Source organism: Amycolatopsis panacis, from assembly GCF_003600245.1.
Classification (GTDB): domain Bacteria; phylum Actinomycetota; class Actinomycetes; order Mycobacteriales; family Pseudonocardiaceae; genus Amycolatopsis; species Amycolatopsis sulphurea.
The window spans coordinates 56,818-102,272 of sequence record NZ_QZFV01000064.1 but is presented as its reverse complement, the minus strand read 5'-3'; the positions used below and the strand labels follow the sequence as shown (position 1 = coordinate 102,272).

Sequence of the window (45,455 nt, the reverse complement as noted above, 5' to 3'; positions counted from 1 at the left end):
GGGTGCTGTGAAGGGACCCTTCACGGACTCTGAGTCTGTGAAGGGTCCCTTCACAGACCCGAAACCGGTCCGGCGCACGCCACGAGGTGGTCGCACACACCTCCGCATCGCCCACTGCCGGGTCCCCGACCAACTTTGCCGACACCCTGACCGAACCCCGCTCCTCAGCGACTTTCCGCAGCGCAGAACCGGTCCTGCCCAATACGCTTCCCCGTCGCCAAATAATCATTGACTACCGCGGTAGCGCACTGATTGGCCGCGAACGCGTACGCACCGTGCCCGCCCTGGTCGACGGTCACCATCCGGGCCCGCTGGCCGAAGGCACGGCGCAGGTCACGAGCACCGGACAACGGAGTCGCCGGATCCCGCAAGTTCTGCACCATCAGCACGTTCGACGGGCCGCGATCGCTGATTCGCACCTTCGGTTCCTTCGGCGGCGCCCAGTAAGCGCACGGCCCGATATTCGCCGCGCCCGCACCGATCATCGGGTATTCGCCCCGGCTGACCGCGACATCGGCCTGATAGCTGCCCACCGACCGCGGCCAGCTCGAATCACCGCACATCACGTGCAACCGCGTGGCCAGCAGGTTCTCCGGATACTTCATCAGCCCCGATACCGGCGCCACACCCCGGTCCAGGGATTGCCAGGCCTTGGCCAGCTGCGGGAACTGAGCATCCAGGTAAATATGCTCGAAGGTCAGCGTGCGGAAGATCGACCCGTCTATGCCGCCGATCGGGTTCCGGTCCAGGCGGGCGGCCAGTGCGAAGAACTTCGCGGTCACTTGCGCCTGCTTCGTGCCGAGCCCGAACTCCGGATGAGCCGCCGCGTACTTCGCGAAATCCGGGAACCGGTCCTGCATTCCGCGCGCGAACCCGTGCATCGCCTCGATGTCGTACCCACCCGAGCCGAGGTTGGAATCGAGCACGAACCGATCACTGCGCTGCGGGAACATCGTCGTGTAGACCGCGCCCAAATACGTCCCGTACGAAACGCCCAGGTAGGAGATCTTCTCCTCGCCCAACGCCTTCCGGACCTGATCCAGATCACGTGCAGTATTCGCCGTCGTCACGTACGGCAGCATCCAGGCGGATTTCGACGACGCGCACTGTTTCGCTTCCTCCTTCGCGACCTTGGCCTGTTTCACCACGTCGGCCGGAGTGTTCGCGTACGGCATATTGCTGAGTTCCAGCTGCGCCTTGGTCAGGTCACAGGTGACCGGCGAACTGTGCCCGACTCCGCGCGGATCGATCCCGATCACGTCGTAGGTGTCCCGCACGTTCTGCGGCAGAGTCCCGGGTAGCCCTGGCATCGTCAGCATTCCCGGCATATCCAGGCCGGGACCGCCGGGGCCGCCCGGATTCGTCAGGAGCACGCCGCGGCGTTTCTCCGGATTCGTACTCGCCAAGCGGGAAATCGTCAGGCCGATCTTGCGCCCGCCGGGATCCCGGTAATCCAGTGGCACTTGCAACGTCGCGCACTGTAACGTCGGCGACCTGACATCCGCCGGGCATGCGCCCCACCGCGGCCCACCGGTCGCCCCCGCGTTCGGCGCCAGTAGGGTCGTGGCTGTCATCGCACCAAGAGCAGCGAACAACACTGTTCTACGCATCGGGTGTCCTCTCCAGAACCGCACATCGGACTTTCACCGCGGACCCTATGCGCGCAAGTACCATCCGGGCGTCAGCAGCAAGGATGAGCCGGATTCGACCACGGTATAACCCGATCAGCGGAGTTCGGCGAGCAAGGCCCGCATTTCACTCTCTTCGCGGTAGTGCACTCCGAGATATCCGGACTCACTGATGATCTGCAGCGCGGAGACGAGCAATCGGCGGGCAGCGTTAGGCCGTTCGGCCTGATGCAGTGCGCAGGCAAGTGCGTGACTGCCGGAGATCTCGCCCCATCGGTCGCCGAGGGCCCGCCACAGTTCGAGTGCGGCTTCGAGGTGACCCACCGCGTCTTCGACCCGCCCGGCGTGCAAGCAGGATTGACCGACCTGACGCAGCGCGTGCGACAGCATGTGCTCGGCGCCGGTGCCCCGCACCAGCTCCACCGAGGACAGCCCCAGCTCAATCGCCTCGTCGTGCCGGCCGAGCCGGGACAGCACCGCGCCGAGTCCTTCCGCCACCGACGACTCGACGAACCTGCTGCCGTGCGCCTTGGCGAGCAAGAGCGCGTTTTCCAGTAGTGGCAACGCGTCCAGCTCCCAGCCGATCATCAGATACGCGACGGCGAGGTTGGCCACGACGGCAGGGTCCCGCCGGTCCAGCGCGCCCAGAATGCGCACAGCACGGCGATGCGCCGCCACCGCATCCTCGGCGCGACCGAGGAAATGGCACAGCACGCCGTAGTCGTTGCACAGCCGCCCTTCGGCGAGCCGATCCTCGACCCGTCGCGCGGCGCTCAGCCCGGCTCCGATGACCCGCTGCCATTCCGGCCAGCGGCTCAGGCAGTGACACAGCGCGCCGAGCGCGGTGGCCAGCCGCGCGGCGAGTCCGTCGAATCCGCGCGCCGCCGCCAGTTCCAGCACGTCGGCCACCCCGGACAGCGAGCGGCCCGCCCAGCCGATCGCCTCCGCGTAGTCCCGCAGCACCAGCCGTGGCTGATCCGGATCGGCCGGGCCGGGATCGATCGGCCCCAGCCCGGGCGCCACCAGTTCGCGCGCGGTGACGGTGGCGTGCAGACACCAGCGCACCAGCCGGGCGGTGGCCTGCTCGATCGCTTCCGCCGATTCGTCCTGCTCGGCGCATTCGGCGGCATAAATCCGGAGCAGGTCGTGGAAACGGTACCGATCGCGCGCCACCTGCTCCATCAGGTGCCGGCGCACCAGGCTGTCGAGCCGGCGCCGCGCCGTGGTCACCGCGACACCGAGCAGCGCGGCGGCGTCCGCGATGCTCAGCTCGGCCGCCGGATGCAGGCCCAGCAACCGGAACGCGCGGGCGTCCTCCGGCTTCAACGTGTGGTAGGACCAGGAGAACACGGTACGCACCACCGAGGATTCATCGTCCGCAGTGGACAGTGCGTCCAGCCGTTCCGGGACCACCCGCAACTCGGCCACCAGATCGGCCAGCCGGTAGTGCTCGTCGCCGAGGATCCGTTCCGCGGCGATCCGCAGCGCGAGCGGCAAATATCCACAATGGACGGCCAGCTCGGTGGCCAGCTCGAACTCGGTGTCCACCAGCTCGGCGCCGAGCACACACCGCAGCAACTCCCGCGATTCCTCGGGCCGCAACACGTCGAGGCTGAGCCGGGTGGCCCCGTTGCGGGCGACCAGCCCGGCGAGCCGGTTGCGGCTGGTGACCAGTGCGAGGCAGCCCGCCGAACCGGGCAGCAGCGGCCGAACCTGTTCCGCGCTCACGGCGTTGTCCAGCACCACCAGCACCCGACGGCCGGCCAGCAGCGAGCGGTACAGCGCGGCCTGCGCCGCCACGTCGCCGGTGATCAGCTCCGCGTCGGCACCGAGGCTCTGCAGCAGCTGGGCGAGCGCGGCCTCCGCGGTGATCGGCGGATGCCGCGGATCGAACCCGCGCAGGTCCAGGAAGAGCTGTCCGTCCGGAAAGGACTCCGCGACCTGGTGCGCCACATGCACCGCGAGCGCGGTCTTGCCGACCCCGGCCGAACCGTCGATCGCCGAGATCACCACCGGACCGCCGGCCACCCCGAAGGACGCGGTCCGGCACCGCTGCCGCAGCCGCTCCACTTCGTCCTCCCGGCCGACGAATTCCGCGATCCGGTGCGGCAGCTGGGCGGGCACCACCCTGGCCGGCCCCGGCCGGCCCACCGGCGGACCCGATTCGCCGGTGAGCACCTGCTCGTGCGCCCGGCGTAGCGCCGGTCCCGGCTCGACGCCCAGCTCCTCCACGAGCTGCCGCCGGATCCGTTGGTAGACCTGCAAAGCCTCGGCCTGCCGCCCGGTACGGCACAACGCCAGCATGAACAACTCGTGCAGCCGCTCGTGCAACGGATTCTCCGCGACCAGCGCGGTCAGGGCGGTGGCCGCACTGCTCGCCGCGCCGGTTTCGAGCAACGCGGCGCACCGCAGCTCCTCCACGTCCAGCTTCAGCAACGCCAGCCGGGAGCGCTCCACCTCGACGAACGGACCGGTCGCCCCACCCAGCGGCGTCCCGCCCCACTCGCGGAGCGCGGCATCGCACTGCGCCCGAGTCCCCGCGAAGTCCTCGGCCGCCCAGCGAAGCCGCGCTTCTTCTGTCATCGCCTCGAAACGGCTCGCGTCGATCGCATCGGCGGGCAGCCGCAGGCAATACCCGGCCCGCGTCCCGGTCAGCACCCGTGGCGCGGCGCCGCGCGTCCGGTCGGGCTCCACTGCCTTACGGAGCGCGGAAACATAGGTGTAGACGATGCCCTCGGCGGTTTTGGGCGGCGTCTCACCCCACAGGCCGTCGACGAGTTCGTCGAGCCGGACGGTGGTCCCTGCCCGCAGCGCGAGCATCGTGAACAGCGAGCACCGGCCGGCCGGGCCCAGATCGATTTCGGTGTCGCCACGCCGTACCCGCACGGTGCCCAGCAGCTCGACAGTCACTCCCGGGGTCACGACAACGGGTTTACCAGACCTGCGGAAACTCCGTCCCCCGCTCGCCGGGCAACCCGGTTCAACCAGGCAAACACGGCGCGCGATCGTCCCGCCGAACGGCGGCGATACCGTCGGAGTATCACTCCGGGTGCCCGTCCGAATGCGCTGGCGAAGGGGTTATCACACCCCCCGACCGTACGTGAATACGATTCAGACCGGGCATGCCGTAACGGCCCTGTTCGGCGCGAGTAGCCAATTGCGGCAGGGCAACGACACGTCCGCCTGAACTACTCGCCTCCCCTGGATCGCTTCGCCGAGATGGCCCGCGCAACAGTCCACTCAGGAGCGAACCACCGGCCGTTCCCCTTACCTACCACAGGCTCAACGCGACCCATCCGGATCGAACCGCCGATAAGCCGCGTCCTGCTGGGCAAGACGCCGGAGCGCGAGCAGCACCGGCTCCACCAGGACGGTCCCGAGCACCGAATACCGGATGGCCGCCTCGGCCGACCCGGTCGGGATATGCGCGATCTCGGTTTCCGCGATGACGGCCGCCGCGTCCAGGTAAGCGGTGAAGTTCTCCTCCGGGATCTCATACCCCGCTTCCGCGAGCGCCGCGAGCGCCGCCGCGAGTTGCGCGACCTCGGCACTCTCGGGATCGAACTTCCAGCCGGCGCGCGCGAGGACCGCCTCCGCCGGACCAAGATCGTCCACGTCTCCGCCAACACTGGCGGCATGCTGCGCCTGAGCGAGCCGGGCGAGCGTGCCGGCCTCGGGCGCGTCGATCGCGTCGAGCACCCGGCGCACCTGGGCGATGCTCAACCGCGCCGGCCCCAGCAGCGCACGGATGAGACGGAGGCGTTGGACGTGTGCGTCGTCGTACTGCGCCTGCGTGGTGGACATCAACCGCCCGGCGGGCAGGAGGCCTTCGCGCAGGTAGTACTTGATCGTCGCGACCGCAACTCCGGTCTTCGCCGAGAGCTCGGACATCCGCATACCGGCACCCCTTGACATTGGATAGCACCACTCGCCAATAGCGAGTACAACCGCCGGACCCGCGCCGCGAAAGACGTCGTCGGCATCTGGCACGAGACCCACGCCGTCGCCCGAACCGAGTCGATCTACGTCGGCATTCCTCCCACCGGGCTCGCCGCGGCAGCCGGCACCAAGCCCGTGACCAGCCACACCGACCGCGCCCGCCAACGTTTCGAGACAGGCAGGTGACACCGTTTCCCCACGACGTCCGGGTGCCGACGCCCACCATTGGGGAATCGCCCGTTCTCGAATACGCAGCAACCGGGCCGAAACGACAACCATTGCGCGATCGGCGATTCTCCACACCTGGTCGTGAGCCACCGCCCCATTGCCGACTTCGAGGGCAACGCCAATCCCATCCCCGTTACCACAAGGCCCAAGCAAGTCCCGATCCGGCCTGCACTGCAGACGACATCACTGTCGTGGCAAGCATCCGCGCACTTCACCGCAGCCAGCAGAACGCGAAAGGCACCGCAGTCACCAATCGCGATATCACCGATCCGGGTAAGAAAACCTCGGTCAGAGAACTGCGACCCGACACCATCGTGGCAAAGAGTGGAAGGGGGCCACCGGTCGCCCGTAGATTGCGCGGCACGTGCGATGTGGCGGAAGCCTGCGCGACAATCATCTCTTGATCTCCTAGGAGTAGCCCATGCTGAAGAAGATCGGTCTGGTCACCGCCACGATGGCGGCTGGTGCCTTCATGTTCGGTGGCGTCGCCGCCGCCGGCACCTCGGGGACCGCTCACCACGGCGGACACGGCGGACACCACCACGGCAGCGACCAGAACGGCCTGGTGAACGTCAACAACCTCGACGTCGCGCACAACGTCAACCTGACGCTGGGCCTGTGCGACAACAACATCAACGCGGTCGGCGTGCAGGTGCCGCTGCGCGACGTGCTGGAGGGCGTCGGCCTGCCGATCCTCTCGCCGGGCAAGAACACCGCCACCGGCTCGAACCCGACCAACTGCGCTTCGGGCAACCTGCTCGACGGTGGCACCAGCCAGCACAACTGAGCTTTTCACCCGGCTCGTACCGAGATGAGGTCCGGCTGAGGTGAGCAGCCCGGCGATTCGGGTGCGAATCGCACGGCGCCTGGACCGGGACCGCGGTCCCGACATACCGGTTCCGGTCCAGGCATTTCCACCGAGGAGTTCTTCACCACCACATCGGGCAGGGTGACCAACGCTCGCTTGACCGCGGCCGTGGCGTGCACAGCGCACACCACGGCCGTTTCATGTCCAGAGGCCGGAAAATTCCTCCTTCGACCGGCAACGGCGGGGAATAGCCGTCCGGCACTGCCGACCGAAACTCCCGGGCCAAGCAACCGGAACAGGCGACGCGACCGAGCTGCCCGGTTCAGCCCCGGACCACACCAGGCGACTTCACGATCCGCCCGCACCGTCGCCAGGCAGCTTGATCACGGGCTGCGGACGGAATGTCGCGCCCGGCAGGAGGAGCACATAAAAGGATTCCCGCGCCGGGGCATCAGCCACCGGTCGCGGGAATCAGAGATATTGGTTAAGGTGTCGAGCACACCGGGTGGGACCGGCACGGACCTGGGCAAGGCAGCCGATCCCACCCGCCGACGTCACACGGCGTCCGGTACGCCCGGAGCACGGATCAGGAGTGTGCAGCTCTATCCGTGCCCCGGGGTACCTCGAGGCGCTCGATGCGAATCGTCGGACTCCATGCCTCGGCTTGCGTTCGCGAGAATCGCGGGCAGCCTCGGCAGGAGAATCAGTTGCCCTGAGAGGTGCCACCGTCGATGACGGTGCCCGCAGCGCAGTTGTACGGGGACTTGCCGGACGCCTCGTTCTCACCCGGCGACAGGATCGGCACACCGATGCCGTTGAGCGCGTTACGGATCGGAACCTGGACGCCGAGCACGTTGACGTCGTTGCCGCACAGGCCGAGGGTCGCGTTCACGTTGTGCAGGATGTCGGTGTTGTTCAGGTTGACCAGGCCGTTCTGGTCGCTACCGTGGTGGTGGCCGTGGCCGCCCGGCGTGGTGGCAGCGGCGATGCCACCGAACATGAAGGCGCCAGCCGCCATCGTGGCAGTGACAAGGCCAATCTTCTTCAGCATTCGAACTCCTCTGGGCTTCGATGATCGAGTTCGACAATCATCGATTCTTTCGACAACCATCGATTCTGACGATTGGTTCTACGCATCCGGCATTGCAGGTGTGATATCCGGACCGCGTGATGCGAACTTAGCGGACGTGCGACGCCGGTTCCAGCCGCCTGCCACTATCGTGTCGGCGGCTGATCCGCTGACCGGCCCACAAGATCACTTTCGGGTCATTTCCGCGCTATTGTATGACGGACAACAAAATTCACTCTGGCAGGTCAACAAGTCCGTTTCCGGGCTCGCTGCCACCGCCCGGACCAGCGGAAACCTTGTCCGGGCAAAAAAAATCTGCGTCGCCGCAATCGGCGCCGCAGAGATTTCCGAGTACACCCGCTACTCCGGCCATGCCTCCGCTTCCGCCGCGAGCGCGGTGGCGACATCCAGTTCGTTCGAACGCACTCGCGAGGCCAGCGATCCCGGTTGCGGCCGGAGCAGCAGCCATCCGGCGACATCCTGATCGGCGTACCGCGGCGATTCGCCGTCACCGGCCCCGCAATAGGCGAAGTATTGCCGGGCGGCCCAGGTTTCCGGCACCCAGCCGCGCGCCCACCTCAGCACGATGCGCGCCAAGTCGTTCTGCGTATCGGCCGGATGTATGAGCCGATCGCCGGTGATGGCCACCAGGCGCGAGGTGTAGGGCGCGCCCGGAGCGTCAACGAGATTGCTGTTCATTTCGCTCCTGATTCCGCCGAGCCGCACATGCGGTAGTTTCCGTCTGCACACGGGGTTTTCAAGCGCTACCGGGAACAGCCCACCAGCAGTGGACGCTCCCCGAGGTCGTGTCCTTCCACGACTGTCGACTGAACGGCCACTCATAGTACAGATTCGCCCGAAGCGCCGAAACGCAACCCGCCGCAAGAGACACAATCTCCACGTTTCCGCACCACACAGCATCGCCCGTGGCGTGCAGACACCGGCCACCGCCGCACAGTCGCAACCGCCGGCATTGCCGGACACACCGGACGAGCAGGCGCGGCGGCGGCAGGAAAGGGCACACGGGCCGGGACGCGACGCTCCGGCGAGCGATTTGCTCCCTATTCTTCGACCGTTAAGGAATGCACGGGTAGCTGCGGTCGTCGCGACTCCCCGCACGAACCCCGACAACGAGAAACAGGGGCGCCTCGACCAACGCCTGACCCCGACGGGGCGGACGATCTTGCCCTCACAGGAGTTTTCATCGCCTGACGAGTTGCCTGCCGCTTCACCGGGTCGCCCTGTACGATGAGAGGCATGAGCGGCAGGCAGGGTGATCACGGTGCGCCGATCGGGGCTTCCCGTCGGCGTCGGGTCAGTGCTGCCGGCGTGCGCGCACCGAAGAGGATCGAGTCGGAGCCGGTTACCGCCACGGTCAGCGTCGACGTAACGGCCGCGCAGGCGGCTCGGCTGGGCTTGCGTAAGCCGGCCGCGCCCCCGGACGAGGAGACGACCGCGCCCGAGAAGCCGTATTCGCTGCCGTCATTTCTGGGAATGTTCGAGCTTCCCGCAGACGCGTCAGAGCGCGTGAAGGACGTCGTGCGCGGACGCGCCGACGCGTGAGCGCGCTGGCTTCGGTGGAGTTGTCGTAGGTCGTGGCACGCCCCATTGTTGTGGACACTGGCCCGTTGATCGGATGGTCAATGCCAAGGATGATCATCATCGGGCGGTGGTGGAGTGGCTGACGTCGGCTCCGGCCCGGGATCCACTGGTCCCGTCGCTGGTGCTGACCGAGGTGTGTCAGTACGTGGAGAAGCATCTCGGCGGTGCGGCGGAGGCAAGGTTCGTCGAAGAGCTGATGCGCTCGCCTCAGCTCCGGATCTATCACCCGCTGGACGACGACTTTCGCCGGATGGCCGTGTTGCTGCGCCAGTACGCGGATTGGCCGCTGGGTATTGCGGATGCGGCGGTCGTGGCCACTGCGGAACGAGTGAAGACCTCGGAGATCGCGACGGTCGATCGTCGGCACTTCGAGCACATCAAGCCTGCGCATGTCGCGTTCTTCACGATCTACCCGGCGCATGCGTGAGCCGAGGATCAACACAGTGCTCAACGGCCCCCGGAGGAGCCGCTTGACCAACTAGGGAAGCTCTGTACACGAGAGCGACGTTCGCCGGGTTCGGCCTGGCCGCGGTAGTTCGCCTACGCCACGCGCAGGGAGGTGGACCATGACGACCAGCAACGCGGAGCAGCCGCCGCACGAGGAACTGGATGGCCCCGCTCTGAGGGATGCTCTGTTCGCGGACAAGGACGTGCAGCCGATCAGGTCGGTGGACGGCTGGGCGCGCGACGACATCTTCGAGTCCGCTGATGAGCTGCATGAGTTCCTGGACTGGGTGGCCGCGGAGCGGAAGGCGAACCTGGCCTAGTGGCGCTGGAGGTTGTGCTCGACACTGATGTGGCGTCGGGCTTGTTCAAGCGGGATCTCCCGCCTTGGCTCGCGGGCAGGCTCGTCGGCTGTCGTCCTGCGATCACGTTCGTGACCCTGGCCGAGTTGAACAAGTGGATGCATCTGCGCGCGTGGGCACTCCCTCGCAGGGAGCGGCTGGAGCAGTGGATGCGGCCCCTCCCGGTCCTTCCGGGTACGCCGAAGGTCGCACACATGTGGGGCGAGATCTCGGCTTACGCGCAGTGGCGTGGTCGTCCTCGCCCGCAGAACGACGCTTGGATCGCTGCGTGTTGCCTGGCCTTCGAGATGCCGCTAGCGACCCTGAACGTGAAGGGCTTCGCCGACTTCGTGGAGTACGAAGGTCTCGTGCTGCTCGAACCGTGAGCCCGATCCCGGCTCCGGCAATTCCGGGAGTCGATCTTGAACCGGATTCGAGCGACCCTTCCTGGCCTGCGGTCACGGTGCCCCCGGCGGGGTTCGAACCCGCGCTGAATCGATTTTAAGTCGACTGCCTCTGCCAATTGGGCTACGGGGGCGCGAGCACCACCTTAGCGGCCCGCACCACACGCGAAAGCCGGACCACCCATCGCGGGCGGCCCGGCTTTCGCGCAGGCGGGTCAGCTCTTGGTGACCCGGTCGAATTCTTCCTTCGGGTTGTTGATCTGGCCCAGCGAGATCACCTCGCGGCGGAACAGGCCGCCGAGCATCCAGTCGAACAGGATGCGGATCTTGCGGTTCCAGGTCGGCATCGCCTTGAGGTGGTAGGCGCGGTGGAACAGCCAGGCCGGGAAGCCCTTGATCTTCAGGTTCAGCGCGTCGGCCACGCCCTTGTGCAGGCCGAGGCTGGCGACCGCGCCGAGGTTCTTGTGGTAGTAGTCCTTCGGCTTGCCGCCGCGGATCACCTTGATGATGTTCTTCGCCAGCAGGGTCGCTTGGCGGACCGCGTGCTGGGCGTTCGGCGGGCAGGTGGCCGTGGGGTCGGCCTCGGTGCGCGACAGGTCCGGGATGGCCGCGTTGTCGCCCGCGGTCCACACGTCCGGCTGGCCGACGACCTGCATCGCCGCGGTGGCCTCGAGCCGGCCGCGCTTGTCCAGCGGCAGATCCGAACCGGCCAGCACCGGGTTGGCCTTCACCCCGGCGGTCCAGATGATCGTCTCGGTGTCGAACTCGGTGCCGTCCGAGAGCACCACGTGACCGTTCTCGAACGACTTCGCGGCGGTCGAGAGGTACACCTCGATGCCGCGCTTCTCCAGCTGCTGCACGGTGTACACGCCGAGCGTCTCGCGCACCTCGGGCAGGATCCGCCCGGCGGCCTCGACCAGCACCCAGCGGACGTCTTCGGGCTGGATGTTCGGGTAGTAGTTCTCCACCGCGAACCGGGTCATGTCCTCAAGTTCGGCCAGGGCCTCGATCCCGGCGAACCCGCCGCCGACCACGGTGAAGGTGAGCAGCCGCTTGCGCACCTCGGGGTCGAGCGTGCTGGCCGCCTCGTCGAGCTTGGTCATGATGTGGTTGCGCAGATAAATGGCTTCGCCGATGGTCTTGAAGGCGATGCCCTGCTCGGCGAGGCCGGGGATCGGCAGGATCCGCGCGACCGCGCCGAGCGCGACCACGAGCACGTCGTAGTTCAGCGTCTCGATGTGCCCGTCGGCGGCTTCGACGGTGACCGCCTTGCGCTCGTTCTCGATCTTGGTGACGCGCGCCGTGAGCACGTGGCAGCGCTTCAGCACGCGCCGCAGCGGCACGACCACGTGCCGCGGCTCGATCGCGCCGGCCGCTGCCTCGGGCAGGAAGGGGGCATAGGTCATGTGCGGCTGCGGGTCAACGACGGTCACGGAGGCCTCGTTGGCACGCAGCATCTTCTGAAGCCCGTACGCCGTGTACAGGCCGACGTATCCACCACCGAGGATGAGAATCCGAGTCGGTTCCGACTTCGCAGCAGCCATGAGCTCATGGTCGCACTTCTCCAGCGGTGTCGCTCGGGTACCCCACCCCGCTGTGACCAGCGTCGCCACCTCCGCGGTACCGATTCAGACAAGCCCGGCCGCGGTGGCCGCGGCGGTGATCACGGTTCCCACCATCGAGTGGGTCAGCCTGCCAGTCTGGACATTGCGCGGGGAGACGTGATAGCACCCGAAAATCCGCAGGTCAGCCAGCTGAACCTGCACTCCGTGCCCGAATCGCGGACGGGGCGAGGGCACCGGCAGCCCGGCTTCGGCGAGCACCGGCAGCAGCGCCTGCCAGCCGAACGCGCCGAGCACGACCACCGCCCGCAGCGTAGGGCGCAGCAGAGCCAGCTCGTCGGCGAGCCAGTGACGGCAGGTGTCGCGCTCGGCGGGCGTGGGCCGGTTGTCCGGCGGCGCGCAGCGAACCGGTGAGACGAGCCGGGTACCGCGCAGCACGAGCCCGTCGTCGCGGCCACGTGACCGCGGCTGCGAGGCGAGCCCCGTTTCGTACAGCACGCGGAACAGGAGATCTCCTGAGGGATCACCGGTGAACATCCGCCCAGTGCGGTTGGCGCCATGCGCGGAGGGTGCCAATCCGACCACGGCCAGTGCCGCGTCTTCCGCGCCGAACCCGGGTACCGGACGTGCCCAGTACTCCTCGCCGACGAAGGCGGGCCGTGGCTTCAGCGCGACCTGTTCCCGCCAGGCCACCAGCCGTGGGCACGCGCGGCAGTCCGCCACCGCGGCGTCCAGCTCGGCGAGCGCGCTCATCGGCCCCCTTTTCCAAGGTGTCCGGCCCACGGTAACGCGGGATAGGTTGGTGCCATGCCCGACACCACCGCCGCGGCCGAGACCGCCGAGCAGACCAAGGACGAGGAGACCAAGGCTCCCGAGCCCGTCGACGACCTCGTGACGACGCAGCACACGCTCACCGTCAAGCGGCGCAAGCTCGCCTACACCGCGCAGACCGGCCGGATCGTGCTCCGCCAGGAGTCCAAGAAGGACGGCAAGTCCGAGGGACACCAGGCCAGGGCCGAGGTCTTCCTCACCGCCTACACCCTCGACGACGCCGATCCCGGCACCCGCCCGGTGACCTTCGCGTTCAACGGCGGCCCCGGCTCGTCCAGCATCTGGCTGCACCTGGGCGTGCTCGGCCCGCGCCGGGTGCTCTCCGGCGATGTCGACGACCCCGCGCCGCCGCCCTACGGTCTGGCCGACAATCCGGAAACCCTGCTGCAGCACAGCGACCTGGTGTTCATCGACCCGGTCAGCACCGGCTACTCGCGGGTGACCGAGGGCCGCGAGGCCCAGGAGTTCTCCGGGTTCCAGAGCGACGTCGAGTCGATCGCGGAGATCATCCGGCTGTGGGTGTCCCGGAACGAACGCTGGCTGTCGCCGAAGTTCCTGGCCGGCGAGTCCTACGGCACGCTGCGCGCGGCCGCGCTCGCCGGGCACCTGCAGGAGCGCCACGGGCTCTACCTCAACGGGCTGCTGCTCATTTCGTCCGTATTGGACATGGGCACGCTGCGCTTCCACGAGGGCAACGATCTGCCCTACTCGCTGTTCGTACCCACATACGCGGCGATCGCGCACTATCACGGCAGGCACGGGGATCGCCCGCTCGACGATGTGCTCGCCGACGCCGAGAACTTCGCCGCGAAAGACCTGCCGTGGGCGCTCTCCCGCGGTGCGCGTCTGTCCACTGAGGAGCGTGCCGAGGCGGTGGCCACGCTCGCGTCACTGACCGGGCTCACCGAATCCTATGTGGACCGGGTGAACCTGCGGATCGAGCACGTGCGGTTCTTCACCGAGCTGCTGCGCGACGAGGCCCGCACGGTGGGCCGGATGGACGGCCGGTTCACCACCTGGGAGCCCGACGGCGGGCGCGAGCACATGAGCGAGGACCCGTCGATCTCGCGGATCATCGGCGCCTACGCGGCCGGGTTCAACCACTACGTGCGGGCCGAACTCGGCTACGAGAACGACCTGCCGTACGAGATCCTGTCCAGCGAGGTTTTCCAGGCCTGGTCGTACAAGGAGTTCGAGGGCCGGTCGGTGTCCGCGACGGGCACGCTCAGCGCGGCGATGCGCGCGAACCCGTTCCTGAAGGTGCATGTGGCCTTCGGGCACTACGACGGCGCCACCCCGTACTACGCGTCCGAGCACGTGCTGGCCCAGCTGCAGATCCCCGAGGAGCTGCGGGACAACATCGAAACCGCCTACTACCCGGCGGGACACATGATGTACGTCCACGAACCCTCGCGCGTGCAGCAGGCCAAGGACCTCGGGAAGTTCATCAAGTCCGCCTCGAACCGCTGAAAGCCGTGAAGGGCACCTTCACGGACGCTGAGTCCGTGAAGGTGCCCTTCACAGCCTTACGCGGGCTCACGGTACGACGGAGCGGGCCTCGGCGAAGTGACAGGCCGAAAGGTGCCCGTCGGTCCGGCCGGTCAGCTCCGGCGCCTCGGTCGCGCAGATGTCCGCGGCCTTCCAGCAGCGCGTGCGGAACCGGCAGCCCGACGGCGGGTCCAGCGGGCTCGGCACGTCGCCCTCCAGCCGGATGATCTGCCGCTGCCCGCGCACCGCCGGATCGGCCACCGGCACCGCGGAAAGCAGCGCCTGGGTGTAGGGGTGCGAAGGACGTTCGTAGATCTCCTCCTCGGTGCCGAGCTCCACGATCTTGCCGAGGTACATCACCGCGACCCGGTTCGACAGGTGCCGCACCACCCCCAGGTCGTGCGCGATGAACACATAGGACAGGCCGAACTCGCTCTGCAGCTCGCCGAGCAGGTTCATCACCTGCGCCTGGATCGAAACGTCCAATGCGGACACCGGCTCGTCGCAGATGATCACCTTGGGCCGCAGCGCCAGCGCCCGCGCGATGCCGATGCGCTGCCGCTGCCCGCCGGAGAACTGGTGCGGATACCGGTTGGCGTGCTCGGGGTTGAGCCCGACCACCTCCAGCAGCTCCTGTACCTTCGCCACCCGCGAACCCTTCGGCGCGACGTCGGAGTGGATCTCGAACGGCTCCCCGACGATGTCGCCGACGGTCATCCGCGGGTTGAGCGAGGTGTAGGGATCCTGCAGCACGATCTGGATCTCCCGCCGCAGCCGGCGAAGATCCCCGCCCCACACCTGGAACAGGTCCCGGCCCTCGAAGGTCGCGGTGCCGCCGGTCGGCTCCTCCAGACGCATCAGCACCTGCGCGAGCGTCGACTTGCCGCAACCGGATTCACCGACCACGCCCAGGGTTTCGCCCGGCAGCAGATCGAAGGAGACCCCGTCGACCGCCTTCACTTGCCCGATCGTGCGCTTGAACAACACCCCCTGACGCACCGGGAAATGCTTGGTCAGCTCACGCACGCTGAGAATCGGCTCAACCACGGCTCTCCACCACCTCGTCGGCGAAGTGACACGCACTGACCCGGCCGGACCCGAGCCCGTGCAAGGACGGCCGCTCGTCCCGGCAGCGCTGCTCGGCGCGTTTGCACCGGGGGTGGAACGGGCAGCCGGACGGAATGTCCAGCAGGCTCGGCGGCAGCCCCTTGATCGTCTCCAGCGTCTGTCCTTTGAGGTCAAGCCGGGGCAGGGAATCCATCAGGGCCGCGGTGTAGGGATGACCCGGCGAGCGGTACAGCTCGTGCGCGTCGGCCTGTTCCACGATCCGTCCGGCGTACATCACCGCGATCCGGTCGGCCACCTCGGCGACCACCCCGAGATCGTGCGTGATGAGGATCAGGCCCATCCGGCGTTCCCGCTGGATCTCCGAGAGCAGATCCATGATCTGGGCCTGCACCGTGACGTCCAGCGCGGTGGTCGGCTCGTCCGCGATCAACAGGTCCGGATCCAGCGCCAGGGACATGGCGATCATCGCGCGCTGCCGCATCCCGCCGGAGAACTGGTGCGGATAGTCCTTGATCCGGCGCGCGGCGGCCGGGATGCGCACCAGCTCCAGCAGCTCGATCGCTCGTTTTCGAGCGTCCTTTCTGGACATTCCCTGCCGGATCCGCAGCTGTTCCTCGATCTGGAACCCGACGGTGAACACCGGGTTCAGCGCGGAAAGCGCGTCCTGGAAGATCATCGCGATCTCCGCACCCCGCAGCTCGCGCCGCCGCCGCGGGGTCGCGGTGAGCAGATCCTCGCCGCGGTACCGGATCTCGCCGCCGGTGATCACGCCCGGCGGACTGTCCAGAATGCCCATCACGGTCTGCGCGGTCACGCTCTTGCCGGAGCCGGATTCGCCGAGCACCGCCAGCGTTTCCCCGGCGCGCACCGCATAGCCCACGCCGTTGAGCACCTTGGCCACCCCGTCGGAGGTGCGGAACTCCACGTGCAGATCCTCGACTTCGAGCAGCAGCTCGTCATCCACTGTGGACATGCGGCCTACCTCGACTTCGGGTCGAGCGCGTCGCGGACCCCGTCACCGAGCAGCACGAAGGCGAGCACGGTGATGGTGACGAACGCACCGGGGAACAGGAGCATGTGCGGGTCGGCCCGGAAGTAGTCGCGGGCGTCGCTGATCATGACGCCCCACGAGACCACCGGCGGCCGCATGCCGATGCCGAGGTAGGCCAGCGTCGCCTCGGCGCCGATGTTGGCGCCGAGCGCGATCGTGGCGTACACCAGCACCGGCGCCAGGGTGTTCGGCAGCAGGTGCCGGAACACGATCCGCGGGGTGCCCGCACCGAGCGCACGCGCCGCCTTCACGTAGTCGAGCTGTTTGGCCACCAGCGTCGCCGAGCGCATGATCCGCATCGCGACCGGCCAGGACAGCACCGCGATCGAGAGCACCACCTGCACGACGATCGTGACCTGCCCCGGGGACGACCCGGGCGCGTTGAACGTGGTGAGGATGACGATCGCGCCGAGCACGAACGGCAGTCCCGCGAAAATGTCGCCGAACCGGGAGAGCAGGCTGTCCACGAACCGTCCGTAGTAGCCCGCGACGATGCCCATGAACGATCCGAAAAGGACGGTCAGGACGGTGGCGAAGATCCCGACCAGCAACGAGGCCCGCGCCCCGTAGATGGTGCGGGCGTAGACGTCGTAGCCCTGGTTGTCGTAGCCGAACCAGGCATCCGCCGACGGACCTTCGTTCGCATGCGTGAGATCGGCGTACCCGGCCTCCCGATGTGAGAACAGACCGGGTGCGATCGCGATCAGCACCACCAGCAGGATGATCACGGCGGAGACGATGAAGGCCGGCTTACGGCGCAGCTGGCGCCAGGCGTCGGCCCACAGGCTGCGTGGTTTCTTCGGCCCGGCCACGGAATCGTCGATACGCGACAGCTCCGCCGCGTCGACGCCCCCGCCACCGACGAGATTGGGGTCAGTCATAACGGATCCTCGGGTCGAGAACGGCGTAAAGCAGGTCCACGAGCAGGCTCATCACCAGGTACACCAGCACCAGCAGCACGACGACACCGACGACGGTGGCGCTCTCCCGGTTCTGGATCCCGCGGAAGATGAGCCCGCCGAGGCCGTTGATGTTGAACACGCCCTCGGTCACGATCGCGCCGCCCATCAGCGCACCCAGGTCGGTACCGAGGAAGGTGAGCACCGGGATCACCGAGTTGCGCAGCAGATGGATGCCGATCACCCGGCCCGCCGGCTGTCCTTTGGCGATCGCCGTGCGAATGTAGTCGGCGTGCCGGTTCTCCGCGATCGAGGTTCTGGTCAGCCGTGCGACGTAGGCCATGGAGAGGCTGCCGAGCGCGATGCCCGGCACGATCAGCTCACCGAACGACGGATCGTCGGACACGCTCACGTCGATGATGCCCAGCTCCGTACCCAGCACCAGCTGCAGCACGATCGCGGTCACGAACACCGGCAGGGAGATCAGGAAAGTGGTCGAGACCAGGACCAGGTTGTCCAGGAAACCCTTGCCGCGCAAGCCGGTCAGCACCCCGGCGGCGAGCCCGATGACGGCCTCGATGAGCACCGCGATCAGCGCCAGCCGCAGGGTGATCGGATACGAGTTGGCGATCAGCTCGCCGACCGAGGTGCCGTTGAAGGTCTCGCCCCAGTCGCCGGCGAACAGGCTGCCGAGGTACTTGAAATACTGGACGATCAGGTTGTCGTCCAGGTGGAACTTGTCGGTCATCAGGTCGATATAGGACTGGGGGCAGGCCTGCTGGCCGCATTTACCGGCGAACGGATCCCCGGGCACCGCCCACACCAGCGCGTAGATCAGGAAAGTGGTGCCGAAGAACACCGGGATCAGCTGGAGCAGGCGGCGCAGAACGTAGCGGATCATGCGTGGTTCCTAGGTGTGCGCGCCGGGTTCGCGAGCACCCGGTCGTCCGGGCGCCCGCGAACCGCGTGGTGGGAGCGGAGCGGTCAGCGCCTCACTTCTGGGTGACCTCGACCGAGGAATAGTCCGCGCGGCGGCGGAAGTCGAGCACGACGCCCTTGGTGTGCTTGGACTTCGCGGCCACACCCTTCTCGTCCCACACCGGGATCGACGGCAGGTCCTCGGCGATCAGGTCCTCGGCCTGCTGGTAAAGCTTCACCGCGGCGTCCTTGTCCGCGGTCCCGTCCGCCTCCGCGAGTTTCGCGTCGACCTTCGGGTTGGCGTAGACCGAGTCGTTCGACGAGGCGCCAGTACGGTAGATCGGGTTGAGGAAGTTCTCGATCGAGGGATAGTCGGCCGACCAGTCGGAACGGCCCATCCCGGTGAGCTTGTGCCCGGTCACGATGCTGCGCCACTGGCCGAAGTCGGTCGCGGGCACGAAGTCGCATTCCACGCCCAGCACGTTCTTGATGCTGTTGCACGCGGCCACCAGCGGCTCCTTGCGGCCACCGTCGGCATTCGAGGCAATGGTCAGCCTGCCGTGGAAACCGGACTGTCCGAACAGCTGCTTGGCCTGCGCCGGGTCGAAGTGGCAGGACTTGCACACGCCCGGCCGGTAACCCGGAATGCCTTGCGAGACATAGCCGTCTGCCGGGACGTAGGTGTCGTTCATGACCGTCTTGGTGATCTGGTCCCGGTCGATCGCCAGCGAGATCGCCTTGCGCAGGTTCGGGTTGTCGTACCCGGGCACGTAGTACGGGATCGCGATCGTGCTGATCCCGAGCAGGTGCCCGTTGACCAGGTTGTCCTTCAGGTCGGCCTTGTACTTGCTGCCGGCCAGCGCCGAGGGCGGGAGCGTCTCGATGAAGTCGAGCTTGTTGCTCAGCAGATCCTGGTAGGCGGTCTCCTGGCTGGCGTAGATCTTGATGTCCAGGTCCTTGAACTTGACCTTGTTCTGGCCCTGGTACTCGTCGAACCGGGTGAGCTTGATGTCCGCGTTCGGCGTGCGGCTGACGAACTTCATCGGGCCGTTGCCGATCGGGTGCTGCCCGAACGCCTTGGGGTCTTTGAAGAACGAGTCCGGCAGCGGCGCGAAAGCGGTGTAGCCGATCTTGATCGCGAAGACCGAGAACGGGGCTTTCAGCGTGACCTGGAACTCGTAGTCGTTCTTGACCTGCAGGCCGGACATCTTGTCCGTACCGGGCTTGGCGTTCTTGTCCTCGGGGTGCACGTCGGCGTAGCCCTGGATGTTCTCGAAGAACGTGCTGTTGAGCTGCCCATTGGGGGCGTAGGCGCCGTAGTTCCAGGCGTCGACGAAGTTCTTCGCCTTGACCTCGGTGCCGTCGTGGAACTTCCAGCCGTGCTTGAGCTTGATGTCGTAGACCTTGGAGTCGCTCGTGGTGATCGAGTCGGCCATCAGGTTGTACGGCTCGGCGTTGTCGCCCTTGAAGCCGACCAGCTGGGCGAACATCGGGTCGACCGCCTTGCTGCCGCCCAGTTCGTTCGTGTTCGTGGGGATCAGCGTGTTCTGCGGCTCGGTGCCGTAGACGGTGAACGTCCCGTTCGGGTCGACCTTGCCCGACGATCCGCCGCTCGAACCGCTACCGCATGCGGTGAGCAGCAATGACAAGGTTGTCACCGCCGCGGCCGCAGCACGGAACCTGGTTGAACCCCGCATGTCCCCTCCGATAATCGACGTCCCAAAAGTTGAAACGCACGTTATCGGCGAACAGTCCGGCACGGGTCGCAAATATGTGACGGCGTTATTCCCCACCCGTTCGGCTCACAACTACCGGCGGGTGTCACGATGAGTGACCCCCTGTTTCCCGGGAACGGCGGTCAGCCGAGCGCCAGCGCGATGCCGTCCAGGATGTCGTGCTCACTGACTACCAGCTGGTCCGGGCCACCGCGCGCGGCGAATTGCTCGGCCAGTACCTGGATGATCACGGAGCCCCCGCCGATCACGTCCACGCGACCCGGATGGATCACCGGATTGGCGGCACGGGTGGCGTGGTCGGCGGCGAGCAGCTTCGCCGCGACCCGGTCCAGATCGGCGTGCGTGAGCTTGGACAGGTGAGTGCGCTCGGACTGGTACTCGGGCAGCTCCTGGGAGACCGCCGACAACGTGGTCACCGTGCCGGCCACCCCGATCCAGGTGCGTGCCTTGGCGACGTCGACCACGTCGAACGCCTCGGCCAGCACCTCGCGGGCCAGCTCCCGCGCGGCGGTGATCTCCGCGGCGGTGGGCGGGTCGCCGGGCAGCGTCCGCTCGGTGATCCGCACACAGCCGATGTCGACCGACTTCGCGGCGAGCACCTCGGCCTCACGGCCGTTCCAGGTGCCGAACACCAGCTCGGTGGAGCCGCCGCCGACGTCGACGACCACGAACGGGCCGTCATCCGGGTCCTGCTCACCGACGGCGCCGGTGAAGGAGAGCCGCGCCTCCTCGTCGCCGCTGATCACCTCGGCCTCGACGCCGAGCGTCTCCCGGGTCATCGCGAAGAACTCGTCACGGTTGCTCGCGTCGCGGGTCGCGGAGGTGGCGACCATGCGAACCTTCTCGACGCCTTTGCGCCGCGCCGCGATCGTGTAGTCCGCGAGCGCGACGCGGGTGCGCTCGAGCGCTTCGGGCGCGAGCCGCCCGGTGGCGTCGACACCTTGGCCGAGCCGCACGATGCGCATTTCGCGGTGCAGGTCACGCAAGTCGATCGTCCCGTCGTGGCGGGGCGTCAGCTCGGCGACGAGCAAGCGGATGGAGTTGGTCCCACAGTCGATCGCGGCTACCCGAGGCATGCCCCCGACTTTACTGCCCGGCGTTCAGGGGTGTGGAACCTCGGTTGAACCGGCCGCCTCTCATCGTGAGGGGACTCCGCCGCGCTGTCCCGCCCTCGCCTCACGATCGGGGAACCTTCGCCGTGCTCCCTGATGACGGACTGCCCGTCGCCGTGCTGGTGGCCGTATCGCACGGCGGCAGCGTCGGTGTGCTCGACGGCGAGGTACTCGACGGCGGGACGGAAACGCAGGTCGGACTGGGCAAGGTCGTCGGCGTACCGGTGGTGGGTGGCGGGGTGGTCTCGCTCGACGGCGGCAACGACGTGACCGGCGGAGGCCCTGCTGTGGTGATGGGCGGCAACGGCGCAGGCAGCGGAGTGGACGTCGCCAGGCCCGGGGCTGGTGCGATGCCGGGGTTGCCGACCGGGACCTTGCTGTCCGGCACCTGATCGGCACCCATGCGGTACGCCTCTGCCCAGAGGATCACCTTGTCGACGTAGGAGTCGGAGTTGTTGTAGCGGTAAATGCCGGTGCGCAGCTGATCCGGATTGGCCAGGTCGAGCCCACCGGAGCAGAGGTAACGTCCCGCCGCCAGCGAGGCATCGAAGAGATTGTTCGGATCGGGTCGACCGTCCCCGTTGCCGTCGGAGGCGTAGCCCTGCCAAGTGGCCGGGATGAACTGGAACGGCCCGACCGCCCGATCCCAGACCGTGTCACGGTCGAGCGCGCCATGATCGGTGTCCGGGATCGCCGCGTACGGCCCAGTGCCGTTGAGTTCAGGCCCGAGAATCGACTCGAGCGTGGTCCCCGCCGCGTCGACGTACCCGCCGCGCGCATGCCCCGACTCGATCCGCCCGATACTGCCGACGAGCGCCCAGTCGAGACGGCAGCCAGGCTGCTCCCGCCCGAGCACTGCCGCCGCGTCCCGATACGCGGCCAGCGCGGACGCCGGAATCCCCCACCGCCCGGCCGGAAGATCGTAGGCAGGCAACGCAGAGGGCGACGGCACCACCGGCAGCCGCCCATCCACCGCGATCTGCCGAATCCCGGTGCCTCGGGGGTCATACCCCTGAACCAACGCCGCGTCCACGGAATGCTCCACAGGCGCCGATCCCCTCCACACGGCAACCCCCTTGGCCCCGACGAGCACCGGAACCACGCCCAGCACCCCCACGACCACCGCAGCCAACGTCGGATGCCGCCCGACACCCCGCCGCACCCGATAACGCCCACGCCACACCGCAATCCGCACACGGCTGCGATGGGCCGGTGCCCTATGGCCCCGGTTGTTGCCTGGCCTATTCCGGGCCGATCTTCTGGCGCGGTCACGTTTATCGCCTCCCGGCCCGACTCGATCCACGTCCGCGCAACCAGACCCAGCGCCACCCCACCCCGCCTGACCCAGCCCGGCTAGACCCAACCCGCGCTTATCCGGCCCACTCCAGCCCGAACTCCCGGACGGCTCCACAACCCCCTCGACCGAGCCCGAACCAACCCCGCCCCCTTCGGCAACAGAAGCCTCCGCACAAGGAACACCGGCAAGACCAGCACCCTCGACACTCGGGTTTTCCCCTGCCCCACAAGGCAATTCACCCCCGCCTGCTGCCGCTCCCTCGTCACCGTCGATCAAAGCCGCAGAAGCCACACCCCTGCTCACCACACCGGCCGACGACCCCGACACACCGGAGCGGCCCCCGCACCACAGCGTGCGTAAAGCCCCCATTTCCCTCCCCCTCCGTACTCCTCTGCACACCGACGGCCGCATGCGACAGGCAAACCCGCCGGTTCGGCGCGCAACACGCCCCGGCAGGAACCATCCACACCGGCGATCTGGGCGTTACCCGGCGCAGTCCCCGCTCGGCCAGCCCTGCGCACGAACCCATTCCAGCGTTTCGTCACCGAACGGATTCACTCCCGGCCCGGCGGCGAGGCTGTGCGCAAGGTGGACGTGCAGGCATTTCACCCGACCCGGCATCCCGCCGGCGGTGACCTGTGTGCCGAGTGACTCGATGGCATCCCGCTCGGCGAGGTAGGTCTCGTGCGTGCGCTGGTAGAGGGCCGCAAGCTCGGGATCGGCGTCGAGCCGCTCGGTCATCTCCTTCATCACGCCGGACGCCTCGAGTGTGCCGACCAGCGAGGTCAGCCGCGGGCAGGTGAGGTAGTACAGCGTGGGGAACGGGGTACCGTTCTCCAGCCGCGGATTGGTCTGGACCACAGAAGGATGTCCGCCGGGGCACCGCGCCGCGACCGCCCGCAACGCCCGTGGCGGCCGTCCGAGCTGCTGCGCGATGACCTCCCGGTCGGCGTCGGTGACGGGCTCGAAACGGGGTGTCTGCGTGCTGCTGTTCACGCTCTCCAGGCTAATGCCGCCCGCCGTCCGGCCGGTCGGACCCTCCGCCAAAACGGCCGAGTTGTGCACAACGGCGCGCCCCTGTGGACAACCCTCCGCGAGCCGCCCCGGCCCACCGATCCGCGGCGTAGCGTCCAGGACATCGAGCCCACCCGAGAACCGGAAGGAGGTCACTGCCATGGGGCGGCCACCGCTGAATTCCCGCACCAGAACGAGCAGAACCGCATCAACCGCCGGAGATCTGGCTCCACAGATTCTCGTACCAGGAACCCGCCGGAGCCTGCTGCGGACCCGGTTGCTGAGGCTGGGCCACGGGCTGGTCCTCGGGCAGCTGCACCACATACGGCGTCTCGCCGGGCTTCACGTACCGGAGCCGGCGGCGGGCCTCCGCCTCGATCTGCGCCGGATCACTCAGCTGGTTCTTGCGGTTCTGCAGCTCGGCCACTTCCTGCTGGAGCTGGGCCTGCTGCGCCTCCTGCTCCCGCACCTCGGACCGCTGGCTGAGGTAGGTGCGCAACGGCACGGCGACGGTGAACGCGAGCGCACACACCACGATCGCCACCACGGCGGCCCGCCGGGTGGTCGACATACCGAGCACCTTGGCCGCACCGGAGGCACGCTTCGCCGCCAGGCCGCGGCGAAGCCGCGACCTGGTCGTCTCCGTCGAAGCGGCACCCGTGCGGCGCCGGGCCGACGCAGGACGACGGGCCCTGGTGGACCCGTTCCCGTCGGCCCGGCCGCCGCGGCGGTTGCGCGCCCTCCCCCGGTCGGCCATCGGCGTCTCAGCCCTCCGCGCTGAACCGCGGGAAGGCGAGGTCGCCGGCGTAACGCGCGGCGTCCGCCAGCGTCTCCTCGATGCGCAGGAGCTGGTTGTACTTCGCGATCCGCTCCCCGCGGGCCGGGGCACCGGTCTTGATCTGGCCGACACCGGTGGCGACGGCGAGATCGGCGATGAAGGTGTCCTCGGTCTCGCCGGAGCGGTGGCTCATCATCGACTTGTAGCCGTAGGACGTGGCCAGGGACACCGCGTCCAGCGTCTCGGAAAGGGTGCCGATCTGGTTGACCTTCACCAGCAGCGCGTTCGCCGCACGCCGGCTGATGCCTTCCTCGAGGCGGTCTGGGTTCGTGACGAACAGGTCGTCGCCCACGAGCTGGACCTTGTCGCCGATCGCGGCGGTCAGCTGGACCCAGCCGTCCCAGTCGTCCTCGCTCAGCGGGTCCTCGATGGACACCAGCGGGTAGTCGCGCAGGAGTTCGGCGTAGTAGGCCGACATCTGCTCCGCGCTGCGCTTCGTGCCCTCGAAGGTGTAGGCGTCGTCGGAGTAGAACTCCGTCGCGGCGACGTCCAGGGCGAGTGCCACGTCGCGGCCTGCGGCGTAGCCCGCCTTCTCGATGGCCTGGAGGATCAGGTCGAGCGCCTCGCGGTTGTTGCCGAGGCTGGGAGCGAAGCCGCCCTCGTCGCCGAGCCCGGTGGACAGGCCGCGGCCCTTGAGCACCGACTTCAGCGCGTGGTAGACCTCGGTGCCCCAGCGGAGCGCTTCGCGGAAGGACTCGGCGCCGATCGGCGCGATCATGAACTCCTGGATGTCCACATCGGTGTCGGCGTGCGCGCCACCGTTGAGGATGTTGAGCATCGGGACCGGCAGGACGTGCGCGTTCGGGCCGCCGAGGTAACGGAACAGCTCGAGTTCGGCGGACTCCGAGGCCGCCTTCGCGACCGCGAGGGAGACGCCGAGGATGGCGTTCGCGCCGAGCCGGGACTTGCCGGGGGTGCCGTCGAGGTCGACCAGCTTCTGGTCGACGATCCGCTGATCCACTGCGTCGACCCCGGTCAGGTCGGGGCCGATCTCGTCGAGCACCGCGGCGACCGCGCGCTCCACGCCCTTGCCGTTGTACCGGCCGGTGTCCCCGTCCCGCAGCTCGACGGCTTCGTGTTCGCCGGTGGACGCACCCGACGGGACGGCGGCCCGCGCCAACGTGCCGTCGTCGAGTGCCACCTCCACCTCGACGGTCGGGTTGCCGCGCGAATCGAGGATCTCGCGCGCGCCTACCTGCTCGATGAGAGCCACGCTCTGCTCCTTGGTGGTCGTGCCTGCGGTGACGCCGCCCAGCGTAGCCGTCCAGGGCTTTCACCCGTTGGAGGCTCGGCGATCATCCGGCGGTTCCGCTCAGTGTTCCCCGGACGGGTCAACAACCTCGTCCGGCCGTACCGCACGCCATCCGGAAGGCAGATCGACGGTATCGGTGACCTGCTGCCAGAACGTCCAGCTGTTGCCGCCCGGGTCGGCGACGGTGAACAGCCGCGCGCCATAGGGCTGGTCCTGCGGCGGCTCCGGTTCGGCGTCCTCCCCGAGCGTGGCTCGCACCCGTTCGTACTGGGCGTCCACGTCGGTGACATAGATGACGTTGAGCTGCCCGACCGGCCCCTCGACGCCTTTCGCTTCCCAATATTCGGAACCGACGCCGGACAGCTGGATCCGGCCGCTGCCGGCGCGCAGGGTCGCCTGGAAGACCTCCCCGGAGGCGTCCTCGAACCGGACCTCCTCGGTGAAGCCGAACACCCTGGTCAGCCACGCGAGCGCCGCGGTGGCGTCGGTGTAGTAGAGGTACGGCGCCAGCCCCAGGTAGCCGGAGTCCTCATCGCTGCTCATGGCGGAACAGTCCATCACGTCGCAGACGGCGGTCGTGCAACGCCCTCCGCGGAGGTATCGTCTGAGCGACCATGACGGACGCCGAACCAGCCCCCGAGCCCACCGGCGAAGCGCAGGTCCGTGCCTTCCGGCAGGCCGAAGAACTGGTGGGACGCCGTCGCCCGCTCGACGCCTTGAAGGCCCTCGAACCCCTGCTGGATGACGAGTCCGACAAGCCGAGCGTGCAACTGCTGGCCGGGCGCGCCTACTTCCACTCGGCACAGCTGCGGCGAGCCGAGCGGGCCTTCACCAGGGTCCTGGAACTCGATCCGACCGATCACTACGCGCGGTTCGTCCTGGGTCGCACTCTTCAGCGCCTCGGCCGTTTGGCCGAGGCGCTCGCACAACTGCGGATGGCCTCCGCGATGAACCCCATCCCGGAGTACCTCGAGGCGATCAGCGAGGTCCGGGCCCGCATCACACTGAGCGACAGCTGATCAGCCCCACCGCCACAGAACGCTGACCTGGGTGGATCATGAGCCGGAGCCTTCCGGAGCTCGACCGCACCTGCCGATCAATGCCCCTCGCACCTACCACTGGCCCGGCCCCAGCCGCGACCCTGCCCGGCCCGCCGGAGCGGGCACACGAGATGGCTCCGGTCGGATCGTTCTGGCCGTCCGGCGGCGGCGCTCGGCCGGTCGGCCGATCCGCGGTAAGGGCCGGAAGGAGCAACCTTGAGTCATCACAGGGAACGACTTGAGGAGGCGGAGATGACCACCACTCTCACCGTGATCGGAGCCAGCGCCGGGCTCATCGTGCTGGTGCTGATGTCCTTCGCCCCGGCGCTGGTGGACCTGAACGAGCGGTTTCCTGTGACGCCGCGCAAGCAGGGCGTGCGCAAGCAGGCAGTGGCCGCGAAGAGCGCGTTCACCCAGACCGTGTCGGCGAAAGCGCAAGCCGTGCGCGAGCAGACCGCGAGCGCCCGGGTGAGCGCTGCTGCACCGACCCACTGACGTAGCAACGCGCAGGCCCCACCGAGGCACCAAACCGATCCGCGCTCCGCTTGCAAGCGTTTCTCGCCGACCAACCGGCCGCGGACTCACAGCTTGATCGCTGACCGGGGCGCACCTCCCACGGGACCAACCCGCGACAAAATCAAGGCGCGACACTCTCCGCAGCATAGGAATCCGCGGCAAGAAAAGCGTTCTGGCCGTACTGCACGGACGCGTTGTAGAGCAGCATCGCGCGCCACCAGCCTTCGGGGGTGCCGAGGTCGTCGTTGCCGGAGCAGAGGTAGCGGGCGGTGGTGTAGGCGGCGTCGTCGAGGTTGGCGGGGGTGGGGGTTTTGCCGTCGCCGTTGGCGCGTTCCGCGTATTTCTGCCAGGCGGACGGGGGGATCTGCAGGGGGCCGAGCTTGTGGTCGGCGGTGCGGTCGCCGTCGAGTTTGCCGGCGTCGGTGTCGGGGCCGGCCGGTGGGGCGGGCGGGAGGCCGGTGACGGTGCCGTCCTCGGCGATCTGCAGCTGGTCCGAGGTGAGGTGGCCGATCGCGGCCAGGGTGGCCCACGAAAGGTGACAAGTCGGCTTTTGCCGGGCCATCCACATCTCGGCCCGGCCGTAGCCGGCCAGCAGGCGTGCGGACAGGCCGGTCTTCTCCTGGACACGAGTGGCCCAGGCATCCAGCTCTGCCTTATCGGACACGGCCGGACGGTCCGGAGGGGCAGCCAGCCCGGCGCGCGGAGCCTGCGAGCCCGCCTTGGGGGCCTTGTCGGGTTCCGTCGGCGCGGGGGGTGGCGCGGCGATCGGCGCCGGGGCAGGCGGGTCCGGATTCCGCAGGCCGATCGTCACCACCAGGATCACGCCGGTCAGCACCAGGCCCAGCGCCATGGCCAGGCGGCTGCGGTAATGGCGGGGCGGAGCGGCTTCGGCAGTGGTCTGCGGGGTGGTATCGGCCACCCGGCCAGATTACTGATGAACCCGCCCGGCAGGTCCGAATCTCGCCAAGGGCAAACGGACGGTTAACTCCGCGCGGAAACTTCCGGGGCCGCCCGATTCGTTATCTGACCCGACCATACCCGCATTGACCTGCGGTTACCCTAACCTAACCCGATCTTCGTGCCCGTTTTGCCGCACTCCTCGCCGCCGCGGAGCGATCTGCGCCACTGGACTTACAGGCAAGCCTTACCTAAAACCGTGAGGTCGAACGTTCAAAGGAGGGCGGGGACGTGGTGTTTTCGAGCGCACTCATCGGGCTGCGCGAAGGCCTCGAAGCGGCGCTGGTGGTCAGCATCCTGGTCGCCTTCCTGGTGAAGACCGACCGCCGGCACTCGCTGCGGTTCGTGTGGCCGGGGGTCGGCGCGGCGGTGCTGCTGTCGGTGGCTGTCGGCGCGATTCTCACCTACAGCACCGCGCAGCTGAGCTTCGAGCACCAGGAGCTGCTCGGCGGCGGTCTGTCCATCGTCGCGGTCGGGTTCGTCACGGCGATGATCTTCTGGATGCGTAAGGCGTCGCGGCACATCGCCGCGGAGTTGCGCGGGAAGATGGAAGACGCGCTCAAGGTCGGCCCAGCGGCTGTGCTGCTGCTGTCGTTCCTCGCGGTCGGCCGTGAAGGCCTTGAGACCGCAGTGTTCTTCTACTCCGCCGTACAGACCGCCCAGTCCGACACCATCCAGCCGTTGGTCGGCTTCGTGATCGGCATCATCGTCGCGGTCCTGCTCGCGTACCTGCTGTACCGCGGCGCGGTGCGCTTCAACCTGGCGAAGTTCTTCACGATCACCGGCGTGCTGCTGGTGTTCGTGGCCGCCGGCGTGCTCGGCTACGGCCTGCACGACCTGCAGGAGGCCGGGTTCCTCCCAGGCTTGACGACGCTGGCGTTCGACGCCTCCAGCACGCTGCCGGAGACATCCTGGTACGGCGCGCTGCTCAAGGGGATCTTCAACTATTCGCAGCAGACGACGGTGCTTCAGGCCGTCGCGTGGGTCGCGTACGTCGCCATCGTGCTGCCCCTGTTCCTCAAGCCCACCCGCAAATCCACCGCGCCCGCTCCGGCGAGCGCGGCCACCGTCGAGGAGTGACCGTGCCCCAGTCCCGTAGAACCCCGCTGGCCGTGCTCGCCGGAGTGGGCGCGCTGGTGGCGCTCGCCGGCTGCGACAGTACGGGCGCCGCCACCGATGCCGCGGACGGACCGATCAAGATCGACGCCTCGGACACCTCGTGCACGGTCAGCACGACCACCGCCGCCGCGGGCAACCTGACCTTCGAAATCGCCAACAAGGGCACCAAGGTGACCGAGTTCTACCTCTACGCCGAGGGTGACCGGATCATGGGCGAGGTGGAGAACATCGCGCCGGGGCTGAACCGGCGGCTGATCGTCGAGGTGCCGGACGCGGGCAAGTACCAGACCGCGTGCAAGCCGGGCATGGTCGGCAACGGCATTCGTGGTGACTTCACCGTGACCGGTGGCGCAGCGCGACAGAACGACGCGAACGCGCAGAAGGCCGAAGCCATCAAGAGCTACGCGACCTATGTGACCAGCAACAGTGCCGCACTGGAGACCGAGACCGCCAAGTTCGTCGCCGCGGTCAAGGCCGGCAAGGTCGACGAAGCCAAGTCAGAGTACGCCCGCACCCGGGTGTTCTACGAACGGATCGAACCGGTCGCGGAGAAGTTCGGCGACCTGGACCCGGCGATCGACGCGCGCGAGGCCGATCTGGAGCCGGGCCAGCAGTTCACCGGTTTCCACCGGCTGGAGAAGGACCTGTGGCGCACCGGCCTGCAGCCGGACAGCCCGCAGATCGCGGACAAGCTGCTCACCGACGTCAAGAACCTGGTCGCCAAGGCCAAGACCCTGCAGCTGAGCGCGCTCGACCTTGCCAACGGCGCGAAGGGCCTGCTCGACGAGGTCGCCACCCGCAAGATCACCGGCGAGGAGGAGACCTTCTCGCACACCGATCTGTGGGACTTTCAGTCCAATATGGACGGTTCGAAGAACGCGATCGTCGCACTGCGGCCGATCCTGCAGGCCAAGGATCCGGCACTGGTGTCCACCTTGGACAAGGAGTTCGCGAACGTGCAGGCACTGCTGGACAAGACCCGCGTCGGCGACGGGTTCAAGTACTACGACCAGCTGTCCCAGGACGAGATCAAGACCTTCGCCTCGGCCGTCGACGCGTTGAGCGAGCCGCTGAGCAAGGTCGCGGCGGTCGTGGCGAAATGACCGGAGTCTCCCGCCGCGCGCTGTTCGGCATGGCCGGCGCGGGCGTCGCATTGGCCGGGGCAGGAGTGGCCACCGGAGTCGGCATCGACCGGCTCGGCGGAGGCTCCCCCGCGCACGCCGATGCGTCCACTGTGGACTTCCACGGCGAGCACCAGGCGGGCATCGTCACGCCCACTCAGCAGAACCTGCACTTCGCCGCACTGGACGTGACCACCAAGGACGTCGGGAAGCTGCGCGAGCTGCTGCGCACCTGGACTGCCGCGGCACGTCGCATGACCGCCGGGCAGGAAGTGGTCGCCGACGGCGCGGTTGGTGGTGCGGCCCAGGCCCCGCCCGGCGACACCGGCGAAGCGCTCGACCTGTCGCCCGGCGATCTCACGCTGACCATCGGCTTCGGCCCCTCGCTGTTCGACCAGCGGTTCGGCCTGGCCGCGAAACGCCCACCGCAGCTGGTCGACCTGCCCTTGTTCCCCAAGGACAAGCTCGACCCGGCCCGCAGCGGCGGCGACCTGTGCATCCAGGCCTGCGCGAACGATCCGCAGGTGGCCGTGCACGCCGTGCGCAACCTGGTGCGGCTCGGCTTCGGTGTCACCGAGGTGCGCTGGTCACAGCTCGGGTTCGGGCGCAGTTCGTCGACTTCACGGGCGCAGCAGACCCCGCGCAACCTGTTCGGTTTCAAGGACGGCACCAACAACGTCAAGGCCGAGGACACCGACGTCCTGCGCGAGCAGGTGTGGGCGCAGTCCGGCGACGGGCAGGCCTGGATGGCGGGCGGCACCTACCTGGTGGCCCGCCGGATCCGGATGCACATCGAAACCTGGGACCGGGAAACACTGGATGGACAGGAACAGATCGTCGGGCGGACCAAGGGCGCCGGCGCGCCACTCGGCCAGACCGGCGAGTTCGACCAGGTCGATCTGGACGTCGGCGGGGCCGGCGGCGTGCCGTTGATCGCGCCGGACGCGCACGTCCGGCTCGCCTCGCACCAGACGCTCAACGGCGCCCGGATCCTGCGCCGCGGCTACAACTTCGTCGACGGCTCCGACGGTGTCGGGCACCTCGAAGCGGGATTGTTCTTCCTGGCCTTCAACCGGGACACGCGCAAGCAGTACATCCCGATGCAGCAGGCGTTGTCCGCGAAGGACGCGATGATGGAATACGTGCAGCACACCGGATCCGCGCATTTCGCCGTTCCACCGGGGCTCACGCCGACCTCGAACTGGGGCGACGGGCTGTTCACCTGAATCTCGCGCCGTCCGGGTGTTGACCTCAAGCGCACTCGAAGTCGCATGCTGGAGGCATGTTCACCGAAGCGGAACTCGCGTTCCTCGCCGAACACGACCTCGGCCGGCTGGCCACCCAGCACCCGGACGGCACCCTGCAGGTCAGCCCGGTCGGGTTCACCTGGAACCCGGACGCCCGCGCGATCGACGTGACCGGATACCACCTCACCCGCAGCCGCAAGTACCGCAATGTCGAGGCCAACGGACGAGCGGCCTTCGTCGTCGACGACCGCCCTTCGCTGGACCCGATGCGCGTGCGCTGCCTGGAGATCCGCGGGCACGCGGAGGGCATCCCGGACGCCTTCACCACCGATGGTCATCTGGACGGCGCCGCCATCCGCATCCACCCCGAGCGCATCATCAGCTTCGGCATCGACGATCCGGACCACGATCCGCTCGATCTGGTCCCGAACAACCGCAGCGTCTGAACTCGGCAACGTGCCCGCGGTGAGATTTCGCCGCGGGCACGTCATCGAGGTCAACGGCGGGCACCCGCCATCGCGTATCCACCGGCGCCCAGCACGAACAGCGCCCCCGCCAGCCACCAGGACAACGCATCGTCCGTCGGCAGCCGCAGCCATGTGAAGACCCGATTCAGCGTCTCCGGTTCATCGGGCGTGCCCAATCCCAACAGGGTCCAGCCCAGTGGCAGGGTCCAGCCGAACTGGCCGCCGAACAGCATGGCCGCCAGCCCGGCCAAGCCGAGCAGGCCGGCCGTGTCGCGGACGATCAGCGCACTCTCGACCTGGACGTCGCCTGCTTCCTGCACGGCGAGCATGACACCGGCGACGACCACCCCGATCAGCAGCAGATGCGTGAGCCGCCGGGGAAACCAGCCGAACCCGGCCGTGCGGTCGAGGTCGATGTCCTGCCCGCTCAGCCCGCTCGCGGCGAAGACGACACCCAGGCCCAGCCCGAGCGTCGCAGCAAAGGGCGTCCACTTGTCCTCGGCAAACCACCAGGTCAGCACCACCGACAGCAGCAGCGGCGCCACCACGACCGGCACGTGCCGGGAACGCGCGTACAACGTGAGCCAGCGCATCAGCCCGCGCCTCCGGTGAGCGCGGCCAGCGGGTCACCCTGGCAAGTCAGCTCGACCTGCCGCGCCGCAGAGACACGCGCGATCTGCTCCTGCTCCGGCAACGCGTGCAGGGCGGTCCACACCGGCGGCATCAATTCTGCCGCCTCCCGCTGCTGGTAGGCCCTGGCCGGAGGCGGCGTCGCCGAACCGGCGAGCCAGCCTTGCATCACCCACCGCGCCACCGTCTCGCGCTTCTCCTCCAGGCTGTCGTAGTGGCTTGGGATACACCGTGGGGTTCCGGCTCCCTCCAGCAGCACCGCGGTCAGGTCACTGACGGGCACGTAAGTCATGGACGAGTACCGGACCAGCAGCCGCGATGGGTCCCGCTGCCTCCTCAGGTAGTAATTGTCAGACTCGGTCGACTCTTCGACCCGTTCGGGGTGCTGCGGGAGTTTCTGCAGTGCCTGGATGGCTTCCTTGCCCGGACCGGCCAACGTCGGCAGCCACTTCTCGCGCAGCTTCGTCACACACACCGGGCCGTCGCAGACCAGCGCGCTCGCCGCCTTGTCCGGGGTCAGATTGCCCTCTCTGGTGGCGGGAAAGACCAGCAACGCGGCCGCGAGCCCGGCCACCACCGGCAGGACCGCGAGCAACCGGGCGCGGCCCCGCCGAACCATCAGCAAGAGCAGGCCGGTCGCGGTGAGCCCGGAAAGCCAGCACAGCTGTCCGATGGTGAACCCCGCGGAGGGCCGCATGAACGCACTTTCGGGCGGGCTCACCGCGACCGACAGGTCGGTGAGCCAACTCGGCACCGAGCTGCCCTGGGGGCTGGCGTCCTGGTTCGACACCAGCCCGGCGACCGTGGCCACCAGCGCGAGCACGGTCAAGGCCGGCGCGGTGACCGGATGCGGTAGCAATCGGCCGACGCCGAGGCCGAGCGCGACCCCGGCGAGCGCCGCGACGAGCCCGAGCACCACCGAGACCAGCGATGCGGCCGTGAACATCCCGCCGTGTACCGCCACCTGGACGAGTCCGGTCACGAGCAGCAGCAGGTAACCCACCACGACCGCGAGGCCGACCGCGAGGCTGAGAATCAGCGCCCGATGCGCGGTCGGACGGGGTGTCGAGGAGAACAGCTCGCCGACCCCGGCGCGGCTTTCCCGCATACCCTGGATCGCGGCCGCGCCGACAATGATCGGCCACAGGAAGATCAGGGAGAATCGCGTCCACTCCACCGTTCCTGGTGAGTCGAGTCCCCAGGGTACGGCGTTCGTCATTCGCGGGGCGCGGTACATCAGCAGGATCGCCACCGCCACCACCACTATGGCGACCGGGAGCCAGAGCGCGATCGTGCGCCGCAGTTCGACGCGCAGCGTCCTCACCACGACTCCTTCCCAGCACGGTCCCCGAGCAGCGCCGAGTAACCACGTTCGATCGGGCTGTCGCCGATGTCGGCCGCGCTGCCCGCGGCGGCCAGATCGTCCGGCGTGCCCTGGAAGACCAGCTGGCCGGCGGCGAACAGAACCACGTCGGAGCAGGCCGCAGCCACGTCCTCGACCAGGTGAGTGGACACCAGCACGCAGGACTCCCGGCCCAGTTCCTGCATCAGCTCCCGGAAGCGCACCCGCTGAGCCGGGTCGAGACCGACGGTCGGCTCGTCCAGCAGCAGGATCTGCGGGTCGTTCACGATCGCCTGGGCGATCCCGGCCCGGCGGACCATGCCGCCGGAGAGGGTCTTCAACTTGTCGTCGGCGCGGTCGGCGAGGCCGACCCGCTCGATCGCGCGCTGCACCGCCCCCGGTATCTCCTGCTTCGGCATTTCCTTGAGCCAGGCCAGATACTCGACGAACTCGCGCACGGTGAACCGCTTGTAGTAGCCGAATACCTGCGGTAGATAGCCGATCCGGCGGCGCAGCGCCCGCTGGTCGAGCTTGCCCACCTGCTGACCGAGCAGGGCCAGCCGGCCCGCCTCCGGGCGCAGCACCGTGGCCAGCGCCCGGATCAGCGTGGTCTTGCCCGCGCCGTTGGGGCCGAGCAGCCCATGCACCCCGATCCCGAGCGAAAGATCCAGCCCGTTGACCGCCAGCCGTTTGCGCCCGACCCGTACTTTCAGGCCTTCTGCCTGAATTTCCCAGGCATAAGTCGCCGGTGCGACCTCCGCGGCATCCATGGCCCGCATCTGTTTTCCCCTCTTCTCAACGAGTTGCGGCAAGCCGCATGAAGGTGTCCTTGCGGAACACCACGAAACCGGCGGTCAGCACGACGAGTGCGACCCAGTAGGGCAGCGCGGCGGGCTCCAGCGCGACCGAACCGTCCACGCTCATCGCCGGTACCACCAGCGCACCCAGCCACACCCCGCTCAGGATCGAAGCCGCCCAGCCGACTCCGATGAGCGAGCCGAGGGCGAGCGTGCCGGTGCTGAAACCGAGCGCGGGCAGGAGCACCAGCCCGAGGTTCGTACCGGTGAACCAGCCGGCCGGCAGCAGGATCGCCACCAACGGCACCAGCACCGCGGCGCTGCGCCGCAGCACCAGTTCGAGCCCGGCGCGCGGCGAGCCGGTGGTCAGCTCGTAGGCCGGGTCGAGTCCCCGCGACCACGCCGCGGCCACCCCGAACACCGGCAGTACCGGCGCGAACAGCTGCAGCAGCGAACGGCTGCCGTCGCCCATCCGGTCCAGCGCCACGGTGATCGCCAGGACCACCAGGACCATCGCCAGCCAGGGCACCATCGCCGGGGTCGCCCAGCGGTGCAACCAGGCCCGCACCCGGTGGCGTCGCGGGGCCGGTTGCCCGGCCAGCCGCGGCTCCAGACCGGCCCAAACGGCGTCGAGAAGGCCGGACTCGGCCGTGGTGGACGCGCCGGCAAGCCGGGCGCGGCACTGCGCGCACGTCTCCAGATGCGCTTCCATCGCCCACTCCTGATCGCCCGGCAGCGCACCGCCGGCCAAGTATTCGGTGAGCATCCGATCGGGCACGTGGTTCACAGCTGGACCTCCTTCGCGGAGCGGGGGGATGGGGATCTCGTTCACGACAGCGCCTCCCGCATCGTGATCCGGGCACGGCGTGCCCGGGTCTTCACCGTGCCCTCCGGCAGCCCCAGCAGGACCGCGGTCTCCCGGACCGACAATCCGTCCAGAACCATGGCCTGGAGCACCTGACGCAGCTCGGGCGCGAGCGTGCGAAGCGCATCGCCGACGGAATCGCCGACCGAATCGGCCAGCGCCTCGTCTTCGGCGGCGGGCGCGACCACCGCGGTGTACGCGGCGGCAGGCGGCTGGGCGTGGTGCGCGCGGCGGCGGAAGGCATCGACCAGCCGCCGCGCCGCGATCGTCCACACCCAGCCCACGGCGGAGCCGCCGGTGACGGAACCGGCGAACGACCCCGCGGCACGCCACACGGCCAGATAGGTCTCCTGCATGACCTCGGCGACGATCTGGTCGTCGCTGCAGCGGCGGCGCAGGCGGACCGCGAGCCAGGGCGAGGTGCGGCGGTAGAACTCCTCGAACGCCGCACGATCACCCCGCGCAGTGCGCCGGACGAGCTGTTCCTCGTCCGGCTCCGGGGCGGGCTTGTGCTTCACACCTGGCAAGACGCCAAGATCCGGAAATCGGTTCTCCCCCGGAAGTGGGCTGCCTCACAATTCAGCCGGACGGGTGGACGCCGACCCGGCTTTGCGGAGAGAACGCCCGGCTCACCTCAGGCGGACGGCCAGAACCGGCGCCAGCCCTCGGCCTCCAGGGTCGCCGGTTCGACCCCGTTCGCGCGGGCGGCGGCCTCGGCGGCCCGGATGTCCTGCGCGAACTGCTTGGCGACCGAGCGCAGCTCGCCTTCCGGATCCACCCCGGCCCGCCGCGCGGTGGCGGCGACGCGGAAGAGCTGCGCGGCAGCCTCGGTACCGCCGGGGAACAGGTCGAGGGGCACGCCCGCGCGCCCGCTGCGCTGCCCCAGCTTGCCGGCGAGCGCGACCGCGGGCTGGCCGAGCGCCACGCCGTCCACAATGGACTTACGTTGTTTCTCGGCCTGCTTCAGCTCTTCCCACTGCGTTTCCTGCCGATCCGCGCTGGACATGCGGTCCGCGTCGGCGAACACGTGCGGATGGCGGCTGACGAGCTTGGTCACCAGTGCCCGCGCCACATCGTCCACAGTGAACGGATCGCGCGCGTCCTCGGCGGCCACCCTGGCGTGGAAGAGCACCTGGAGCAGGACGTCGCCGAGTTCCTCGCGCAGCGCCTCGCGATCGTTCTCCTCGATCGCGTCGAGCAGCTCGTAGGTCTCCTCGACCAGATACTGCCGCAGCGAATCGTGCGTCTGCGCGGCGTCCCACGGGCAGCCGCCGGGCGAGCGCAGCCGGTCCATCACCTCGACGGCTTCGACGAGGGGCGGCACCGGCGCCTCGATCACCCGCGCACCGGCCTTGATCAGCTCCGCCGCAACAGGCTCGGCACGGGAAGCGGCCACGAGCACGAGATCCTGCCCGGCAGCCATCGTCGCGACCGATGGCAGACCAAGCCATTCGGCATCGACGTCCGCCGCCGCGCAGGCGGCCGGGGAGCGCAGCAAGGGCAGCGCCGCCGCGGGAATCGCGTCCCGACGGACGAGGACGACGACCGGGCCGGTCATTGCTGTGCCGGGGCGGCACCCTGCACCGGCAGGACGACACCGGCGAGCTCGGCACTGTTCGGCGCGAGGTTCATCCCGACCGGATCCCACACGCCGTACCGCGGGTTGATCTTGGTGTCGACTTCCTGGACGTAGGGCTGCAGCAGACGTATCCCGATCGCGCCGAGCTGGGCCGCGGTCGGCTGCTGGACCTGGTCGGTGGCCACCTGCTTGCCGGTCGCGCGCTGCCGCACCACGGCGGTGACCCACCAGGTCGGCGCGGCGGCCGGGTTCGGCTGGAACGCGATGGCGGTGTTCGCCGGCACGCCGAAAAGGACGGTCGCGGCGTCCGCCGGCGAGGACAGCGCGGGCACCTGCTGCCCGACATTGCCCTGCGCCCCGCCCTGCAACTCGGCGGTGATGGCGCCCGGGTTCTTCGCGTACTTCTCGGCTTTGGCGATCGCCTCGCCGCGCGCGGTCTTCGCGTCGACGGACGGCGCCTGACCGTCCGAAGAGGGCGCGCCGACGCTGGTGTAGTCGAAGTTGACGGTGAGCGAGGGCAGGTACTTCACCGCCAGCTTCTGCTCCAGGTACTGGTCGGTCAGCGCTTCCCGGTGGTCGCGCAGCCGCCACACGAGCTGGGTGACGCCGGCCGCCTCGTCCTGCGCGGCGGCCGCGGGAAGCTCACCGCCCAGCGGATCCTTCTGCGCGACCGCGTCGATGGCGTCCGCATCGGCGGTGACGCCTTCCTTCCGCGCCGCCTTGGCCAGGACCTCGTGCAGCACCGCCTGCCGGACGATCTCGCGGCCGACGAGGTCGAGCTTGTGCTGCGCGGCCAGCTCACGGGCGAAGGGCTGCTCGCGCACCGCGCGGTTGAGCAGGCCCTGCACCTGGTCGATCGTGGTGAGCTTGCCGTCGACGAGCGCGGCCGTGCCCACCTGGCTCGGACCAGCACCGCACCCGGTGAGGAGGAAGGCTCCGGCAACGACGGCGACGAGCGCGCGGGGGCGCCTCATGATCCGCATCACAGGCCATACCCTCTCACACGCCCGCCCCCGAAACGCAATACCGTCGCGGCAATTTCGGTGCCCACCTCAGACCGCGGCCGGGGTCTTGGTCAACTGGGCCAGCAGTTTCGCGCACCAGTCGAGCAGCTCCTGGTCCCGCAGCGCGGGCGCCCCCATCCGGCCGCCCGCCGGACCTTCGGTCGGCTTGGGGACCGAGACGGTGTTCGTGACCGCCTTGTACAACGCCTTGGGGTACAAGCGTTTCAGCCGCACCATCTGGGAATCGGCCAGCGGCAGCGGGGCGAACCGGATGGTGCTGCCCTGCACCGCCACCTCGGTGACGCCCGCGGCGCGGCAGGTATGCCGGAACGCGGCCACGGCGAGCAGCCGGGTGACCGGGGCGGGCGGCTGGCCATAGCGGTCGATCAGCTCCTCGCGGACCGCGTCCAGCGCTGCCGGATCCGGAGCCGCGGCGATCTTGCGGTAGGCCTCCAGCCGGAGCCGCTCGCCGGGGACGTAGTCGTGCGGGAGGTGCGCGTCCACCGGCAGATCGACGCGGACCTCGGCGAGCTCCTCGTCTTCGCTGGTCTCGGCGCCGGCGTGCCTGCGGAAGGCCTCCACGGCCTCACCGACGAGCCGGACGTACAGGTCGAAGCCGACTCCGGCGATGTGCCCGGACTGCTCCGCGCCGAGGATGTTGCCCGCGCCGCGGATCTCCAGGTCCTTCATCGCGACCGCCATCCCGGCACCGAGTTCGGTGTTCTGCGCGATGGTGGCGAGCCGGTCGTGCGCGGTCTCGGTGAGCGGCGCCTCGGGCGGATAGAGAAAGTAGGCGTACCCGCGCTCCCGGCCGCGGCCGACGCGTCCGCGCAACTGGTGCAGCTGCGCCAGGCCGAGCATGTCGCCGCGTTCCACGATCAGCGTGTTGGCGTTGGAGATGTCCAGGCCCGTCTCGACGATCGTGGTACAGACCAATACGTCGTACTCGTTCTCCCAGAAGCCCTGGATGATCTTCTCGAGCTTCTCCTCGTTCATCTGACCGTGCGCGGTGACCACGCGGGCCTCCGGCACCATCTCCCGGATCCGGCGCGCGGCCTTCTCGATCGAGGAGACCCGGTTGTGCACGTAGAAGACCTGGCCGTCGCGCAGCAGTTCCCGCCGGATGGCCGCGCCCACCTGCTTGTCGTCGTAGGCGCCGACGTAGGTGAGGATCGGGTGCCGGTCCTCCGGCGGGGTCAGGATGGTGGACATCTCCCGGATGCCCGCGAGCGACATCTCCAGGGTGCGCGGGATCGGCGTGGCGGACATGGTGAGCACGTCGACGTGCGTGCGCAGCGCCTTGATGTGCTCCTTGTGCTCGACGCCGAACCGCTGCTCCTCGTCGACGATCACGAGGCCGAGGTCCTTGTACCGGATGCCGGTCTGCAGCAGGCGGTGTGTGCCGATCACGACGTCCACCTCACCGGCCGAGAGCTGCTCCAGGATCACGTCCGCCTCGGACTTGTTGGTGAACCGGGACAGGCCCTTGATGGTGACCGGGAAGGACCGCATACGTTCGCCGAAAGTGTTCAGGTGCTGCTGGGCGAGCAGGGTGGTGGGCACCAGCACGGCGACCTGCTTGCCGTCCTGCACCGCCTTGAACGCCGCGCGCACCGCGATCTCGGTCTTGCCGTAGCCCACGTCGCCGCAGATCACCCGGTCCATCGGGACGCCGCGCTCCATATCGGCCTTGACCTCGTCGATGGCCGCGAGCTGGTCGTTGGTCTCGGTGAACGGGAAGGCGTCTTCGAGTTCGTGCTGCCACGGGGTGTCCTGGCCGAACGGATGACCGGGCGCGGCCTGACGCGCGGCGTAGAGCTGCACCAGCTCGGCGGCGATCTCCTTGACCGCCTTCTTCGCGCGGGCCTTGGTGTTCTTCCAGTCCGAACCGCCCAGCTTGTTCAGCGTGGGCAGCTCCCCGCCGACATAGCGGGACACCTCGTCGAGCTGGTCGGTGGGCACGAACAGCCGGTCGCCGGGCTGGCCGCGCTTGGACGAGGCGTACTCCAGCAGCAGGTACTCCCTGGTCACCGAGGCTCCGCCGGAGTCCTTCAGGGTCCGCTGCACCATCTCCACGAACCGGCCGATGCCGTGCTGGTCGTGCACCACGTAGTCGCCCGCCTTGAGCGCGAGCGGGTCGACCGCGCCACGGCGGCGCGAGGGCATCTTGGTGTTGAGGTCCTTTGTGGACGATCCGGCGGTGGCGCCACGGCCGGTGAGGTCGGCCTCGGACAGCACCACCAGCGCCCGCTCCGGGGCCACGAACCCGTCGGCGAGCCCACCGCAGGTGACCGTGACAACACCGGACGCCGGTGCTTCGGTGAGCGCGCTCTCCTGCTTCGCCGGGACGTCCGCGGCCAGCAGCTGCTCCACGGCCCGGCTCGCGGTGCCCTGCCCGGCGACCACGAGCACGCCGGTGCCGCCGCCGGCGAGGTGCGCGCGCAGATCGGTCATCGCGCGGTCCAGCTCGCCGCGATAAGCGGGCGCGGGTTCGATGCCGATCCGCAGGACGTCGGGATCCTCGCTGGTCAGCTGGGTCAGCGTCCACCAGCACCGCCGGGTGTCCTGCGCGTGCCGGGCGATCTCGGCCAGCCCACGGTAGGCCGACGCGCCGAGGTCGATCGGCGCTTGCCCGCCCACGGCGGCGGTGGTCCAGGAGGCTTCGAGGAACTCCTGCCCGGTGCGCACCAGGTCGGCGGCGCGGGCACGGATCTTCTCCGGATCGGCGAGCAGTACGTGGCTGCCCTCCGGCAGCGCGTCGGTGAGCAGCTCCAGCTCCCCCGGGCAGAGCACCGGGATCAGCGCTTCCATGCCTTCCACCGGGATGCCGCCGGAGAGCTTGGTGAGCATCTCGGCCAGGTGCGCATCGGCCTCGTAGGTGGTGGCCAGATCGGCCGCGCGGGCCTTGACCTCGGCGGTGAGCAGCAGCTCCCGGCACGGCGGCGCGGTGACCCGCGGGATCTCGCCGGGCAGCGACCGCTGATCCGACACCGCGAACGCGCGGATCTCGCTGACCTCGTCGCCCCAGAACTCGATCCGGACCGGATGCTGCGCGGTCGGCCCGAACAGGTCGAGGATGCCGCCGCGGACGGCGAACTCCCCGCGCTTCTCCACCATGTCGACGCGGGTGTAGGCGAGTTCGACGAGCCGCTCCAGCAGCGCCTCGAAGCTCTGCTCCTCGCCGACCACCAGGTCGATCGGGGCGAGCAAGCCGAGGCCGGGGGCCATCGGCTGGATTAGGCTGCGCACGGTGGACACGACCACGCGCAGCTCGTCGTCGCCGGCGTGCAGGCGGTGCAGCACCTCCAGCCGTCGCCCGACGGTGTCCGCCCGCGGCGAGAGCCGCTCGTGCGGCAGCGTCTCCCAGGACGGGAAGCCGGCCACCCGGCCGCGGCCGAGCAGATCGCCGAGCGCGAGCGTCAGTTCATCGGCCTCGCGCCCGGTGGCGGTCACCGCGAGCACCGGCCGCCCGGCCCCGCCGCGGCCGGGATCTTCCGCCAGCGCGGCCGCGACGAGCTGGCGGACCGCTACGGCCCCCTGCAGCTCAAGCAGCGGCGCGCCGGCGCGCTCGACAACGCCGCGCAGGGCCGGGTCGGGAAGGATGGATTGGAGGAGTCCGGACAGTGGAGCGTCGGTCACTGCACCAGCCTACGTCCCGGGACCGACCCAATTTCGCTGACGCCGCGAACGGGCCGACCGGGTGGGTGATCCGGAAGCGATGGCCGCCGGGCGTCCGGACGCCCGAGAGCCGTCCGCGACCTGCGGGTGAACGCGAGCGCGGCAAGGAATCAGATGGGCCTCACAGGGCAACCCAACCGGTGAACTGTCCCGCAGACAGTTCCACTCCGGCCCAAAGCACCGCGGCACCACAACTGCCGGCCAGAAAGCGGCGGTACGGCAACCCGCTGGAACCGGCGACGCGGGGTACGAGCGTGCGAATGCCCGCCAGGCAACGACCAATGATTACTGCCGGTATGCCATAGCGCGCCACAGTTGCTTCAGCCTTGTTCCAGCGTTCCGTGCCTATTCGACGAGCGACGCGGGACGTACGCAGCTTCGGTCCCCACATGCGCCCTTCCAGATAGCCGAGTTGATCGCCCGCGACGGCCGCGACAACGGCGATCGGAAGCGCCAGCCACCAAGTGAGAGTCCCGCGCTGCACCAGCATCCCCATGAGCAGCAAAGTGGACAGCGTCGGCAGCACAATGCCCGGCAGCAGCGCAGTCTCCGCCATGATCACCAGCCCGCACACCAGGTAGACCAGGGGCGCAGGTGCGTCAAGCAGCGGTCGCAATAGGCTTTCCATGCCGGTCTGCTCCCCTCAGCACCGGTAGGGCCGCGCGGTAGACGTACGCAGGTGGCATGTTCTGCCACACGACGCGGGTGCGCTCGACAACTGCGAAGCGGCTTCGCAGCAGACGAGCGAATCGGCGAGCTGGCGGCGTCCATGCTGCGTGCGCGTACGCGAACGTCGTGAGGCAGCCCTGCAGAGACAGCGCCTCGCAGACCTCATTCAAGATTTTTCCTTGCCGCGGCGCGGGCATGGCGGTCCACGGCAGCCCGGAGACGACGACGTCAATCGGCGCCATCGCGTAGGACGCGATGTGCTCAGCTGAATCTTCGGCAAGATGCAGCGTCGGGAATCGAGCGCGAAGATCGCGTACGAGCCGGCTGTTGATCTCAAGCGCCGTAAAAGACGCATCGGGCGTGACCATCCGCAGCAGCACCTCGGTGAACACGCCGGTGCCCGGGCCCAGCTCCACGACATTGCCTGCGCTTTCGACGCCGAGGCCGCCCGTTATGGCGGTAGCCAGCCGCGGTGAGCTTGCGGCAATCGCGCCGGTACGCACGGGGTGGCGCAGGAACGCCTTGATGATCGACATGGCTGAACGGTATGGAGCACGCCGGTACCCGCGGATCGGCTCATCGGTCCGCCGATATCGTCCGATCGGACGATCCACTGGCCACCGCGCCACGACGCGTGCGGCGCCGGACCTGGCCCGTATTCGAAAAGCCGGTTCCCGCACGTCAACGCGGCACTGATGCTCGTACTTTTGTTCTACACAAGCAAAAGCGACCGAACATTCGCGCTCGGTGTGCCGCCTTCCGCACACTATCAGTTCGGCACCGACTGCGAGTCCGGATTGAACCGACCCGGCCGGTGCGCGGTACTCGCCCGATTCGTGGGGCATGATGAGCACATGCGCCGCTGCCTGGCCGCCCTGCTCACCTCCTCGATGATGCTCACCGCCTGCTCGGGCGCGACCGGCTCACCAGCGCCGGACACGCCGAGCCGCGGGTTCCGGGTGGAGGAGATCGCGCACGGGCTGACGCACGGCTGGGACGTCGGCTTCCTCCCGGACGGCGCGCTGCTCGTGCCGCAGCGGCCGGGCAAGCTCGCGCTGCTGCGCGAAGGCCGGGTCCTCGACGTGCGAGCGGACTTCTCGGACGTCCTCGTCGAGGGCGAAGGCGGCCTGCTCGGCCTGGTCCCGGCCGCGGACTTCGCGACCTCACGCGAGTTCACCACCTGCCAGACACACCAGGAAAACGGCCGGGCGGTGGACGTCCGGCTGGTCACCTGGCGGCTCGCCGCGGACGGCGCGAGTGCCGAGAAGGTGCGTGTCCTGCTGTCCGGCCTCCCGGTGAACCCGAGCGGACGGCATTCCGGCTGCCGCCCCACCCTCGGCCCGGACGGTGCCCTGCTCGTCGGCACCGGGGACACCGCGAAAGCCACCGTCGCCCAGGATCGGCACAGCCTCGGCGGCAAGGTGCTGCGCATCGACGCGAAGACCGGGGAACCGTTGCCCGGCAACCCTTTCCTGTCCTCAGCGGACCCGGCAGAGCGGCGCATCCTCACCTACGGCCACCGCAACGTGCAGGGCGTGGCTATCCGGCCGGGCACCGGGCAGATCGTCACCGCCGAGCACGGGCCGAGCTTCGACGACGAGGTCAACCTGGTGCGCCCGGGCGGAAACTACGGCTGGGACCCGTCGAAAGGCGGCACCGACGACCAGTACGACGAGACCGTGCCGATGACCGACACCACCCGGTTCCCGGACGCCGTTCGTCCACTGTGGACCTCCGGGTCGACGACCCAGGCGATCAGCGGGGACGCCTTCCTCACCGGGCCGCAGTGGGGTGCCGACGAGGGCGCGCTGGCCGTTGTGGCGTTGAAGGGGCAGAAACTCCTGCTGCTGCACCTGGATGCCGACGCGAAGGTCACCAGCGTCACGCTGCCGCCGGAATTCGACGACCGGTTCGGCCGGTTGCGAGCCGTCCGCAGCGCCCCGGACGGCTCGCTGTACGTGACGACTTCGAACGGCGACAACGACAAAGTCCTGCGGGTGACCCCGGCGCCCCCTCAGCCGGAGTAGGCGCCCCCGTTCACGTGCACCACCTGACCGGTGATGCGCCCGGCCTCCGGCGAGAACCGAGGGCTGTGAAGGGACCCTTCACAGCCGCCGAGTCCGTGAAGGGACCCTTCACAGCCCTGGTCGCGCAACCGCGAATCAGCCGAGCAGCCGCGGCTTGTTCTCCAGGTGCGACAACCCGTTCCAGGCCAGGTTCACCAGATGCGCGGCGACCTCGTCCCGCTTCGGTTTGCGCGCGTCCAGCCACCACTGCCCGGTGAGCGCGACCATGCCGACCAGCGCCTGCGCGTAAAGCGCGGAGAGCTTCTCCTCATACCCGCGCGCGGCGAACTGCTGGGCCAGGATGTACTCCACCTGGCTGGCGATGTCGTTGAGCACCGTGGAGAACGTGCCGGTGGAACTGGCCACCGGGGAATCGCGGACCAGGATGCGGAAGCCGTCGTGGGAATCCTCGACGTAGCCGAGCAACGCGGTCGCGGCCTGCTCCAGCATCGCCCGCGGATGCCCGCCGTGCAGAGCCGAGACCATCCGGTCGAGCAGCAGCTGGGTCTCGCGGTCCACGACGACCGCGTAGATGCCTTCCTTGCCGCCGAAATGCTCGTACACCACCGGCTTCGACACGTTCGCGTGTGCGGCGATCTCTTCTATCGACGTCCCGTCGAAGCCCTTTTCCGCGAACAGCGCCCGCGCCACGTCCAGCAGCTGCTGCCTGCGCTCGCTGCCGGTCATCCGCACCCTGGTCACCGGAGCGGCCGGCCGCGCTCCGGTGAGAGCCTCACGTTTGGCCCGTCGTCTCCCCGCCATTCCAGCAGGGTAGTTGCCGGGCTACTTCGCCTCGGCGGCGATGCGCGCCAGCCGCTGCGGAGTCGGC

At 68.8% G+C, this 45,455-nt stretch carries 45 protein-coding genes and 1 tRNA gene (1 of these 46 running past the window's edge); 14 read left to right on the top strand and 32 right to left on the bottom strand.

Going from position 1 to position 45,455, the window contains the following annotated elements; translation table 11 throughout:
* Positions 1-164: 164 nt before the first annotated feature.
* The 3 genes from D5S19_RS07000 to D5S19_RS06990 all read right to left on the bottom strand — a co-directional run bounded on the left by D5S19_RS07000 (position 165) and on the right by D5S19_RS06990 (position 5,525).
* The gene (locus tag D5S19_RS07000) at positions 165-1,610 is read right to left on the bottom strand and encodes an alpha/beta hydrolase (protein WP_120022493.1); all 1,446 of its coding nucleotides are present in this window, start codon (positions 1,608-1,610) and stop codon (positions 165-167) included.
* A gap of 114 nt (positions 1,611-1,724) precedes the next feature.
* A complete protein-coding gene (locus D5S19_RS06995; RefSeq protein ID WP_120022492.1) occupies positions 1,725-4,550 on the bottom strand; it encodes an AfsR/SARP family transcriptional regulator in 2,826 nt (941 codons plus the stop codon).
* A 360-nt stretch (positions 4,551-4,910) separates the two neighbouring features.
* Positions 4,911-5,525 carry a MerR family transcriptional regulator gene (locus D5S19_RS06990; RefSeq protein WP_120022491.1) on the bottom strand — a complete coding sequence of 205 codons (615 nt, stop codon included), beginning with the start codon at positions 5,523-5,525 and terminating at the stop codon, positions 4,911-4,913.
* Between the two features lie 21 nt (positions 5,526-5,546).
* Between D5S19_RS06990 and D5S19_RS34060 the strand changes: the two genes are divergently transcribed.
* Complete coding sequence (locus D5S19_RS34060) at positions 5,547-5,753, top strand: monooxygenase family protein (protein ID WP_120022507.1); 207 nt, start codon at positions 5,547-5,549, stop codon at positions 5,751-5,753.
* A gap of 463 nt (positions 5,754-6,216) precedes the next feature.
* Entirely contained in the window at positions 6,217-6,582 is a 366-nt protein-coding gene (locus D5S19_RS06980) for a hypothetical protein (RefSeq protein WP_120022490.1), read from the top strand.
* A 724-nt stretch (positions 6,583-7,306) separates the two neighbouring features.
* Here D5S19_RS06980 and D5S19_RS06975 read toward each other — a convergent pair.
* Positions 7,307-7,654 (bottom strand): hypothetical protein, encoded by a 348-nt coding sequence (locus D5S19_RS06975; protein ID WP_120022489.1) that lies wholly within the window; start codon positions 7,652-7,654, stop codon positions 7,307-7,309.
* 378 nt (positions 7,655-8,032) lie between these two features.
* Positions 8,033-8,371 carry a hypothetical protein gene (locus tag D5S19_RS06970; RefSeq protein WP_120022488.1) on the bottom strand — a complete coding sequence of 113 codons (339 nt, stop codon included), beginning with the start codon at positions 8,369-8,371 and terminating at the stop codon, positions 8,033-8,035.
* Positions 8,372-8,929: 558 nt separating this feature from the next.
* On the opposite strand from D5S19_RS06970, the gene D5S19_RS06965 reads away from it, so the two are divergent.
* The 4 genes from D5S19_RS06965 to D5S19_RS32900 all read left to right on the top strand — a co-directional run bounded on the left by D5S19_RS06965 (position 8,930) and on the right by D5S19_RS32900 (position 10,445).
* On the top strand, positions 8,930-9,235 hold the full coding sequence (locus tag D5S19_RS06965) for a hypothetical protein (RefSeq protein WP_147397349.1): 306 nt from the start codon (positions 8,930-8,932) through the stop codon (positions 9,233-9,235).
* Positions 9,236-9,308: 73 nt separating this feature from the next.
* Entirely contained in the window at positions 9,309-9,701 is a 393-nt protein-coding gene (locus tag D5S19_RS06960) for a type II toxin-antitoxin system VapC family toxin (RefSeq protein WP_120022486.1), read from the top strand.
* Positions 9,702-9,840: 139 nt separating this feature from the next.
* Positions 9,841-10,041, top strand: a complete 201-nt coding sequence (locus tag D5S19_RS06955) for a hypothetical protein (protein ID WP_120022485.1) — start codon at positions 9,841-9,843, stop codon at positions 10,039-10,041.
* On the top strand, positions 10,041-10,445 hold the full coding sequence (locus tag D5S19_RS32900) for a type II toxin-antitoxin system VapC family toxin (RefSeq protein WP_120022484.1): 405 nt from the start codon (positions 10,041-10,043) through the stop codon (positions 10,443-10,445). The genes D5S19_RS06955 and D5S19_RS32900 overlap by 1 nt, the downstream gene beginning before the upstream one ends.
* A gap of 78 nt (positions 10,446-10,523) precedes the next feature.
* On the opposite strand, the gene D5S19_RS06945 is transcribed toward D5S19_RS32900, so the two are convergent.
* The 3 genes from D5S19_RS06945 to D5S19_RS06935 form a co-directional block, all read right to left on the bottom strand.
* Positions 10,524-10,597, bottom strand: a tRNA-Leu gene (locus tag D5S19_RS06945).
* 81 nt (positions 10,598-10,678) lie between these two features.
* The gene (locus tag D5S19_RS06940; protein WP_120022483.1) at positions 10,679-12,007 is read right to left on the bottom strand and encodes an NAD(P)/FAD-dependent oxidoreductase; all 1,329 of its coding nucleotides are present in this window, start codon (positions 12,005-12,007) and stop codon (positions 10,679-10,681) included.
* An 84-nt stretch (positions 12,008-12,091) separates the two neighbouring features.
* Positions 12,092-12,778, bottom strand: a complete 687-nt coding sequence (locus D5S19_RS06935; RefSeq protein ID WP_120022482.1) for a uracil-DNA glycosylase — start codon at positions 12,776-12,778, stop codon at positions 12,092-12,094.
* Positions 12,779-12,832: 54 nt separating this feature from the next.
* Between D5S19_RS06935 and D5S19_RS06930 the strand changes: the two genes are divergently transcribed.
* Positions 12,833-14,326, top strand: coding sequence for a S10 family peptidase (locus D5S19_RS06930; RefSeq protein WP_120022481.1), 1,494 nt, complete (start codon positions 12,833-12,835; stop codon positions 14,324-14,326).
* A 66-nt stretch (positions 14,327-14,392) separates the two neighbouring features.
* Here D5S19_RS06930 and D5S19_RS06925 read toward each other — a convergent pair whose 3' ends face one another.
* From D5S19_RS06925 to D5S19_RS06875, 11 genes are all read right to left on the bottom strand, one after another.
* Entirely contained in the window at positions 14,393-15,391 is a 999-nt protein-coding gene (locus D5S19_RS06925; RefSeq protein ID WP_120022480.1) for an ABC transporter ATP-binding protein, read from the bottom strand.
* Positions 15,384-16,385 (bottom strand): ABC transporter ATP-binding protein, encoded by a 1,002-nt coding sequence (locus D5S19_RS06920; RefSeq protein WP_120022479.1) that lies wholly within the window; start codon positions 16,383-16,385, stop codon positions 15,384-15,386. Before D5S19_RS06920 ends, D5S19_RS06925 begins: the two co-directional genes overlap by 8 nt.
* Positions 16,386-16,390: 5 nt before the next feature.
* Complete coding sequence (locus tag D5S19_RS06915; protein WP_120022478.1) at positions 16,391-17,344, bottom strand: ABC transporter permease; 954 nt, start codon at positions 17,342-17,344, stop codon at positions 16,391-16,393.
* Positions 17,337-18,263, bottom strand: coding sequence for an ABC transporter permease (locus D5S19_RS06910; RefSeq protein WP_120022477.1), 927 nt, complete (start codon positions 18,261-18,263; stop codon positions 17,337-17,339). The genes D5S19_RS06915 and D5S19_RS06910 overlap by 8 nt, the downstream gene beginning before the upstream one ends.
* 91 nt (positions 18,264-18,354) lie before the next feature.
* Complete coding sequence (locus tag D5S19_RS06905; RefSeq protein ID WP_120022476.1) at positions 18,355-19,977, bottom strand: peptide ABC transporter substrate-binding protein; 1,623 nt, start codon at positions 19,975-19,977, stop codon at positions 18,355-18,357.
* Positions 19,978-20,138: 161 nt separating this feature from the next.
* Positions 20,139-21,092 carry a Ppx/GppA phosphatase family protein gene (locus D5S19_RS06900; RefSeq protein ID WP_120022475.1) on the bottom strand — a complete coding sequence of 318 codons (954 nt, stop codon included), beginning with the start codon at positions 21,090-21,092 and terminating at the stop codon, positions 20,139-20,141.
* Between the two features lie 100 nt (positions 21,093-21,192).
* Positions 21,193-22,161 carry a lytic transglycosylase domain-containing protein gene (locus tag D5S19_RS06895; protein WP_325050230.1) on the bottom strand — a complete coding sequence of 323 codons (969 nt, stop codon included), beginning with the start codon at positions 22,159-22,161 and terminating at the stop codon, positions 21,193-21,195.
* A 747-nt stretch (positions 22,162-22,908) separates the two neighbouring features.
* The gene (locus D5S19_RS06890) at positions 22,909-23,430 is read right to left on the bottom strand and encodes a DUF501 domain-containing protein (protein WP_233573756.1); all 522 of its coding nucleotides are present in this window, start codon (positions 23,428-23,430) and stop codon (positions 22,909-22,911) included.
* 217 nt (positions 23,431-23,647) lie between these two features.
* A complete protein-coding gene (locus tag D5S19_RS06885) occupies positions 23,648-24,010 on the bottom strand; it encodes an FtsB family cell division protein (protein ID WP_120022505.1) in 363 nt (120 codons plus the stop codon).
* A 193-nt stretch (positions 24,011-24,203) separates the two neighbouring features.
* A complete protein-coding gene (eno, locus tag D5S19_RS06880) occupies positions 24,204-25,490 on the bottom strand; it encodes a phosphopyruvate hydratase (RefSeq protein ID WP_120022473.1) in 1,287 nt (428 codons plus the stop codon).
* Between the two features lie 99 nt (positions 25,491-25,589).
* Positions 25,590-26,072: a VOC family protein gene (locus D5S19_RS06875; RefSeq protein WP_233573753.1), complete on the bottom strand. Its 483-nt coding sequence runs from the start codon at positions 26,070-26,072 to the stop codon at positions 25,590-25,592.
* Between the two features lie 71 nt (positions 26,073-26,143).
* On the opposite strand from D5S19_RS06875, the gene D5S19_RS06870 reads away from it, so the two are divergent.
* Positions 26,144-26,548 carry a tetratricopeptide repeat protein gene (locus tag D5S19_RS06870; RefSeq protein WP_120022471.1) on the top strand — a complete coding sequence of 135 codons (405 nt, stop codon included), beginning with the start codon at positions 26,144-26,146 and terminating at the stop codon, positions 26,546-26,548.
* A 273-nt stretch (positions 26,549-26,821) separates the two neighbouring features.
* Positions 26,822-27,064: a hypothetical protein gene (locus D5S19_RS06865; protein ID WP_120022470.1), complete on the top strand. Its 243-nt coding sequence runs from the start codon at positions 26,822-26,824 to the stop codon at positions 27,062-27,064.
* Between the two features lie 142 nt (positions 27,065-27,206).
* Here the strand turns inward: D5S19_RS06865 and D5S19_RS06860 are convergent, their stop codons facing one another.
* The gene (locus D5S19_RS06860) at positions 27,207-27,920 is read right to left on the bottom strand and encodes a lysozyme family protein (RefSeq protein ID WP_120022504.1); all 714 of its coding nucleotides are present in this window, start codon (positions 27,918-27,920) and stop codon (positions 27,207-27,209) included.
* 353 nt (positions 27,921-28,273) lie between these two features.
* On the opposite strand from D5S19_RS06860, the gene efeU reads away from it, so the two are divergent.
* The 4 genes from efeU to D5S19_RS06840 are packed head-to-tail and all read left to right on the top strand — an operon-like array spanning position 28,274 to position 31,975.
* Positions 28,274-29,122, top strand: a complete 849-nt coding sequence (gene efeU / locus D5S19_RS06855; RefSeq protein WP_120022469.1) for an iron uptake transporter permease EfeU — start codon at positions 28,274-28,276, stop codon at positions 29,120-29,122.
* The gene (gene efeO, locus D5S19_RS06850) at positions 29,119-30,264 is read left to right on the top strand and encodes an iron uptake system protein EfeO (RefSeq protein ID WP_120022468.1); all 1,146 of its coding nucleotides are present in this window, start codon (positions 29,119-29,121) and stop codon (positions 30,262-30,264) included. The genes efeU and efeO overlap by 4 nt, the downstream gene beginning before the upstream one ends.
* Positions 30,261-31,508: an iron uptake transporter deferrochelatase/peroxidase subunit gene (efeB, locus tag D5S19_RS06845; protein WP_120022467.1), complete on the top strand. Its 1,248-nt coding sequence runs from the start codon at positions 30,261-30,263 to the stop codon at positions 31,506-31,508. The genes efeO and efeB overlap by 4 nt, the downstream gene beginning before the upstream one ends.
* A gap of 56 nt (positions 31,509-31,564) precedes the next feature.
* A complete protein-coding gene (locus D5S19_RS06840) occupies positions 31,565-31,975 on the top strand; it encodes a PPOX class F420-dependent oxidoreductase (RefSeq protein WP_120022466.1) in 411 nt (136 codons plus the stop codon).
* 50 nt (positions 31,976-32,025) lie between these two features.
* On the opposite strand, the gene D5S19_RS06835 is transcribed toward D5S19_RS06840, so the two are convergent.
* From D5S19_RS06835 to D5S19_RS06790, 10 genes are all read right to left on the bottom strand, one after another.
* Complete coding sequence (locus D5S19_RS06835; RefSeq protein ID WP_120022465.1) at positions 32,026-32,589, bottom strand: hypothetical protein; 564 nt, start codon at positions 32,587-32,589, stop codon at positions 32,026-32,028.
* Positions 32,589-33,950, bottom strand: coding sequence for a hypothetical protein (locus D5S19_RS06830; RefSeq protein WP_120022464.1), 1,362 nt, complete (start codon positions 33,948-33,950; stop codon positions 32,589-32,591). Before D5S19_RS06830 ends, D5S19_RS06835 begins: the two co-directional genes overlap by 1 nt.
* Positions 33,947-34,747 (bottom strand): ABC transporter ATP-binding protein, encoded by an 801-nt coding sequence (locus D5S19_RS06825; protein WP_120022463.1) that lies wholly within the window; start codon positions 34,745-34,747, stop codon positions 33,947-33,949. Before D5S19_RS06825 ends, D5S19_RS06830 begins: the two co-directional genes overlap by 4 nt.
* Positions 34,748-34,763: 16 nt before the next feature.
* Positions 34,764-35,552 (bottom strand): zf-HC2 domain-containing protein, encoded by a 789-nt coding sequence (locus D5S19_RS06820; protein WP_120022462.1) that lies wholly within the window; start codon positions 35,550-35,552, stop codon positions 34,764-34,766.
* 41 nt (positions 35,553-35,593) lie between these two features.
* Complete coding sequence (locus D5S19_RS06815) at positions 35,594-36,148, bottom strand: RNA polymerase sigma factor (protein WP_120022461.1); 555 nt, start codon at positions 36,146-36,148, stop codon at positions 35,594-35,596.
* Positions 36,149-36,264: 116 nt separating this feature from the next.
* On the bottom strand, positions 36,265-37,188 hold the full coding sequence (locus D5S19_RS06810) for a MazG family protein (protein ID WP_120022460.1): 924 nt from the start codon (positions 37,186-37,188) through the stop codon (positions 36,265-36,267).
* Positions 37,185-38,183, bottom strand: a complete 999-nt coding sequence (locus D5S19_RS06805) for a hypothetical protein (RefSeq protein WP_325050229.1) — start codon at positions 38,181-38,183, stop codon at positions 37,185-37,187. Before D5S19_RS06805 ends, D5S19_RS06810 begins: the two co-directional genes overlap by 4 nt.
* 78 nt (positions 38,184-38,261) lie before the next feature.
* Complete coding sequence (gene mfd / locus D5S19_RS06800) at positions 38,262-41,837, bottom strand: transcription-repair coupling factor (protein WP_120022503.1); 3,576 nt, start codon at positions 41,835-41,837, stop codon at positions 38,262-38,264.
* Between the two features lie 175 nt (positions 41,838-42,012).
* Positions 42,013-42,519, bottom strand: a complete 507-nt coding sequence (locus D5S19_RS06795) for a DedA family protein (RefSeq protein WP_120022458.1) — start codon at positions 42,517-42,519, stop codon at positions 42,013-42,015.
* Entirely contained in the window at positions 42,491-43,096 is a 606-nt protein-coding gene (locus D5S19_RS06790) for a class I SAM-dependent methyltransferase (RefSeq protein ID WP_120022457.1), read from the bottom strand. The genes D5S19_RS06795 and D5S19_RS06790 overlap by 29 nt, the downstream gene beginning before the upstream one ends.
* A gap of 318 nt (positions 43,097-43,414) precedes the next feature.
* On the opposite strand from D5S19_RS06790, the gene D5S19_RS06785 reads away from it, so the two are divergent.
* Positions 43,415-44,587 carry a PQQ-dependent sugar dehydrogenase gene (locus D5S19_RS06785; RefSeq protein WP_120022502.1) on the top strand — a complete coding sequence of 391 codons (1,173 nt, stop codon included), beginning with the start codon at positions 43,415-43,417 and terminating at the stop codon, positions 44,585-44,587.
* A 135-nt stretch (positions 44,588-44,722) separates the two neighbouring features.
* Here D5S19_RS06785 and D5S19_RS06780 read toward each other — a convergent pair whose 3' ends face one another.
* Together D5S19_RS06780 and D5S19_RS06775 are read right to left on the bottom strand one after the other, a co-directional pair.
* A complete protein-coding gene (locus D5S19_RS06780; RefSeq protein WP_141544589.1) occupies positions 44,723-45,313 on the bottom strand; it encodes a TetR/AcrR family transcriptional regulator in 591 nt (196 codons plus the stop codon).
* Positions 45,314-45,409: 96 nt separating this feature from the next.
* Positions 45,410-45,455: the final stretch of an acyl-CoA desaturase gene (locus tag D5S19_RS06775; protein ID WP_120022456.1), read on the bottom strand. Its footprint extends 914 nt past the window's final position; only the last 46 of its 960 coding nucleotides appear in the window; its start codon lies beyond the right edge, outside the window; it ends in the stop codon at positions 45,410-45,412.

What these genes read in the sequence shown, in the direction of transcription:
- D5S19_RS06905 (WP_120022476.1), bottom strand. Translation starts at nt 19,977, where the DNA reads ATGCGGGGTTCAACCAGGTTCCGTGCTGCGGCCGCGGCGGTGACAACC.
- D5S19_RS06935 (WP_120022482.1), bottom strand. Translation starts at nt 12,778, where the DNA reads ATGAGCGCGCTCGCCGAGCTGGACGCCGCGGTGGCGGACTGCCGCGCG.
- D5S19_RS06840 (WP_120022466.1), top strand. Translation starts at nt 31,565, where the DNA reads ATGTTCACCGAAGCGGAACTCGCGTTCCTCGCCGAACACGACCTCGGC.
- D5S19_RS07000 (WP_120022493.1), bottom strand. Translation starts at nt 1,610, where the DNA reads ATGCGTAGAACAGTGTTGTTCGCTGCTCTTGGTGCGATGACAGCCACG.
- D5S19_RS06940 (WP_120022483.1), bottom strand. Translation starts at nt 12,007, where the DNA reads ATGGCTGCTGCGAAGTCGGAACCGACTCGGATTCTCATCCTCGGTGGT.
- D5S19_RS06915 (WP_120022478.1), bottom strand. Translation starts at nt 17,344, where the DNA reads ATGACTGACCCCAATCTCGTCGGTGGCGGGGGCGTCGACGCGGCGGAG.
- D5S19_RS06865 (WP_120022470.1), top strand. Translation starts at nt 26,822, where the DNA reads ATGACCACCACTCTCACCGTGATCGGAGCCAGCGCCGGGCTCATCGTG.
- D5S19_RS06955 (WP_120022485.1), top strand. Translation starts at nt 9,841, where the DNA reads ATGACGACCAGCAACGCGGAGCAGCCGCCGCACGAGGAACTGGATGGC.
- D5S19_RS06960 (WP_120022486.1), top strand. Translation starts at nt 9,309, where the DNA reads ATGGTCAATGCCAAGGATGATCATCATCGGGCGGTGGTGGAGTGGCTG.
- D5S19_RS06975 (WP_120022489.1), bottom strand. Translation starts at nt 7,654, where the DNA reads ATGCTGAAGAAGATTGGCCTTGTCACTGCCACGATGGCGGCTGGCGCC.
- D5S19_RS06990 (WP_120022491.1), bottom strand. Translation starts at nt 5,525, where the DNA reads ATGCGGATGTCCGAGCTCTCGGCGAAGACCGGAGTTGCGGTCGCGACG.
- D5S19_RS06965 (WP_147397349.1), top strand. Translation starts at nt 8,930, where the DNA reads ATGAGCGGCAGGCAGGGTGATCACGGTGCGCCGATCGGGGCTTCCCGT.
- D5S19_RS06930 (WP_120022481.1), top strand. Translation starts at nt 12,833, where the DNA reads ATGCCCGACACCACCGCCGCGGCCGAGACCGCCGAGCAGACCAAGGAC.
- efeB (WP_120022467.1), top strand. Translation starts at nt 30,261, where the DNA reads ATGACCGGAGTCTCCCGCCGCGCGCTGTTCGGCATGGCCGGCGCGGGC.
- D5S19_RS06805 (WP_325050229.1), bottom strand. Translation starts at nt 38,183, where the DNA reads ATGAGGCGCCCCCGCGCGCTCGTCGCCGTCGTTGCCGGAGCCTTCCTC.
- D5S19_RS06870 (WP_120022471.1), top strand. Translation starts at nt 26,144, where the DNA reads ATGACGGACGCCGAACCAGCCCCCGAGCCCACCGGCGAAGCGCAGGTC.
- D5S19_RS06970 (WP_120022488.1), bottom strand. Translation starts at nt 8,371, where the DNA reads ATGAACAGCAATCTCGTTGACGCTCCGGGCGCGCCCTACACCTCGCGC.
- D5S19_RS06810 (WP_120022460.1), bottom strand. Translation starts at nt 37,188, where the DNA reads ATGACCGGCCCGGTCGTCGTCCTCGTCCGTCGGGACGCGATTCCCGCG.
- D5S19_RS06825 (WP_120022463.1), bottom strand. Translation starts at nt 34,747, where the DNA reads ATGCGGGCCATGGATGCCGCGGAGGTCGCACCGGCGACTTATGCCTGG.
- D5S19_RS06795 (WP_120022458.1), bottom strand. Translation starts at nt 42,519, where the DNA reads ATGGAAAGCCTATTGCGACCGCTGCTTGACGCACCTGCGCCCCTGGTC.
- D5S19_RS06900 (WP_120022475.1), bottom strand. Translation starts at nt 21,092, where the DNA reads ATGCCTCGGGTAGCCGCGATCGACTGTGGGACCAACTCCATCCGCTTG.
- D5S19_RS06885 (WP_120022505.1), bottom strand. Translation starts at nt 24,010, where the DNA reads ATGTCGACCACCCGGCGGGCCGCCGTGGTGGCGATCGTGGTGTGTGCG.
- D5S19_RS06910 (WP_120022477.1), bottom strand. Translation starts at nt 18,263, where the DNA reads ATGATCCGCTACGTTCTGCGCCGCCTGCTCCAGCTGATCCCGGTGTTC.
- D5S19_RS06980 (WP_120022490.1), top strand. Translation starts at nt 6,217, where the DNA reads ATGCTGAAGAAGATCGGTCTGGTCACCGCCACGATGGCGGCTGGTGCC.
- D5S19_RS06920 (WP_120022479.1), bottom strand. Translation starts at nt 16,385, where the DNA reads ATGTCCACAGTGGATGACGAGCTGCTGCTCGAAGTCGAGGATCTGCAC.
- D5S19_RS06875 (WP_233573753.1), bottom strand. Translation starts at nt 26,072, where the DNA reads ATGAGCAGCGATGAGGACTCCGGCTACCTGGGGCTGGCGCCGTACCTC.
- D5S19_RS06780 (WP_141544589.1), bottom strand. Translation starts at nt 45,313, where the DNA reads ATGACCGGCAGCGAGCGCAGGCAGCAGCTGCTGGACGTGGCGCGGGCG.
- D5S19_RS06790 (WP_120022457.1), bottom strand. Translation starts at nt 43,096, where the DNA reads ATGTCGATCATCAAGGCGTTCCTGCGCCACCCCGTGCGTACCGGCGCG.
- D5S19_RS06785 (WP_120022502.1), top strand. Translation starts at nt 43,415, where the DNA reads ATGCGCCGCTGCCTGGCCGCCCTGCTCACCTCCTCGATGATGCTCACC.
- D5S19_RS06835 (WP_120022465.1), bottom strand. Translation starts at nt 32,589, where the DNA reads ATGCGCTGGCTCACGTTGTACGCGCGTTCCCGGCACGTGCCGGTCGTG.